The sequence below is a fragment of the Banduia mediterranea genome, from assembly GCF_031846245.1.
Taxonomy (GTDB): Bacteria; Pseudomonadota; Gammaproteobacteria; order Nevskiales; family Nevskiaceae; genus Banduia; species Banduia mediterranea.
The window spans coordinates 57,672-103,796 of record NZ_JAVRIC010000014.1 but is presented as its reverse complement, the minus strand read 5'-3'; the positions used below and the strand labels follow the sequence as shown (position 1 = coordinate 103,796).

General features: G+C 64.7%; 41 protein-coding genes (1 of these 41 cut by a window edge). 23 read left to right on the top strand and 18 right to left on the bottom strand.

The genetic code is table 11. The annotated features are described in order from the left end of the window. Positions 1-258: 258 nt before the first annotated feature. Both RM530_RS11040 and RM530_RS11035 read right to left on the bottom strand, forming a co-directional pair. Positions 259-504: a hypothetical protein gene (locus tag RM530_RS11040; protein ID WP_311365285.1), complete on the bottom strand. Its 246-nt coding sequence runs from the start codon at positions 502-504 to the stop codon at positions 259-261. Next, on the bottom strand, positions 501-875 hold the full coding sequence (locus tag RM530_RS11035) for a PIN domain-containing protein (RefSeq protein WP_311365284.1): 375 nt from the start codon (positions 873-875) through the stop codon (positions 501-503). Before RM530_RS11035 ends, RM530_RS11040 begins: the two co-directional genes overlap by 4 nt. 151 nt (positions 876-1,026) lie before the next feature. Here RM530_RS11035 and RM530_RS11030 point away from each other — a divergent pair, with 151 nt between their 5' ends. After that, complete coding sequence (locus RM530_RS11030; RefSeq protein ID WP_311365283.1) at positions 1,027-1,422, top strand: hypothetical protein; 396 nt, start codon at positions 1,027-1,029, stop codon at positions 1,420-1,422. 380 nt (positions 1,423-1,802) lie between these two features. Here the strand turns inward: RM530_RS11030 and RM530_RS11025 are convergent, their stop codons facing one another. Both RM530_RS11025 and RM530_RS11020 read right to left on the bottom strand, forming a co-directional pair. Further along, the gene (locus RM530_RS11025; protein ID WP_311365282.1) at positions 1,803-2,171 is read right to left on the bottom strand and encodes a glycine zipper family protein; all 369 of its coding nucleotides are present in this window, start codon (positions 2,169-2,171) and stop codon (positions 1,803-1,805) included. 28 nt (positions 2,172-2,199) lie between these two features. Next, positions 2,200-2,796, bottom strand: a complete 597-nt coding sequence (locus RM530_RS11020; protein ID WP_311365281.1) for an HdeD family acid-resistance protein — start codon at positions 2,794-2,796, stop codon at positions 2,200-2,202. A gap of 403 nt (positions 2,797-3,199) precedes the next feature. On the opposite strand from RM530_RS11020, the gene RM530_RS11015 reads away from it, so the two are divergent. Continuing rightward, on the top strand, positions 3,200-4,171 hold the full coding sequence (locus RM530_RS11015; RefSeq protein WP_311365280.1) for a chorismate transformation FkbO/Hyg5 family protein: 972 nt from the start codon (positions 3,200-3,202) through the stop codon (positions 4,169-4,171). A 61-nt stretch (positions 4,172-4,232) separates the two neighbouring features. Here the strand turns inward: RM530_RS11015 and glpK are convergent, their stop codons facing one another. Then, positions 4,233-5,714, bottom strand: coding sequence for a glycerol kinase GlpK (gene glpK / locus RM530_RS11010; protein WP_311365279.1), 1,482 nt, complete (start codon positions 5,712-5,714; stop codon positions 4,233-4,235). Positions 5,715-6,269: 555 nt separating this feature from the next. On the opposite strand from glpK, the gene RM530_RS11005 reads away from it, so the two are divergent. Together RM530_RS11005 and RM530_RS11000 are read left to right on the top strand one after the other, a co-directional pair. After that, a complete protein-coding gene (locus RM530_RS11005) occupies positions 6,270-6,896 on the top strand; it encodes a YceH family protein (RefSeq protein ID WP_311365278.1) in 627 nt (208 codons plus the stop codon). 74 nt (positions 6,897-6,970) lie between these two features. After that, positions 6,971-7,909 (top strand): glutathione S-transferase family protein, encoded by a 939-nt coding sequence (locus RM530_RS11000; RefSeq protein ID WP_311365277.1) that lies wholly within the window; start codon positions 6,971-6,973, stop codon positions 7,907-7,909. Between the two features lie 101 nt (positions 7,910-8,010). Here the strand turns inward: RM530_RS11000 and RM530_RS10995 are convergent, their stop codons facing one another. After that, positions 8,011-9,207, bottom strand: a complete 1,197-nt coding sequence (locus tag RM530_RS10995; RefSeq protein ID WP_311365276.1) for a YiiX/YebB-like N1pC/P60 family cysteine hydrolase — start codon at positions 9,205-9,207, stop codon at positions 8,011-8,013. 110 nt (positions 9,208-9,317) lie between these two features. On the opposite strand from RM530_RS10995, the gene RM530_RS10990 reads away from it, so the two are divergent. Further along, entirely contained in the window at positions 9,318-11,225 is a 1,908-nt protein-coding gene (locus RM530_RS10990) for an ammonium transporter (protein WP_311365275.1), read from the top strand. 120 nt (positions 11,226-11,345) lie between these two features. Here the strand turns inward: RM530_RS10990 and RM530_RS10985 are convergent, their stop codons facing one another. After that, positions 11,346-13,304 carry a M2 family metallopeptidase gene (locus tag RM530_RS10985; RefSeq protein ID WP_311365274.1) on the bottom strand — a complete coding sequence of 653 codons (1,959 nt, stop codon included), beginning with the start codon at positions 13,302-13,304 and terminating at the stop codon, positions 11,346-11,348. A 126-nt stretch (positions 13,305-13,430) separates the two neighbouring features. Beyond that, positions 13,431-13,913 carry a DUF4112 domain-containing protein gene (locus RM530_RS10980; RefSeq protein WP_311365273.1) on the bottom strand — a complete coding sequence of 161 codons (483 nt, stop codon included), beginning with the start codon at positions 13,911-13,913 and terminating at the stop codon, positions 13,431-13,433. Between the two features lie 196 nt (positions 13,914-14,109). Between RM530_RS10980 and plsB the strand changes: the two genes are divergently transcribed. Together plsB and bamJ are read left to right on the top strand one after the other, a co-directional pair. Next, the gene (gene plsB / locus RM530_RS10975) at positions 14,110-16,590 is read left to right on the top strand and encodes a glycerol-3-phosphate 1-O-acyltransferase PlsB (protein ID WP_311365272.1); all 2,481 of its coding nucleotides are present in this window, start codon (positions 14,110-14,112) and stop codon (positions 16,588-16,590) included. Positions 16,591-16,681: 91 nt separating this feature from the next. Continuing rightward, entirely contained in the window at positions 16,682-17,419 is a 738-nt protein-coding gene (gene bamJ, locus RM530_RS10970; protein ID WP_311365271.1) for a BamJ family beta-barrel-assembly machinery protein, read from the top strand. A 67-nt stretch (positions 17,420-17,486) separates the two neighbouring features. On the opposite strand, the gene RM530_RS10965 is transcribed toward bamJ, so the two are convergent. Both RM530_RS10965 and RM530_RS10960 read right to left on the bottom strand, forming a co-directional pair. Continuing rightward, on the bottom strand, positions 17,487-18,104 hold the full coding sequence (locus RM530_RS10965) for a hypothetical protein (RefSeq protein ID WP_311365270.1): 618 nt from the start codon (positions 18,102-18,104) through the stop codon (positions 17,487-17,489). Positions 18,105-18,207: 103 nt separating this feature from the next. Further along, positions 18,208-20,859, bottom strand: a complete 2,652-nt coding sequence (locus tag RM530_RS10960) for a penicillin-binding protein 1A (RefSeq protein WP_311365269.1) — start codon at positions 20,857-20,859, stop codon at positions 18,208-18,210. A gap of 169 nt (positions 20,860-21,028) precedes the next feature. Here RM530_RS10960 and RM530_RS10955 point away from each other — a divergent pair, with 169 nt between their 5' ends. From RM530_RS10955 to RM530_RS10915, 9 genes are read left to right on the top strand one after another with little or no spacing between them, the layout of a single operon-like run. After that, complete coding sequence (locus RM530_RS10955) at positions 21,029-22,114, top strand: pilus assembly protein PilM (RefSeq protein WP_311365268.1); 1,086 nt, start codon at positions 21,029-21,031, stop codon at positions 22,112-22,114. A gap of 9 nt (positions 22,115-22,123) precedes the next feature. Next, positions 22,124-22,708: a PilN domain-containing protein gene (locus tag RM530_RS10950; protein WP_311365267.1), complete on the top strand. Its 585-nt coding sequence runs from the start codon at positions 22,124-22,126 to the stop codon at positions 22,706-22,708. Beyond that, positions 22,705-23,382, top strand: a complete 678-nt coding sequence (locus RM530_RS10945; protein ID WP_311365266.1) for a type IV pilus inner membrane component PilO — start codon at positions 22,705-22,707, stop codon at positions 23,380-23,382. Before RM530_RS10950 ends, RM530_RS10945 begins: the two co-directional genes overlap by 4 nt. Further along, the gene (locus tag RM530_RS10940; RefSeq protein WP_311365265.1) at positions 23,379-23,903 is read left to right on the top strand and encodes a pilus assembly protein PilP; all 525 of its coding nucleotides are present in this window, start codon (positions 23,379-23,381) and stop codon (positions 23,901-23,903) included. Before RM530_RS10945 ends, RM530_RS10940 begins: the two co-directional genes overlap by 4 nt. 9 nt (positions 23,904-23,912) lie before the next feature. Then, entirely contained in the window at positions 23,913-25,988 is a 2,076-nt protein-coding gene (locus RM530_RS10935; protein ID WP_311365264.1) for a type IV pilus secretin PilQ, read from the top strand. A 57-nt stretch (positions 25,989-26,045) separates the two neighbouring features. Then, a complete protein-coding gene (locus tag RM530_RS10930) occupies positions 26,046-27,539 on the top strand; it encodes a hypothetical protein (RefSeq protein ID WP_311365263.1) in 1,494 nt (497 codons plus the stop codon). A gap of 8 nt (positions 27,540-27,547) precedes the next feature. Continuing rightward, positions 27,548-28,078 (top strand): shikimate kinase, encoded by a 531-nt coding sequence (locus tag RM530_RS10925; protein ID WP_311365262.1) that lies wholly within the window; start codon positions 27,548-27,550, stop codon positions 28,076-28,078. Beyond that, entirely contained in the window at positions 28,075-29,181 is a 1,107-nt protein-coding gene (gene aroB / locus RM530_RS10920) for a 3-dehydroquinate synthase (protein ID WP_311365261.1), read from the top strand. Before RM530_RS10925 ends, aroB begins: the two co-directional genes overlap by 4 nt. Beyond that, the gene (locus RM530_RS10915) at positions 29,178-30,332 is read left to right on the top strand and encodes a deoxyguanosinetriphosphate triphosphohydrolase (protein ID WP_311365260.1); all 1,155 of its coding nucleotides are present in this window, start codon (positions 29,178-29,180) and stop codon (positions 30,330-30,332) included. The genes aroB and RM530_RS10915 overlap by 4 nt, the downstream gene beginning before the upstream one ends. A 77-nt stretch (positions 30,333-30,409) precedes the next feature. Here RM530_RS10915 and RM530_RS10910 read toward each other — a convergent pair whose 3' ends face one another. The 3 genes from RM530_RS10910 to RM530_RS10900 all read right to left on the bottom strand — a co-directional run bounded on the left by RM530_RS10910 (position 30,410) and on the right by RM530_RS10900 (position 31,872). Next, a complete protein-coding gene (locus RM530_RS10910; RefSeq protein WP_311365259.1) occupies positions 30,410-31,102 on the bottom strand; it encodes an MgtC/SapB family protein in 693 nt (230 codons plus the stop codon). 79 nt (positions 31,103-31,181) lie between these two features. Beyond that, positions 31,182-31,607 carry a PIN domain-containing protein gene (locus RM530_RS10905; RefSeq protein WP_311365258.1) on the bottom strand — a complete coding sequence of 142 codons (426 nt, stop codon included), beginning with the start codon at positions 31,605-31,607 and terminating at the stop codon, positions 31,182-31,184. Positions 31,608-31,611: 4 nt separating this feature from the next. Beyond that, positions 31,612-31,872, bottom strand: coding sequence for a type II toxin-antitoxin system Phd/YefM family antitoxin (locus tag RM530_RS10900; protein ID WP_311365257.1), 261 nt, complete (start codon positions 31,870-31,872; stop codon positions 31,612-31,614). A gap of 265 nt (positions 31,873-32,137) precedes the next feature. Between RM530_RS10900 and gltB the strand changes: the two genes are divergently transcribed. From gltB to RM530_RS10885, 3 genes are all read left to right on the top strand, one after another. Then, on the top strand, positions 32,138-36,604 hold the full coding sequence (gltB, locus tag RM530_RS10895) for a glutamate synthase large subunit (protein WP_311365256.1): 4,467 nt from the start codon (positions 32,138-32,140) through the stop codon (positions 36,602-36,604). A gap of 35 nt (positions 36,605-36,639) precedes the next feature. Beyond that, positions 36,640-38,058, top strand: a complete 1,419-nt coding sequence (locus tag RM530_RS10890; RefSeq protein ID WP_311365255.1) for an FAD-dependent oxidoreductase — start codon at positions 36,640-36,642, stop codon at positions 38,056-38,058. 117 nt (positions 38,059-38,175) lie between these two features. After that, positions 38,176-38,793: a phosphatase PAP2 family protein gene (locus RM530_RS10885; protein WP_311365254.1), complete on the top strand. Its 618-nt coding sequence runs from the start codon at positions 38,176-38,178 to the stop codon at positions 38,791-38,793. Here the strand turns inward: RM530_RS10885 and RM530_RS10880 are convergent. Continuing rightward, positions 38,784-39,410, bottom strand: a complete 627-nt coding sequence (locus tag RM530_RS10880; protein WP_311365253.1) for a phosphatase PAP2 family protein — start codon at positions 39,408-39,410, stop codon at positions 38,784-38,786. The two genes, RM530_RS10885 and RM530_RS10880, sit on opposite strands and share 10 nt — an antisense overlap. 74 nt (positions 39,411-39,484) lie before the next feature. On the opposite strand from RM530_RS10880, the gene RM530_RS10875 reads away from it, so the two are divergent. Together RM530_RS10875 and eutC are read left to right on the top strand one after the other, a co-directional pair. Beyond that, a complete protein-coding gene (locus RM530_RS10875) occupies positions 39,485-40,882 on the top strand; it encodes an ethanolamine ammonia-lyase subunit EutB (RefSeq protein WP_349256224.1) in 1,398 nt (465 codons plus the stop codon). Continuing rightward, on the top strand, positions 40,879-41,652 hold the full coding sequence (gene eutC, locus RM530_RS10870; RefSeq protein WP_311365251.1) for an ethanolamine ammonia-lyase subunit EutC: 774 nt from the start codon (positions 40,879-40,881) through the stop codon (positions 41,650-41,652). The genes RM530_RS10875 and eutC overlap by 4 nt, the downstream gene beginning before the upstream one ends. Before the next feature lie 410 nt (positions 41,653-42,062). On the opposite strand, the gene RM530_RS10865 is transcribed toward eutC, so the two are convergent. Beyond that, positions 42,063-42,599 carry a hypothetical protein gene (locus RM530_RS10865; RefSeq protein ID WP_311365250.1) on the bottom strand — a complete coding sequence of 179 codons (537 nt, stop codon included), beginning with the start codon at positions 42,597-42,599 and terminating at the stop codon, positions 42,063-42,065. A gap of 86 nt (positions 42,600-42,685) precedes the next feature. Here RM530_RS10865 and RM530_RS10860 point away from each other — a divergent pair, with 86 nt between their 5' ends. Continuing rightward, positions 42,686-42,961, top strand: coding sequence for an acylphosphatase (locus RM530_RS10860; RefSeq protein ID WP_311365249.1), 276 nt, complete (start codon positions 42,686-42,688; stop codon positions 42,959-42,961). A gap of 42 nt (positions 42,962-43,003) precedes the next feature. Here RM530_RS10860 and RM530_RS10855 read toward each other — a convergent pair whose 3' ends face one another. The 3 genes from RM530_RS10855 to folE all read right to left on the bottom strand — a co-directional run bounded on the left by RM530_RS10855 (position 43,004) and on the right by folE (position 45,455). After that, complete coding sequence (locus tag RM530_RS10855) at positions 43,004-43,678, bottom strand: SDR family NAD(P)-dependent oxidoreductase (RefSeq protein WP_311365248.1); 675 nt, start codon at positions 43,676-43,678, stop codon at positions 43,004-43,006. A gap of 81 nt (positions 43,679-43,759) precedes the next feature. Then, positions 43,760-44,746 (bottom strand): acyl-ACP desaturase, encoded by a 987-nt coding sequence (locus RM530_RS10850; RefSeq protein ID WP_311365247.1) that lies wholly within the window; start codon positions 44,744-44,746, stop codon positions 43,760-43,762. 157 nt (positions 44,747-44,903) lie between these two features. Beyond that, on the bottom strand, positions 44,904-45,455 hold the full coding sequence (gene folE / locus RM530_RS10845) for a GTP cyclohydrolase I FolE (protein ID WP_349256223.1): 552 nt from the start codon (positions 45,453-45,455) through the stop codon (positions 44,904-44,906). A gap of 134 nt (positions 45,456-45,589) precedes the next feature. Between folE and RM530_RS10840 the strand changes: the two genes are divergently transcribed. Next, a protein-coding gene (locus tag RM530_RS10840; protein ID WP_311365245.1) for a ParB/RepB/Spo0J family partition protein crosses the window boundary here: on the top strand, positions 45,590-46,125 show its 5' portion. It continues 262 nt past the right edge of the window; the window shows 536 of its 798 coding nt (coding positions 1-536); its start codon is at positions 45,590-45,592; its stop codon lies beyond the right edge, outside the window.

The following is a 46,125-nucleotide window of genomic DNA, read 5'->3' as shown; positions in this document are numbered from 1 at the left end:
TATCCACCGGTACAAACCGCGCGTCGCGCCGGTACGACACGCCGATCACACCGTCACTTTCCACGGTCACCGCATTGACCACTTGGCCACGCAGCCCAACAATCCCCGCTGGAATAGTCGCTCTCATTTGTTCCCTGTACTCGAAAGCTTAGACGACCTTCGTTTTACAAGGACTTGCGTCGGGCGGCTATCCCTTTTCTACTTCATACAACTGCACAAGAGCCGCTTCTGCGCTGACGGCGGTCATGCAAGATTGTTTTAGGCTTCGTCTCCGGCGCGGGGTGGCAATCCACTTTTACGCTTCATGATCGCGTCGAACTTTTTCAAGTCTGCACGACTTTGCCGCGCCTTGAAGAACTGTTCCGCATCCATCACCGCCAGCTTTTCCGCGACAGTCGTCGCGACGAACTGATTCATGCTGGTGCCATCCTGCTTGCTGACCTTTTCGACCGCCGCCTTGATCGAACGTGGCAGGCGCAGTGGGAAAGTTGAAATAGCTTTCATCGCGATCTCCTTAGTGCTTCCGAAGGAAGCAACAACTCAATTCCAAACTGCCCGGGTGCCTTTCCAAAATCCCGCTGGTTGAATGTGACCAGGGCGTTGGCTTGTCCGTTTACGGCTGTTTCCAAAACCATCTCATCGGCGGGATCGCTCAACTGCGGTCGCCACGAGTAGTGGATCGTCACCGGTTGCGCGAACGCAGCCAAAGCGTCGAGAAAAGCCTGTGCGTCCGCTGCCGTCAATCCTGCCGCCGACAGGTGCTCTTCCTCCGTAGTATCACCGGCGATGTCATATTGGCAGTTCTGATCAGGCTTGCCTGGTATAACTCCAACGACGGTCTTCCGTGGCTGTGACTGGCGAATTGCATCAGTCACTGCCAAGGCACACCGTATTGCCCCTTCGCCGTGCCAAGGGTGCGCGATGCCCGGCTGACGCCGGCCCTTGACTCGCCTACGGGATATACGACTAAATTCCGATTGTGCTTATATTGTGCACATAATGTGCTCTGTTTGGATGGAGCTGGGCATGAGTGGAGCAGTGGTGCAGCCCGATGCCAAGTCTTTTGACGCGGTTCTAAGGTGGCTCAAGGACGACATGCGACCGGCAAACATTTCGCCGACGAAGTTCGCCGAGCTGCTGGATTACCCACTACAGGTGGTTGCCGAGCTGGCACATGTCCATCGGAACACGGTGCGTAACAACCCGTATTCGCCGGACCTACAGGGCTACATGCGCGATGCGGTCCGCGTGTTACAGGCCGCCGCCGATTTACGTGGGGGTGTCGATGAGGCGCTGTTCTGGTTCAAGAACCATCCGATCCGGGACTTCGACCGGAAGACGGCTGACCGCTTGGTTTCCGAGGGGAAGGCCGAGGCAGTGATGCGCTACCTCCGTTCCCTGGAAGCGGGCGCGATCGGGTGAAACTGGCGAAGCTGCTGCCGGTGCGAATTCTTTACCGGGCCAACACGCCGAGGTGGGCGTCGATACCACCGGTGGCGCCGGAGATGCTGCAGAAGGTGGCGCTTCAACTGTGTCCGGTATCGAGACGTACCATCTGCCCCGGGCGAAACGACGGCACTGCCGGGAGTACAGCCATCGGGAGGTAATTGCGGTTGCTATCGTCGCCCCAAGGGGTCAGAACATGATGCAAACAGCTTCACAGAACCGAAATGATCTGCACAGTTCCTGCACAGGTCAAAGTTTCGATAAATTTACATTTATATTCAGTATATTACTGAGAATTCATTCTCGCGCGGAAATGACGTTGGAAGAATCAGGTCGATTACTTTCAGAACTCAAGCCTAGTTCAAGACCTTGTAACCGCGTCCACGCAGGCAGTTCTTGACCACCTGGTCCTTCTCCCGCTCACCGCCGGCCGCGCCGCGCGCACCACCGGCCACGGCGCCGACGCCAGCGCCCTTGGCCACGGTTGAACTGTCACCGACGATGGCGCCGAAGATCGCGCCGAGCACCCCTCCGGCCGCGGCGCTCTTGCCGGCTTGCTCGCCGGTGTTGACCTGGCTCGCATAGGTTTCGCACTGCGCCAGATCCTGGTCGTAGCGGCTCATGTCCACGCCCTGAGTGTCGATGATCGGCCCTTTGCTGGCGCAGGCGCCGAGCATCAGTGCGAGGGCGGCGACGAGCGTGGTCTGCTTGATTGATGGTTTCATGTCGGGATCTCTCGCGTTGTCCGGCATCTCAGAGTGATGCCGAATGGCCGGGTTCGTCCAGCGACTCGGCATAGCGCCGCGCCGCCAGCGAGAACATCAGCCCACTGAGCCCATTGGCGAGAATCGACACGCCGATCAGCATGCCGACCGCCCATTCGCTGCTCTGCGGGTACTGCGAACCGATCAGCAGGCCCAGCACCACGCTGAGCAAGGCATCCAGCAGCAGCCAGCCGGCGCCGCGCAGATGGCGCAGTCGCAGATAGGCGGCCACACGGAAGATCGCCGCAGCGATCAGCATCACGGCGAACAACAGCGTCAGCGACATCAGCCCGGCTGCCGGATGCAGCAGCAGATAGGTGCCGACCAGCCCGTACAGCACCGCGACCAGCGCATGCCAGATCCGGCTGCCGAGGCGTTGCGGCTCGAAAGTGATCACGAAGTGCGCGAACGCGGCCAACACCAGCAGCCAGCCGATCAGCAGCGTGGTCGCCAGTCCGGCGACCACGGGCAGGGCAACCGCCACGGCGCCGACCGCGATCAGGCCGATCGAAATCACCAACCAGCCGCGGCTGCGGCGCTTGAGCGCGTCCGCAGGCTTGAGGCTGCGCTTGTCGTCCGCTTGCATGTGGGGCTCCGCAGAATTCGGCGCCCAGCTTACTCCACGACAGGTGAATCAGGGCTTGCTTACCCGCTTTCTGCGCGCAATCTGCGCGCACCGCGCGCAGGAAATCCTCCAGACGCTCGGCCAGCTGCGCGGCCGTGGTCACACGCCGACCGCGCAGGTACCGAACGAGCTGGAACAGCCGGTCGGCGCGATGCATCGTCTGGGCAGGCCAGCTTCTTCGGATCGAGCAGGGGGTTCTGAATGATCGACAGCCGATTACCGTAGGGATCGAGCACGCTGGCAAGGCGCAGGTCCTTGCCGACCTCCCGAACCGGATCGAGATCGCTCGCCCACGGAATGTCAGCAGACCTGTCGGCGGCCTGTTCACAGCGACTGCAGCGCCCTGCGCTTACAATGCGCGCCAATGAATCCCCCGTTTCACATCAGCGCCGCGCCCGAGACGCCATGCGGTGCCTATTGCCTCGCGCAGTGGCGCTTCGGCGCCGATGAGGTACGTTCACCGCATGTGATCGCGGTTCCGCTGCGAGTGCTGTCCGGGCCGGACACGCAGACCTGGCTGAGCGATACACCGGTGCGGCGTCGCCATGTCGCGGGTATCGAATGCGCCGACAACAGCGAGGTGCTGCTGGCACGCCTGAACCTCGACGATCCGCCCGATGGTGACTGGCGGGCACTGGCGGCCGAGGCGTATCGGCGCATCGCCGCATTTCAGGCCGGCAGCGACTATCCGGCGCTGCTGCGCGTCTGGAACTTCATGGCCGGAATCACCGAAGGCGCGGGCGACAACGAGCGCTACCGACGTTTCGCCCTGGGCCGCTACGAGGCCTGGGAACTGGCGCAGGGCATCGAAGCGCGTCTGCCGGCGGCCACCGCGATCGGCACGCATGCGCGCGGCCTGCAACTGGTGTGGCTGGCTTCACGCCGGCGCGGGCTCCAGGTCGAGAATCCGCGCCAGACCAGCGCATTTCGCTATCCGCGCGAATACGGTCCGCGCAGTCCGAGCTTCTCGCGCGCGACGCTGCACCGCAGCCGCGGCGGCGATCGGCTGTATGTGTCCGGCACCGCCAGCATCGTCGGACATCGCAGCCTGCACGCCGGCGACGTGCTGGAACAACTCGACGAGATTCACCGCAATCTGTCGGTGCTGGCGGCCGAGGCCGCGCGCCGTGCAGGCCATGCCGAGGCGATGGTGGCCAAAGCGCTTACGGTCTATGTCCGCCGCGCGGCGGACGCTGCCCGCGTCGCGCAGCGCGTGCGCGAGCGCTTTGGCGAGGCCGTTCCGCTGTGGGTGCTGGAAGGCGAGGTCTGTCGCCGCGAACTGCTGGTGGAGATCGAGGCGCTGTATGGCGCTGCGTCCGCAGGCGGCGCTACCTGACGCCGGTTTGCGGAGCCGGCGATCCGCAGATTTCCGCGCCGCCGCGCGGCCCTTCGGCATCTCAGTCGGCGGTGCGCACCCGCTTCACGGCGTTGAGCCAGCCGGCGTAATTGGTGTCGGACTGTTCCGGCGACTGCACCGGCTCGAAGCGACGCTCGAGCTTCCAGAGTTGGGCGATATCGTCCAGCGACTCGTAGACTCCGGCGTGCAGGCCGGCCAGGTAAGCGGCACCCAGCGCCGTGGTTTCCACGACTTGCGGCCGTTCCACCGGAATCTTCAGCGTGTCGGCGAGAAACTGCGTCAGCCAGTCGTTGACCACCATGCCGCCATCGACACGCAGTTCGTGCGGCGGCTTCGCATCCTTGCCCATGGCCTCGATCAGATCACGCGTCTGGTAGCAGACCGATTCCAGCGCGGCCCGGGCGATGTGGGCGAATCCGGTATCGCGCGTCAGGCCGAAGATGGCGCCGCGTGCCTCCGGGTCCCAGTACGGCGCGCCGAGGCCGGTGAAGGCCGGCACCAGATACACGCCGCGATTGTCCGGCAGTGATTTGGCGAGGTCTTCGGTATCCGCCGCGTGCTCGATCAGCTTCACCGCGTCGCGCAGCCACTGCACCGCGGCGCCGGCGATGAAGATGCTGCCCTCCAGCGCATACGTGACCTCGCCGTTGAGCCGGTAGGCCGTGGTCGTCAGCAGGCGATGCTCCGAGCGCACGAATTCCTTGCCGAGGTTGAGCACCATGAAACAACCGGTGCCGTAGGTGGACTTGATCATGCCGGGCTCGAAACAGGCCTGCCCGATGGTCGCGGCCTGCTGATCACCGGCCACGCCGCCGACCACCAAGGGCTCGCCGAGTATGTCTGCGTCCATGCGGCAGAACTCGGCGGCGCTGTCGAGCACCTCCGGCAATAGCGCGCGCGGCACGCCGAAGAATTCCAGCAGATCTTCGTCCCAGTCCTGGGTGCGCACGTTGAACAGCATCGTGCGACAGGCATTGGTGGCGTCGGTGACATGACGTTCGCCGCCGGTCATGTTCCAGATCAACCAGCAATCGATGGTGCCGAAGGCCAGTTCGCCGCGTTCGGCACGTTCACGCGCGCCGTCCACGTTGTCGAGTATCCAGCCGACCTTGGTGGCCGAGAAGTACGGGTCCAGCAGCAGGCCGCTGCGGTCGGCGATCCAGGCGTCGCGTTCGTCGGACTTGCGCTGCTTGCACCACTCGAAGGTGCGCCGGTCCTGCCAGACGATCGCCGGATAGATCGGCTTGCCGGTCTTGCGGTCCCAGACCACGGTGGTTTCGCGCTGGTTGGTGATGCCGCAGGCGGCGATGTCGCCGACCGACAGATCGGCGTCCTTGAGCGCGCCGCGCAGGCATTCCACGGTGTCGGCCCAGATCTGTTCCGGGTCGTGCTCGACCCAGCCGGAATGCGGGTAGGACTGTTCCAGTTCGCGCTGCGCGCTGCCGAGCTTGCGCCCTTCGCGGTCGAACACGATGGCACGCGTGCTGGTGGTTCCCTGGTCGATCGACAATATCGCGCTCATGGTTCTCTCCTCAGTGGTTCGAATGCGGCCGACGCGAGGCGTGCGAGCCTGCGGATACCGACGATTCGAAGCGTTTTGAACGAATCGCGCAAGTGCGCCGGCTGATCGTCTAACGGCCATGCCGCCAAGCGGCACCCCGCAGAATGAATCTGCTGCGGCATGGCCGTTGCCCTTGTGTCGCGTCGTCGGCATCGGGCGCTTCGGCGCGCGCGGCCGGATTCAGGCCGAACAGGCCCGTCATCGCGAAGGGCAGCAGCGGCCGCAGCCGACGGCCGCGAACCCGCGGTTTGCAGTCGGGCAGTGGTCATTGCTTGTCCTCTTGGCGTGAACCGACCAGGCCCGAGACCTGGCTGGTTCCGCAGGAACGCGCCTCGTGTCGAGGTTCGTTCCATCCCTGCCGTCATATCCGCTCTTGCGGTGCGGCCATGATCCCACAACGACCATGACGTTTGTCGCGCGAAAGGCCGCTGCGTGCGGAGTCGCCCATCGAGCGGGCTTGACCGGCCTCGTCGCTGCCCTAAGATCGCGCCACGACCCCGCCATAGCCGAGCCTCCATGTCCGACCCCTTGCTGACGCCCGCCCAGGCCCGTGTGATCGCCTCGCTCGTCGAGAAATCGATCACCACGCCGCAGTACTACCCGATGACCGTCAACGCGATCATGGCCGCCTGCAACCAGAAGACCGTGCGCAATCCGATCATGAGCCTGAGCGAACGCGACGTCGGCGGCGCCCTGGCGGACCTCGAAGCCATGAAGTTCGCCACGCGTGACGACTACAGCGGCCGCGTGCCGAAATGGCGCCAGCAGTTCCAGCACCAGATGCTGCTCAAGGCTCCGACCATGGCGCTGCTGGTCACGCTGATGCTGCGCGGCCCGCAGACCGCCGCGGAGCTGCGCAGCAACGCCAGCGCCCTGGGTGGCCCGGGCGATGCCGCCGGCGTCGACGAAGCACTGGAGCTGCTGAGCGATCGAGCCGAGCCGCTGGTCAAGCAGTTGCCGCGCGCACCGGGGCAGGCCGCGTCGCGCTTCGCCCATCTGCTGTGCGGCGAGGATGCGATTCCTGCCGAACCGGTATCCGGCGGCAACAGCCGGGGCGGCACCGACAGCGCCACCCTGCTTGCCCGCATCGATGCCCTCGAAGCACGGGTCGCGGCGCTCGAATCGGAGCGGGACGCGGGATAGACCATACAAGCCGCTCAAGCCCGATTCAGGCGCGGCTGGCACCGTCGAGTCCAGACACGAACAGGAGCGAGCCCATGGGCAAGCTGGTTGATGGGATCTGGCAGCAGGCTGGATACGACACCGACAACAACGAGGGTCGCTTCGTGCGCTGGGACTCCTCGTTCCGCGACAGCGTGGAAACCGATCCCGATGCGCGCTATCCGGCTGAACCGGGGCGCTACCGGCTGTACGTGTCACTGGCCTGCCCCTGGGCGCATCGCACGCTGATCGTACGCGCGCTCAAGGGCCTGGAAGAGGCGATTCCGGTATCGATCGTCGATCCTTATATGGGCGAGCAGGGCTGGAGTTTCAGCGACGGCCGCGACTGCATTCCCGACCCGCTGTTCGGCGCCCGGCATCTGCATGAGCTCTATGTGCGCGCCAAACCGGATTATTCCGGTCGCGTGACCGTGCCGGTGCTGTGGGACAGGCGCCACGGCAGCATCGTCAACAACGAATCGGCCGATCTGCTGCGAATGCTCAATCGCGCCTTCGATGCTTACGCCAATCGGGACCTGCATGACCTGTATCCGGCCGAACGGCGCGAGCAGATCGATGCGGTCAATGCGCGCGTCTACGATCAGGTCAACAACGGGGTCTACAAGGCCGGCTTCGCGAGCACGCAGGCGGCCTACGATGAAGCGGTCGGCGAACTGTTTTGCGCGCTCGACTGGCTGGAGACGCACCTGAAGGGCCGCGACTGGCTGGTCGGCGAACAGCTCAGCGAGGCCGACATCCGCTTGTTCACCACGCTGATCCGCTTCGATGCCGTCTATCACGGCCACTTCAAGTGCAATCTGCGGCGGATCAAGGACTATGCGCGGCTCGAAGCCTATCTGGAGCGCCTGTACGCAATTCCGCAGATCGGCAGCACCGTGAACTTCAGGCACATCAAGCAGCACTATTACAGCAGCCACAGGCAGATCAATCCTAGCGGCATCGTGCCGGCCGGACCGATCCTGCCCTTTCTATAAACAAAGCTCGCGCAGCGAGCGGTGGGTGAGGGCAACGGCCATGCCGCAGCAGGTTCATTCTGCGGGGTGCCTCCTGCGGCAGTTAGACGCGGGAACGGCGCTCAGCGCTCCGAATCCTCCGCCTTCATCCGCTGCGTCACCAGATTCGCAAGCCCGGCGATCCGGCCGCGTGAGGCCGGCGGCAGGCGCTGGTATTCGAAGTAGCCGCCGCCGAAGGCGTAGGTCACGGCCAGTGGGCCGGGTGGTATCGCCGCGTCGATCTCGGCCAGCGCCGCTTCGCGCTGCGGTCCGCGCAGGCGCGCGAAGATTGCGCGAAACGCCTGGTCCATGCGCTCGCTGCGTGCCACGGCGGCGGGTGCGCGCAATTCCAGGATCGTCTCGAAACGCGGGTCCAGTTGCAGGTCGTCGGCCAGGAACACTTCGCGGCCGGTGGCGCCGAGTTCCTGCATCGGGAAGGTTTCGACCAGGGCGCCGACGTTCGACAGGTGCTGCGGCACCGGCGCGGCCTGCGGCGCCGCGCGCGCATAGGCCTGACGGATCACCTCGGTGCAGTAGAGGCGCTGGCTGTCGTCGAGGATCAACTTGAAGTCGTACCAGAGATCGTCCGCGACACGTTCGCTGGCGTCGGTGTAGGCGGCGACGGCGGCCTGCTGCGCAATCTCGGGGACGCGATGTCGCAGTACTGCGAAACGCACGAATGGCTTGTCCAGCCATTCCTCCAGTGCTTCGGCGCGCACACCGTCGCCGGCCAGCGCCTCGACCACGTCGAGCGTGCGCCATACCGGTGCGAGACCGATGATCGCCGCATGCGAGAAATCGCTGCCGGACAGGCCGATCTGGCCTACGGCCGCCGACACCACCTGTGGGCTGCGCAGCAGCAGCACGTCGCCGGCCTTCAGTTCGAGTTGCGGCGCCTGTTGGCGCAGCGCCTCGGCGATCGTGGTCCCCTCGTCGAATGCGGCCAGTTCCGCCCGATCGCCGAGCCGGCGAAGCGCGTGCAATCGAGCGCGCAGGGCGGGCACGCAGGCCGGGTCGGCCGTACCGGCAGCCCTGCCGAGTTCACGAAAAGCTTGCGAAAGCACGGCCTCGTCGATGGCGACGTCCGGTGTTTCGGAGGCCGAATCGAGCCGTGCGTCGGCCGAAGACGCGCATTCACCCACCGTGGCCGCGTTGGGCGGGATGGTGGGTGCATTCTCGAAGCCGGGCCTTGCCTGTTCCTGCGCCGATGCGGTGAAGCCGGCCAGCACCGTGCAGGCGGCAAGGATGCATCCGCTCGTGTTTTTTCGAAGCTTCGCCATCAGCGTCTGCATTGTGGTTTCGCGGACTCACGCGCAGCAAGAATCCCGCCCGCGACGGCGCAGGGTGTGTCCGTGCTCCGAATACTTCCAGACAGGCGATCACTTGATTCATGCCGATTGACCACAACACATTCGACCAGTTCTGGATGCTGATCTGCGCCGTGCTGGTGGTGTCGATGCAGGCCGGCTTCACCTGCGTCGAGTCCGGTCTGGTGCGCGCCAAGAACAGCATCAACGTGGCGTTCAAGAATCTCATCGATTTCTGTATCGCCTCGGTCCTGTTCGGCCTGGTCGGTTTCGGCCTGATGTTCGGTGCCAGCTGGCACGGCCTCGTGGGCACCACGCCGGATATGCTGTTCGGCGAGGTGTCGCCGTGGATGTACGTGTTCTTCATCTTCCAGCTCGCGTTCTGCGGCACCGCCACGACCATCATCTCCGGCGCCGTTGCCGAGCGCATGCGGTTCTCGGCGTATTGTGTGTCGGCACTGGTGGTGTCGATGCTGGTCTACCCTGTGATCGGCCACTGGGCCTGGGGTGGCGCGCTCGAAGGGACCGCCAGCGGCTGGCTGGCGCAGCTCGGCTTCATCGACTTCGCCGGGTCCACCGTGGTGCATTCGGTCGGCGGCTGGGCCTCGCTGGCCTGCCTGATGATCATCGGCCCGCGGGTCGGTCGCTTCGGGCCGAACGGTCGGCCGATCGAGGGTCACAACCTGCCGGTGGCGACGCTGGGCGTGTTTCTGCTGTGGGTCGGCTGGTTCGGTTTCAATGGTGGCAGCACGCTGGGTTTCACCGCCGACGTGCCGCTGATCATCGTCAATACGGCTCTCGGCGCCGCGGCCGGCGGCATCGCCGCCGGGGTGTTGACCTGGCGGACGATGGGCCGGCCAGCGGTGGACAAGATCATGAACGGCGTGCTTGCCGGTCTGGTCGCGATCACCGCCAACTGTCATATCGTGTCGCCGGCCGCGGCCTTGCTGGTGGGCGCCGTTGGTGGTCTGGTCTGCGTGCTCGGCATGCAGATGCTGGAACGCCTGCAGATCGACGACGCAGTGGGCGCGGTGCCGGTGCATCTGTTCGCCGGTGTCTGGGGCACCCTGGCCGTGGCCGTGTGCGCGCCGGATGGAAGCTGGGGCGAGGGCGTGTCGCGCTGGCAGCAACTGCAGATTCAGGCGCTGGGCGTGAGCACGATCGGCCTGTATTCCTTCGGTGTCTCCTATGTGTTGCTGAAGCTGGCCAACCACTTTCTGCCCTTGCGGGTCAGCGAGGACGACGAGCGTATCGGGCTCAATATCGCCGAGCACGGTGCCAGCAGTGCGGTGCTGGATCTGATCGTGCAGATGGACCGTCAGGCGCGACGCGGCGAGTTCTCACAGCACATCGAAGTCGAGCCGGAAACCGAGGCGGCGCGCATCGCGATGTTCTACAACGCGGTGCTCGACAAGTTCTCGCTGGAAACCGATCGGCGGCAGATGGCGCTGAAGAAGCTGGCGCAGCTTGCCAACTACGACACGCTCACAGGGCTCGGCAATCGCCGCCTGTTCCAGGAAGCGCTCAAGCGCGCGGTGTTGCGGGCCCAGCTCAAGGGCACGCGCGGCGCCATGCTGTATATCGATCTCGACGATTTCAAACGGATCAACGACCGCTTCGGCCATGCCGCCGGTGATGCCCTGCTCAGGCATGCCGCCGCGCGCATGGCCGAGATCGCCGAGGCGCACGATGTGCTCGCGCGGATCGGCGGCGACGAGTTCGCCCTGTTGCTGGAGACGATCGCCGATACCGCGCAGGCCGTTGGCGTTGCCGAACGCCTGTTGGCGGCGCTGTCGCAACCGTTCCCGGTCCGCGAGCACAGCCTGCGGGTGCATGCCTCGGTCGGCATCAGTACCTTCGACGGCCGAGACGGCGACGGGGCTGCCGTGACCCAGCGCAGCGACGAGGCGATGTACACCGCCAAGCTCGCCGGCAAGGGCGGCGTGCGCGTCTATGCCCTGGACCCGGACGAGTTCGCGCCGGTGGTGTAAAGGGGTTCCAACGGCCATGCCGCAAGCGGGCGAGGGTAGGTCGGCATCACGCCGCGTGTGATTCACGTTGAACGCAAAGAGCCGGCGCAGGCGCCGGCTCTTTGCTGAACGGGTGAGCCTTCAGGTCTCCCAGCCGCATTCGCGGCCTTCGTTCTGTTCCTTGAGGTAGTTCATCAGCGGCTCGAAGTATTCGATGATCGCGCTGGCGTCCATTTCGCGCGTGCCGGTCAGCTTCTCCAGGGCGTCCTGCCAGGGTTGGGATGCGCCGAGTGACAGCATCTCCTCGAACTTCTTGCCGACTTCCTTGTTGCCGTAGATGTCGCAGGCATACAGCGGACCGTCGAAATCGGAGGCCTCGCACAGCGCGCGCTGGAACTGGAACTGCAGGATGAACGCCAGGAAATAGCGCGTGTACGGCGTGTTGCCGGGGATGTGGTACTTGGCGCCCGGGTCGAAATCCTGCTCGCCGCGCGCCATCGGCGGCGCCACGCCCTGATAGCGTTCGCGCAGTTCCCACCAGCCGCGGTTGTAGTCCTCCGGTGCGATCTCGCCGGAGAACACCTTCCAGCGCCACTGATCCACCAGCTTGCCCCAGGGCAGGAACACGATCTTGTCGAGTGCCAGCTTCATCTGCGAATTGATGACGGCGTGCTCGTCTTCGGAAACCTGGTCGATCAGGCCGATCGTCTTCATGTGCTGCGGCGTCAGCGACAGCGTGATGGTGTCGCCGATCGCCTCGTGGAAGCCGTCGTGCGCTCCGGTCTGGAACAGCGGCGGCAGATCGTTGTAGGCCAGGTAGTAGTAGATATGGCCGAGTTCGTGATGGATCGTGTAGAGCTGCTCCTCGTCCGGCTCGATGCACATCTTGATGCGCACGTCGCCTTCCATGTCGACATCCCAGGCGCTGGCATGGCAGACCACGTCGCGGTCGCGCGGCTGCGTCAGCAGGGATTTCTTCCAGAACGATTCCGGCAGCTCCGGCATGCCCAGCGAGGTGTAGAAGTCCTCGGCGATCTTCGTCATCGCCACCGAGCTGTCGGCGTCGGCCTGATGGCCGATTTCGGCCAGGTCCTCGGGAGTCGGCTGGCCGTTGAACTCACCGAGGCGCTTTTTGTAGGCCTCGTTGCGGCGCTTCTGCAGCGCACTGCTCACATCGAGATCGCCGACGCCGGGATAGGGCTGCACTTCAGGATAGATGTTGCTCCACTGCTGCGCCCACATATTGCCGAGCAGATGGGACGGAATCAGGCCGTCGGCAGGCACTTCGTCCGGATACTGCTCGTGCAGTTCGGCGCGCACATAGCAGTGCAACTGGTCGTACAGCGGCTCCACCTGCGACCACAGTCGTTCGGTCTGCGCCTCGAATTCGGTGGGACTCATGTCGTAGCCGGAGCGCCACAGCTCGCCGGCGTCGGCAAAGCCCTGTTCGCGCGCGCCTTCGTTGACCAGTTCGACGAAGCGCTGATAGTCCTTGCGGATCGGTCGGGCGGTTTCATGCCAGCCGGCCCAGGCGTCCGCGCGGGCCTGCGGCGAGGCTTCGGGATCGTCGATGATTTTTTCGATCTGCTGCAGGCTCAGGCATTCCTGATTGCCGGTGGCGCCCTCATGACACCACTTGCCGGCGCCGTAGTTGGCCTCCATCTTCGCCGCGATCTTCGCCAGTTCCTCGCGCTTGCCGGCGTCGGAAGGCGCGGGCATCGAGGTCAGCAGCTTGAGCAGCTTGATCGAGCGGCCAGTCTGCGCCGACATCTCGACATCGTTGTAGGCCTTGGCCGCTTCCAGTTTTTCGCTGAGCCAGCCCAAGGAGCGCTCGGTCGCCTTGGAGGCCAGCAGCTGGGTGTCGTCGGTGATGTAGGTCGCGGCGGCCCAGTAGGCGGCGTTGTCGACCGGCGCGTGCTTCTTCATCTCGCTGCTGATCTGTTCGACGAAGCGGTCAGCATCGGCGCTGCCGAGCTTCTGCGTTTTCGCGGGAACGGGTGTTTCGGGACCTTCCGGTTCACCGCAGGCGCTGAGGCCGGCGGCAAGGACTGTCGCGGCGAAGACAGTCGTGGGGATCACGGCTCGCAGACCGGTACGCATGGCTAGACTCCCTGCATTGATTTGGCTGCTGCGGACGGCAGCGATGGTTCGGTGCGTGCAGTCCTGCGAGGCGCCTGGCCTCGACCCCGGACTGGCGGACACATGTTGCGATGATGCGCCGCGTCTTCAGACCGTCGCAAGCAGCCAGCGGAAACCGAGCACGGCCAGTGCCACGATCACCGACACCAGAACGGCGAGACCGCCGAAGTTGATCAGGCGTCGCTGCGGTGTTGCCGCTGGCGTTTGCGTCTGCCGGTCCAGGTGCTGTTCCAGCAGCCTGGAATTGCGCAGATTGGCCTTGTAGCCGAAGTCGAACAGATCGCCCAGCACCGGGATCAGGCCGATCAGGGCGTCCAGCGCCAGGTTCAGCAGCATCCGCAGGATCACTGCGCCAGGCGCGCCGATGCGCACCGCCTCGAACACGATCGACGCGGATAGCAGCAGGCCGACCACGTCACCGACCATCGGGATCAGTCCGATGATCGGCTCGAGACCGATGCGGATTCGAGTGCCGGGAATGCGGAAGGCAGCATCCAGCCAGTTCGCGAGTCCACGAACCCGGCTGCGTGCGGCCTCAAGCTCCTGGGGGGAAGGTTGCCTGGACGCCATCGCCACATTATCGGCCAAAGTCGCGAAAATTGTCTGCGACGCGATCGGGACGGCCGACGCCGCAGCGGCGGTTAACGGGCGCGGTGGACGAACCGTTACACTGCGCATCCGCGCGCCCCGTGGGGGTTCGTGTGCGATCTATACCAAGCCTTCCAGACTCAGCCGTCCAGAGCCGCGATCAGAGCGAACAACCGCCATGACCTTCATTGCCCGCTTCCTGTACTGGCTGTGCTGGTGCCTGTTCCGGCCGTTCCTGCTGTGGGTGCGGTACAAGACGGCGCCAGCCGATGTGCAGCAGCATCTGGCTCTGGACCTGTCGCGTCCGATCTGCTTCGTATTGCCGGTCCGCTCGTGGACCGACCTGTTCGTGCTGCAGTCGCTGTGCAAACGCCTCAAGCTGCCGGTGCCGTATCGCAGCGGGCGCGATCTGCCGGCCCCTGGCCGCCCCGCGGTGCTGTATCAGCCTGCACTCCAGGAGAACCGTCCGCAGACGCGCGCGCTGGAGCAGCTGATGGGCGATGCCGTGACCACGCTGGACTACGACGTGCAGCTGGTGCCGGTGTCGGTGTTCTGGGGGCGCGACCCCGGTTCCGAAACCTCCCTGTTCAAGCTGCTGTTTGCCGACAGCGTGCAGGCCGGTCGCATGCGCAAGCTGTTCATCGTGCTGGCCAACGGCCGCAGCGTGCTGCTCAACTTCGGCAACCCGTTGTCGTTCAAGCAGTTCATGCGCGGCGAGCAGGATCCAAAGCGGGCGATGCGCAAACTGTCACGCCTGTTCAATCTGCATTTTCTGCGCGCCCGTTCAGCCACGCTGGGACCGAGCCTGCTGCAGCGCACGACCATGATCCGCAGCCTGCTGGGCGCGCAGCAGGTGCGCCTGGCGATCGAAGCCGAGGCGCGCGAACGCGGCATCACCCTGGACCAGGCGCAGGCGCGCGCGCGCAAGATCGCGGACGAGATCACGGCCGACTACAGTTCGTCCTGGCTCAAGCTGCTGGCCCTGATTCTGACGCCGGTGTGGCATCGCATCTTCGCCGGCATCGAGGTCCGTGGCCTGGAGCGGGTGCGCGAAATCGCACAGGGCCACGAAATGCTGTATCTGCCCTCGCACCGCTCGCATCTGGACTATCTGCTGGTCAGCTATACGCTGTATCAATCGGGTCTGGCGCCGCCGCACATCGCCGCTGGCGTGAACCTCAACTTCTGGCCCGTGGGCGGCCTGTTGCGCCGCGGCGGCGCCTTTTACATGCGCCGCAGCTTCTCCGGCGAAAAACTGTATTCGACGATCTTCCGCACCTATGTCGACGCCTTGATCAAGCGCGGCTATTCGATCAGCTTCTATCCCGAAGGCACGCGCTCTCGCAGTGGCCGCCTGCTGCAACCCAAGACCGGGCTGTTGGCGATGGTGGTCGAATCCGCACTGCGCCAGCGCGCGCGCAAGGTCATGATCGTGCCGGTTTATCTGGGGTACGACAAACTGGCGGAAGCCAACAGCTACGCCAAGGAACTCGGTGGCGGCGGCAAGAAGAAGGAATCCGCGCAGGGGCTGCTCAAGGCCACCAAGATTCTCAACAAGTCCTTCGGCCGCGCCTACATCAACTTCGGCGAACCGATCCGGCTGGCGGACTTCGCCGACCTGCAGCTGCCGGACTGGCGGCAGTCGTTCGGCAGCGATGTCGAGCCGCAGCGGCCGGCGGGTTACGCGCAGGCGGTCAACCGGCTCGCCAAGGAAACGATGCGGCGGATCAACGACGCCGCCGTCGCCTATCCGGTGGCGCTGATCTCGGTGGCGATCCTGGCGGCGCCGCAACGCGCCGTCGCCGAGCAGGACCTGGTGCGGCAGATCGGTTATCTGGTGAACTGGTTGCAGCGGCATCCGTATTCGAGCGAGGTCATCCTGCCGGTCGCGGAACCCCGCGAGATTCTGGATCGGGCGGCGCCAATCGCACGCCTGTCACGCATTCCGCACACCTGGGGCGATCTGATGTGGGCCGACGGCAAGATCGCGCCGCAGTTGACCTATTACCGCAACAACGTGCAACACCTGTTTGCGCTGCCGTCGCTGGTCGCCAATCTGTTCCGGGCGCGCTTCCAGGTCTCGGAAGACACCGTCGTGGCCGGCGCGCGCGCGCTGTATCCGTTTCTGCGCACCGAGTTCTTTTTGCATTGGAGACGCGAGGAACTGGAGGCCGAGGTCCGCAGCGTGATCGCAACGATGCTTGATCTGGGCCTGCTGATCCGGGCGGACGACGGCTTCCTGCAACGCCCCGAAGTCAACAGCGCCGCGTTTTCCTCGCTGGCGATGCTCGGTCGCGTGCTGTCCGAGACCCTGGAGCGCTACTGCATGACGACGCTGCTGCTCGCTGCGGACCGTCGCCTGGGCTCGATTCCCCGTGCCGGTTTCGAGGAGGACTGTCGCCTGCTCGCCGAGCGCGCGGCGGTACTGACCGGGCGCATGGCACCGGAGTTCTTCGACAAGTCGCTGTTCCGCGGCTACGTCAGCACCCTGATCGAACTCGGCGTGGTTCGCGAGGATGAAGATCAGGTGCTGCATGTGGATGCGCGCATCGACGGTATCGCCGAACGCGCGCTGGATCTGCTGGGCGGTGATGCGCAGCAGACGATTCTGCAGCTGCTGTCCAGCCGCCGCGCCCCCGCCGCGGCGAATCCGGTATAGTTTTGCGCCCATCGGGAGCCTGTGGCTCCTTTTTTCATCACGATTTCAACGTGAATTTGCGAATCATCTCCCCCAATTAAAGGTCGGATACATGACGAAGAAAGCGTACGTCGTCGCCGTGCTCGCGTCGCTGTGGCTGCTTGGCTGCAACCCCAACGGAACCGACGCAAAGGAACAGGACATGTCCTCGGACACTCTGGAAACGGACCAGCAGAAGCTCGGTTACGCGCTGGGCCATGACCTGGCGCGTTCGCTCGAGAACGCCAAGGACGAGATCGACACGGCCGCGCTCAAGCGCGGTATCGACGATGCCTTCAGTGGCCAGGAGCCGCTGATGGACGAAGAGTCCCGCGAAGAGGTCAAGTCCGCTGTTGCCAAGCGTCTCCAGGAGCAGGCCGCGAAGAAGCATGACGAAGAAGCACAGGCCAACCTCGACAAGGGCGAAGCCTTCCTCGCCGAGAACGCCAAGAAAGACGGCGTGATGACCACCGACAGCGGCCTGCAGTACGAGGTCATGAGCGCAGGTGAGGGCGAGAACCCGACGGCGCAGGACAAGGTCACGGTCAACTACAAGGGCACGCTGATCGACGGCACGGTGTTCGACAGTTCCTACGATCGCGGCGAGCCGGTCACGTTCCCGCTGTCGAATGTGATCAAGGGCTGGACCGAGGGCGTGCAGCTGATGAAGCCGGGTGCTCAGTACAAGTTCTTCATCCCGTCCGAACTCGCCTATGGCGAGCGTGGTGCCGGCGGCCGCATCGGGCCGAACGAGGCGCTGGTGTTCGAAGTCGAGCTGCTTGAAGTCGAGAAGGCCGCCGCGACCGAATAAGGGCTGCCTGTCGAATAAGGGGCGTGATCGCGAGATCACGCCCCTTATTCGTTGCGGTGCCCTGTGCTCAGGCTGCGATATCCGGCGGTGTCTCGGCCAGACGCTGTACTTGTTCCAGTCTCAGCCGTTTCATCGGCTGTCCGTCGGTCGGTGACAGCGGTGCGCGTCGCTCCCGGCCATCGGTGAAGATGGCGATGTCCACGCCGATGTCGCCGGCCATGAAGCTCAGCATCGGCACGTCTTCGCAGCGCCCGTCGGAATAGCGGTAGCGCCGCTCGCCGATCTTGTACGGAATGCCACGATTGCCGAAGAAGATGTCGAACTGCTCGGCTGAATCGGCGAAACCGTGGAGCTGCACGCGGTGTGCGTCGGTGGTGGCACCGGTGGCGACGGCACCCACCAGGCGAACGTCGAAATCGCGCAGCAGTTGCATCGCCTTGATCGCGGTCTGGCGCATCCGCCCCAGGCGCAGCGCGTATTCGCGGCCGCCGAAGATGCGCTGGTACTCGATCACGGCCTGCTGGATGTCGGCGTTGGCGGGCATCGCGCATTTTGCGCCGAGCCCAAGCCGCCCCGCGGCCTTGAGTTTGGCGGCGCGATAGTCGGCGAGCTGTTCCTCGCAGATGATGCGCGCGGCCTCCTGGATCAGGGCGCGGCGTTCGAAGCCAAGGGCACGCTTGCTCACTGGCACGACTCCGGTTCGGGAACACGCTGAATCTACGGAAGCCAGCCCCGCGGCGTCAAACCAGCGGCATGGCGACGCCGGGCGCACGTCCGATGCCCACGTCTCAGAAAAGACTGTCCTCCATCGGCCGGGGCTCCTCGTCGAGGGGCTCCATCAGGTCCGGATCGTAGGGTTCGGAGCGCATCGGTGCCTCGTCGTAGCGTCCGGTCGGCGGGCTGGGTTCGGCGTCGCCGTAGTCATCGCCATTGCCGGAGGCGCCACCACCACCACCGGGACCGAAGGGGTTGTAGGGGTCGCTGTCATACGGATTGGCGCTGCCAGCGTTGTCCGGCTCCGGAATGTTTTCCGAAGGGACGACTTCGAAGATCGCATCCGGATCGCCAGCGGCGGCGAGCTTGCCGTTCTCCGGATTGATGCGCACGGTCGCCAGTCCCGGCGGGCGTTGGCGGCTGGCTTCCGGGGTACCGTCGAGCGCCACGCGCATGTACTGGACCCAGGCTGGCAGTGCGGCACGTCCGCCGTACTCGCCACGCCCCAGCGGCGTGGGCTGATCGAAGCCGACCCAGACCGCAGCCACCAGCGAGGGCTGGTAGCCGAAGAACCAGGCGTCGGTCGCGTCATTGGTGGTGCCGGTCTTGCCGGCGATGTCGTTGCGACCGAGTTCGCGCGTGCGGTAGCCGGTGCCACGACGGGTCACGTCCTGCAGCATGCTGTCGGTGAGATAGATCAGGCGCGGGTCGACGACGCGCGGCGCCAGCGGCGGAGCTTTGGCGTCATCAGCGTCATCAGCGTCATCGGCCATGGACGCTTCGGTCGGGCGCATCGCGCCGGGTGCCTGGGTCGTCGCCTGTGGATCATCGGTTTCGGACGCTGTCTGCGCCTCGGCCATGGCGGCCTGGGCCTGGGCACATTCGGAGCAGGCGACCATCGGTTCGGCCTTGAACAGTTCCTCGTCGTGCGGCCCACGAATCTCGCGGATCCAGTACGGCTCGATCAGGAAACCGCCGTTGGCGAACACGCTGAAGCCGCGCGCCATTTCCATCGGCGTGAAGGTCGGCGTACCCAGCGCCAGGGTGAGGTCCTGCGGCATGCGCGCTTCGTCGAAACCGAAGCGCGAGATGAAATCACGGGCATAGTTGATGCCGATGGCCTGCAGCAGCCGGATCGACACCAGATTGCGCGAATGCACCAGGGCCTCGCGCATGCGCGTGGGACCGTAGAACTTGCCGCTGTCGTTCTTGGGCCGCCAGGCATCCTCCAGCAGCGGGTCGTCGAACACCACGGGCGCATCGAGGATCACCGAGGCCGGTGTGAAGCCGGCCGACATCGCGGCAGTGTAAAGGAATGGTTTGATGCCGCTGCCCGGCTGCCGCCGCGCCTGGGTCGCGCGATTGAACTTTCCGGTGAAGAAGTCATAGCCGCCGACCAGTGCCTGGACGGCGCCGTCGTGCGGATCGAGCGATACCAGCGCGCCCTGCACCTCGGGCACGGCTGAGAGCCGCCAGGATTCACCGTCGCGATGCAGACGGATCACGTCACCGGCGGTGAGTGTGTTCTTGGATGACAGGGCCGCCCATTCGAGACCGTCCTCGCCCACGCTGACGACCTCGCCGTTCGGCAGCATCGCGCGCAGTTGCTGGTCCGCATAGCGGACGACCGCGGCCGCCGGCAGCTCGGCGACCCGTGCTTGTTCGGTGAGAGCCTCGACCACCGCTTCGCGCGCGCCTTCGGGGTCCGTGGCGAGTTGTTGCGCCAGGGCTTGCGGAAGACGCCCTTCGGGGCCCGCATAGCCGTGACGTTCCTGATAGTCGAGCAAGGTATCGCGCAGCGCCGATACGGCGGCGAGCTGCCGCGTGGAGTTCACGGTGGTGATGACGGAGTAGCCACCGGTGTAGGTGTCGTCTCCGAAACGGGCGACCGCGTCGGCGCGTGCCATTTCGGCGACGTAGTGCGCATCGATGTCGACCGCGCGCGGCCGGAATTCAGCATGGATCGGTTCGGCCATGGCGATCTGGTATTCGTCGCGCGAGATACGGCCGATATCGAGCATGCGGCCGAGCACGTAGTTGCGACGCTCCTCGGCGCGCACCGGATTGTCGATCGGGTTGTCGCGTGACGGTGCTTTCGGCAGGCCGGCGAGTACGGCGCATTGCGAGAGACTGAGCTCGCCCACGGACTTGCCAAAGTAGATCTGGGCGGCGGCGCCGACGCCATAGGCGCGCTGCCCCAGGTAGATCTTGTTGAGATAGGTTTCGAGGATCAGCTGCTTGCCGAGTTCGCGCTCCATGCGCAGGGCCAGCAGGATTTCCTTGAACTTGCGGGTGTAGGTCCGTTCGTTGCTGAGGAAGTAGTTGCGCGCCAGCTGCATGGTGATGGTGCTGCCGCCCTGGGTCTTGTGGCCGGTCAGCACCAGGTTGACGCCGGCACGCAACAAGCCGCGCCAGTCGACGCCGGGGTGCTCGAAGTAGTATTCGTCCTCGGCGGCGATGAAGGCGTACATCAGTTGTGGCGGCAGATCGGCGTAGGCCACCGGCGCCCGGCGCTCGGCACCGAATTCGCCGATCAGCTTGCCGTCTTCCGTGAAGATGCGCAGCGGCACCTGCAGAGGCAGGCTCTTGATCTCCTCATTGCTGGGCAGTTCATCGGCGTAAATCGCCTTGCCGACATGGAAGGCGGCAACGGCACTCAGGCCTGCAAGCAGGGCGAGGATCAGCAGGACCAGGCCGGTCCAGAAGGCGATTCTTCCGCTGTTCATTGTTCGATTGTGTTCCACCGGACTGGTGCGGCGGCATCTTTGGGAAGTCGATCAGATAGTTGGACGTGCAACTTAGCGTTGCTTTGAGAAAATCTTCCGTTATATTAGGACTCCGTCGGGGAGGCGTCACCATGGCTGTAAACAGAGCTTGTGGGCGCGTCGGGACCATATGGGCATAACTCAGTCTTTATTCGGGGGGGGCAACCAAGAGCTGCTGGGACTGGACATCAGTTCGAGCGCGGTCAAGCTATTGGAGCTCTCGCGCCGGGGTGAGCGGTATCAGGTCGAAGCCTATGCGGTCGAGACCTTACCAGCCAACTCGATCGCCGATAAACAGATTTCAGACATCGACGCCGTCGGCGAGGCGATTGGCCGCGCCGTTTCGCGCGCCGGCACGCGCACGCGCCAGGTTGCCGTGGCGGTGTCCGGGTCGTCCGTCATCACCAAGCTGATCGCGATGCCGGCGAGCCTGTCCGAAATGGACATGGAAGAGCAGATCAAGGTCGAGGCGGATCAGTACATCCCGTACCCGATCGACGAAGTCAACATCGATTTCCAGATTCTCGGGCCCACCGATGGTGGTGGCGGCACGGTCGACGTGCTGCTGGCGGCCTGCCGCAAGGAACAGATCGAAACCCTGTCTGCGGCGTTGGCGATCGCCGGGCTCACGCCCAAGGTGGTGGATGTCGAGTCCTATGCGATGGAGAACGCCTGTCAGTTCCTGACGCACCAGATGCCCAACCGGGGTCGGGGTCGCACGGTGGCCGTGGTGGACATGGGCGCGACCACCACCTCGGTGATCGTGCTGCATGACCAGCACACCATTTACACGCGCGATCAGGCTTTCGGCGGCAAGCAGCTCACCGAAGACGTGATGCGCAACTACGGCATGGTGTTCGACGAGGCGGCCAAGGCCAAGCGCTTCGGCAACCTGCCGGAGTCCTACTTTACCGAAGTGCTGCCGGCGTTCATCGGTGACATGGCGCAGCAGATCGATCGCAGCCTGCAGTTCTTTTTTGCGTCCTCGTCACAGTTCAATTCGATCGACCAGATCATTCTTGCGGGCGGCTGCGCGCAAGTGCTGGATGTCGACAAGGCCCTCGAAGAGCGTCTGCACATTCCCACCGCCGTCGCCACGCCGTTTTCGCAGATGACGATCGCCGCGCGAGCCAAGCCGGCCACGCTGGCCAAGGACGAGTCTTCCCTGCTGATCGCCTGCGGACTCGCGTTCCGCGCCTTCGATCCATCGGTCTGAGGCGCGACTATGGCCACCCGGATCAATCTTCTCGATTGGCGCAGCGAGCGCCGCGAGCGCCGCAAGAAGCAGTTCGTGGTCATGATGGGCATAGGCTTGGGCGTGGGCGTCGTGGTGGTTGGCATCGCCCTGTTCCTGATGAAAAGCACGATTGCCTACCAACAGTCACGCAATGATTTCCTCAAGCAGGAGATCACCGCGGTCGACCAGAAGATCAAGGAAATCCAGGAACTCGAGCGCGTCAAGGAAAACCTGCTGGCGCGCATGCGGGTGATCGAGCAGTTGCAGGCCTCACGTTCCGCCACCGTACATTTCTTTGATGAAATCGTCAGCACCCTGCCGGATGGCGTGTACCTGACCGCGGTCAAGCAGCAGGGCAGCGGAGTGACCATCGACGGCATTGCCGAATCCAATGGCCGTGTCTCGACCTACATGAAGAATCTGGACGCCTCCGAATGGTTCGCGGACCCGCGCCTGGTGGTGATCAAGACCACCGAGCAGAATCGCCTGCGCCAGTCGGAATTCACACTTCAGGTCACCAACCTGACCAAACCCGGCGCGCCCCCGGCGGACGATTCCGAGGTGCTGCAATGAACCTGCAGGATCGGTTCGACGAGCTGCGCTCGATCGACGCGCAGAATCCCGCCGCCTGGCCGGACTGGGTACGCATTGCCGCCGCCATTCTGGCCGGCGTGCTGGTGATCGCCGCCGGCACTTGGTTTTTTATCAAGCCCAAGACCGAAGAGATCGAGCAGGCGCGCGCGCAGGAGGTCAAGCTGCGCCAGGACTTCGAAACCAAGCAGCGCAAGGTCGCTGCGCTCGATGCCTACAAGGAACAGCTCGCCGAGATGGAGCGCTCCTTCGGTGACATGCTGCGCCAGCTGCCGTCCAAGGCCGAGGTCGCCAATCTGCTCAACGACATCGCGCAGACGCGCGTCGCCGCCGGGCTCGAAGAAGAGCTGTTCCAGCCGCAGAGCGAGATCACCAAGGAGTTCTACGCCGAGATTCCGAACCGGATCCTGGTGGTGGGCGATTACAACGAGATGGGCAACTTCGTCAGTGGCGTCGCCGCCCTGCCGCGCATCGTCACGATCGAGAACGTCGAAATCCGGCCGGCCAATGCCCGTGGCAGCAATGCGCCGAAGAACTCGCCGGCGAACAGTGGCGATCTGCGCATGACCGCCACCGCCAAGACCTACCGGTATCTGGACGAGGCCGAAATCCAGGCGCAACAGGCGGCGACCAAGCCGCGCGGAGGACGGCGGTGAACCGCGTGCGCGTCTGGGTGCTCTCGGCACTGCTGCCGGCAGCCCTGCTGAGCGCCTGCTCGCGCGACATGAGCGACCTGCAGCAATACGTGGCCGAGGTCAAAGGGCGCAAGACGCGCGCGATCGAGCCGATCCCGCAGATGGAACCCTATGTGGCGTTTGCCTATACCGACTCGGAGCGGCGCGACCCCTTCGTCAAGGTTGAGCCCGAAGGCGGACCGGCTGACAGCCCGTTGTCCGCCATCCGTCCGGATTTGAAGCGCAACCGCGAGCCGCTGGAGGAGTATCCGCTCGACAGTCTGCGCATGGTTGGTGTGATCGAGGCGGGACAGCGCAGCTTCGCCCTGATCAAGGCACCGGATTCAGTCATTCATCGCGTGACCGCGGGAGACCATATCGGCCAGAACTTCGGAGAGATTCTGAAGATCAGCGAAACCGAGCTCAGTCTTCTGGAGATCATTCCCGACGGCTTTGGTGGCTGGATGCAGCGGCCGGCCGTACTCGCCGTGTCGGAACCCTGAGTCGTCGTCATGAAAAATCGCACCCCATCATTTGCATTCGTGGCTCTGGCGCTGCTGTGGAGTCTCGCGCTTCCGGCTTCGGCGGCGACGTCCCGCGCTTTGCAGTCGATCGACTTCTCGCTGGCCGACGGCGAGCGCGTACTGCTGACGCTGACGCTCAGTGAGCCGGCACCGGAACCGCACATCTTTACCGTGGAGACGCCGGCGCGCCTGTCGCTGGACCTGCCGGATACGCGGCTGGCTGTGGTGGAACGACTCAAGCGCATCAATATCGGCGCCGTGCGCAATGTCGCGGCGGCCGAGTCCAAGGGCCGCACCCGCGTCGTTGTGGAAATGACCACGATGCTGCCGCATCGCGTGCGTACCGACGGCAACAAGATCTATCTCGAACTGCTCGGCGCCGGCCACAGCAGCGGCGCCACGATCGAGGCGCCGCGCCGCGGCGCGCAGCTGCAGGGCGTCGATTTCCGGCGCGGCGAGAAGGGCGAAGGGCGTGTGATCGTGAGACTGTCCGACCCGCAGACGCCGGTCGACGTTCGCGAGGAAGGCGGCCGCGTGATCGCCCGTTTCAAGAACGCCTCGGTGTCCGACCCGCTGCTGAAGCGGCTCGATGTGCTCGATTTCGCCACGCCGGTGAAATACATCGACACTGTGCGCAGCGGAATCAATACCGAGGTCGTGGTGACGCCGACCGCGGGCGACTTCGAGCAGGCAGCCTATCAGTCCGGCAACGTGTTCACGCTGGAGCTGCAGCCGCTGACGGCCAGCCAGGTCGAGGAGCGTCGCCAGACCGAACCGCAATATACCGGCGAGCGGATTTCACTGTCGTTCCAGAACGTGGACGTGCGCTCCTTGCTGCAGATCATCGCCGACGTGGCCGGCACCAACATGGTGGTCTCGGACTCGGTGCAGGGCGAGATCGCAATGCGTCTGCAGAATGTGCCCTGGGATCAGGCTCTGGACATCATCCTGCGTACCAAGGGCCTGGGCATGCGCCAGGAAGGCAATGTGATGCTGGTGGCGCCACTGACCGAACTCGCCGAGCGTGAAAAGGCGGAGCTGGAAGCGGCTCAGCAAAAGGTCGACCTCGCGCCGCTGCGCTCCGAGCTGATTCAGGTCAACTACGCCAAGGCGGCCGAGATGGCGGCCCTGCTGGCCGGGGAAACGTCGATTCTGTCCGAACGCGGCCGCGTTTCGGTCGACGAGCGTACCAATTCCATGCTGGTGCTGGAAACGCGCGAAAAGCTGGCCGAGATTCGCTCGCTGGTCGCGCGGCTCGACATTCCAGTGCGCCAGGTGCTGATCGAGTCGCGCATCGTCGTCGCCAGCGATGACTTCGCGCGCGATCTCGGCACCCGCTTCGGCGTGTCCACCATCGGCAGCATCGGCGACGCCCAGGTGGGAACCTCGGGCAATGTCGAAGGCGCGCGTTCGACCATCGGCATCGGCGAGGACACCGGCACCAACATCCCGACGCTGGACGACTCCCTGAGCGTGAGTCTGCCGGCCGCCGTGTCGTCGCCGGGACGTTTCGGGCTGGCGATCCTTGGTTCCGACTATCTGGTCGATCTCGAACTGTCGGCGCTGCAGGCCGAGGGTCGCGGCGAGGTCATTTCGAACCCGCGCGTGATTACCGCCAACGCCAAGCAGGCACTGGTCGAGCAGGGCCGCGAGATTCCGTATCAGGAATCGACGTCCAGCGGCGCCACCTCGGTCAGCTTCAAGAAGGCCGTGTTGAGCCTGACCGTGACCCCGCAGATCACGCCGGATGCGCGCGTCATCATGGATATCTCGGTGACCAACGATACCCAGGGCGAAGACGTGAACACCGGCACCGGCGGCAGCGCACCGGCAATCGACACCCAGCGCCTGACCACGCAGGTGCTGGTCAACAACGGCGCTACCGTGGTGCTCGGCGGCGTGTTCCAGCAGGACAACAGCAGTTCCAGCACCAAGGTGCCGTTCCTCGGAGACATTCCGCTGCTCGGCGCCCTGTTCCGCAGCAACTCATCCTCGTCCATCAAGCGCGAACTGCTGATTTTCGTGACACCGAAAATCCTGCAGGAAGGACTGCGTGTCGAATAAGGAATCGTCGATTCGGGGACTTTCGCTATACTCAAATCAATCATTCCCGGAATTTTCATGTCCCTCATGTCCTTCCTGCGTGCTGCCTTGTGCAGCACGGTCTGCCTTGCAGCCCTCGCTTGCAGTACCGACGACGAGGGCAGCGGCGGACTGCTGGACGCCGACGACCCCAGCGGCTCGGGTTCAAGTCTGGTTCTGACGGTCGAAGGCCCTGACGGCGCGTCGTCCGGGCAGGTCACGGTCGAGGCCGGCGACATCGCCGAAGGCTTCGTCGCCACGCTCAAGACCGGCTCCGGCAAGGTGGTGAAGGATCGTTTCATCGCGCTCACGCCGGATCAGGGCTTCGTCAATGCGCCGCCCAGCAATGCCAATACCGGTGGCGACAACACCGATTCCTCGGGCGAGGTCGAGTTCGACTATCAGGCGCCCGATACCGTTACCGCCGCCAGGACCATCGATCTCGTCGCTTCGGTCGAACTGACGAGCAGCGAAGGCGGCGGCACGCTCGAAGAAGAGTTCCAGATCAAGCTGACCAAGGCCTCCGCGCCGACGCTGGTGATCACCGGCCCGAAAAACGTCGCACCGGGCGTGACCAATGCCGGTTATCGCGTGACCGTGACCAAGGCCAGCGGCGCCCAGGTTCCCCAGGCCTGCGTCACGCTGCGCGCCACCTCGGGAACGATCACGCCGCCCGCGGAAACCACCTGCTCTGAATCCGGCCTGACCGGATACACCACGACCGACGCCGGCATCAAGACGTTCAGCTACCGGCCGCCGTCGCCCACGGGGACGGATTCGGTCGTCAATATCACCGCCGAAACCACCATCGGTGGAACCAGCGGCAGCGCCGTCTATCAGGTCAACATCCTGCCGGACACCTTCCAGTTCACGTCACCGGCCGAGAACGAATCGGTTTTCGTCGGCATCGACAGCAAGGAGCGCCTGCGTTTCCAATGGACGCGGGACTCGTCCACGCAGACGGGTTCGGCCGGTGTGAGCAGTTCCGTGAAATTGTCCACCGACAGCAATCGCGCCTTGTTCGTCGTCAACAACGCGATCACCGGTTCGGCCACGATCACCGCCACCACCAGCGCCAGCAACAGCGGCGACTTCTCGGAACCGGTCTACATCTACAGCAACAATTCCGGTCAGGTCGAAGTGCAGGCTGAGGACGAAGCCACCGGGCAGGAAGCCACCTTGCTCGTCAATTTCGTCGACGGGCCGACCCAGATCAACCTCGATGCCACGCCATTGATCGTCAACACCTCGCCGAACGCAGGCCGCTTCTCGAATCTCGAGGTCACCTTGCTCAATGGCGCCGGGCAGCCCATCGAAGGCGTCGAGGTCGAATTCCTGCTGTTGCAAGCCGCGGGCACCTCGGTCAACGAACGCGTGTTCCCGGAGGTGCAGGTGACCAACGAATCCGGCGAGGCCACGTCACGTTACGAAGCCGGTCCCACGGAGGGCGCTGCCCAGGTTCGCGTACGCGCCGAGAACGGCGCCCTGTCGAACATTCGTGAAATCACCGTGGCCGAGCCCGCGGAAGAATAGCGGGTCTCATGAGTGCGCCACGGCGGATTTCCCTGGTAGGACCGATGGGGGCCGGCAAGACCACCGTCGGTCGCCGTCTCGCCGAATTGCGTCATCAGACGTTTTGCGACAGTGACCAGGAAATCGAGAGGCGCACCGGCGTCGACATTTCCTACATCTTTGAAAAGGAAGGCGAGGCGGGTTTTCGCCAGCGTGAGAAGCAGGCGATCGCGGCGCTGCTCGAACAGCCCGGCATCGTTCTGGCCAGCGGTGGCGGGGCGGTGCTCGATGCCGACACACGCCGTCTGATGGCTTCGCACAGTGTCGTCATCTATCTGCACGCTGGTGTCGAGCAGCAGGTGCAGCGCACTGCGCGTGCTGAAAATCGGCCGCTGTTGCAGAATGTCGACCGCGCGCAGACCCTGGCGCGTCTGTTCGAGGTTCGCGATCCGCTATATCGCGAAATCGCCGACCTGGTCGTCTACACCGATGGTCGTCACGCGCGCGCCCTGGTTCGCGAGATCAGTGACTTCCTGCACAGCCACGAATTCGTTGCATGACTCAGCATCTCAACACCCGGGTACTCAATGTCGACCTCGGAACGCGAAGCTACCCGATCCGCATCGGCGCGCGCCTGTTGGCAGACCCGGCGAGCTATCGTGAACTTCACGGCAGGCCGCTGAAGCTGATCACCGATCACAACGTCGCCGCGCAGTATCTGGCGCCGGTCTGCGCTGCCTTGAAGCTGTCGGATGCGGATGTGCTGAGCCTGCCGCCGGGCGAGGCGACCAAGAGCTGGGCCAAGGTCGAGCAGGTGCTGGACTGGCTGCTGGAACACCGCCTGCCGCGCGACGGGGTGCTGGTTGCACTTGGCGGCGGAGTGATCGGCGATCTGGCCGGCTTCGTGGCCGCGATCTACCAGCGCGGCATCGATTTCACGCAGATTCCGACCACGCTGCTGGCGCAGGTCGATTCGAGCGTCGGCGGCAAGACCGGCATCAATCATGCGCGCGGCAAGAACATGATCGGCGCCTTCCATCAGCCGAGGCTGGTCATCTCCGATCTGGCCACGCTGTCGTCGCTGTCGCGACGAGAGTTGCTGTCCGGCATGGCCGAGGTCATCAAGTACGCAATGCTCGGTGACGCCGACTTCTTCGGCTGGCTTGAACACAATCTCGATCCTTTGCTGGCGCTGGACGGCAATCGTCTGGCCGAAGTGGTCGAACGCTGCTGCGCGATGAAGGCCCAGATCGTCGCCGCCGACGAACGCGAATCCGGCCGACGGGCCCTGCTCAATCTCGGACACACCTTCGCCCACGCCATCGAAACCCACAGCGGCTATGGCCAGTGGCTGCATGGCGAAGCCGTGGCGGTCGGCCTGTGCATGGCCTGCAATCTGTCGGTCCGGCTCGGCTGGCTGGGTGAGGACGAAGCACAGCGCTGCATTGCTCTGGTGCGGCGTGCCGGGCTGCCGACGACACCGCCGGCGGACATGACGGTCGACGATTTCCACGAGCACATGCAACTCGACAAGAAGGTCCAGGGTGGCAAGCTGCGGCTGATACTGATGCGTTCGATCGGCGAGGCCGTGGTCAGTGCCGACTTCACGCCGGAACTGCTCGACGACACCCTGTCCCGTTTCTGTCGCATCGAGGCCAAGTGAGCCAGGTTTTGGCGCCTTATGCGGCGAGCGATGCAAGCTCGCGCGGGCGCCGCCATGTCGAACCCGGGCCGGGTCACCGCAGTCAGTATCAGCGCGATCGTGACCGCATCATCCATTCGTCCGCATTCCGTCGGCTGGAATACAAGACTCAGGTCTTCGTCAATCATGAGGGTGACCTGTTTCGTACTCGGCTCACGCATTCGCTGGAAGTCGCGCAGATCGCGCGCACCGTGGCGCGCACCCTGCGTCTCAACGAAGATCTGTGCGAAGCGATCTGTCTGGCGCATGACCTGGGCCACACCCCGTTCGGGCACGCCGGCCAGGATGCGCTGCACGACTGCATGCGCGAGCATGGCGGTTTCGAGCACAATGCGCAGTCGCTGCGTGTGGTCGATGAGCTTGAAAACAAGTACGCGGATTTCCGCGGCCTCAATCTGAGCTTCGAGACGCGCGAGGGCATCCTCAAGCACTGCTCGAAAACACGCGCGCGCAAGCTCGGCGAGATCGGACAGCGGTTTCTGGACGGGACCGCACCCAGTCTGGAGGCGCAGCTCGCCAATCTTGCCGACGAAATCGCCTACAACAATCATGATGTCGATGACGGCGTGCGCTCCGGTCTGGTCACGCTGGAGCAGTTCGAAGCGGTGCCCCTGGTGGCGCGACACCTGGACGAGGTGCGCCGCCGCCATCCTCGGGCCACGCCGCGGCAGACGCGCCACGAAACCATTCGACGCATCATCAATACACTGGTGAGCGATCTCATCGACACCAGCCTCGCACGCCTCGCCGAAGCTGCGCCGGCCGATATCGAAGCCGTACGGACCAGCGGCGGCCTGCTCATCGCGTTTTCCGACGAAGTGCGCCACGAGGCCAGCGAACTCAAGCGTTTTCTGTATCAGAACCTGTATCGGCATCATCGTGTGCACCGCATGACCAGCAAGGCCAAACGCGTGGTGCGCGAGATGTTCGAAGCCTTCATGGACGATCCGCGACTGATGCCACCGGAATTCCACGATGGCGCACAGGCGCTGGAGCGTTCCGAAGGCCCGGCTGGACGCGCCCGCATCGTCGCCGACTACGTCGCCGGCATGACCGACCGCTACGCGCTGGATGAATACGAGCGCCTGTTCGATCCGCGGCGGCTGGTTTGAGCCCTTTACCCCCAGCTGATCGCGAAGACAGGGTCCGACATCCAAAAAACGGGCTACGGCGGGTCCGTGTCGCGACCCTAGTAACCCGTGCGTGACATGCGGTACCCGCGCAGTTCCGGCAGCCCATTGAGTCGTTCCACCAGGCCCGGCCCGTTGCTGCGACTCAGGGTGTGCACCACCATCCGGTATTCGAAATGCTCGCCGTTGTCGGCCATCCGATAGCCGATGTCGCTGACCTGATAGCCCAGTTCCTTCAACAGTTCACGCAGTCCATGTTCGGGTGGTACGTGCTCACGCGCGAAACGTAGCGTCAGGTGCGCGTAGCTCTGGGTTGGCAGGCGGCTTTCCACCAGATGGAACAGTGACAGTGTGCCTACGGTGATCGCGGCGGCGATGATGCCCGCCCAATACAAGCCGACCCCCAGCAGAATGCCGATTGCCGCCGTCGCCCAGATCGAAGCCGCCGTGGTCAGGCCACGGACATTGATGCCTTCCTTGAAGATCACGCCGGCGCCGAGAAAGCCGATGCCGGTCATGATGCCCTGAGCCATTCGGGCAGGGTCGGTGCGTAGCATGTCCTCGGGAAATTCGCCGAGCCAGCGTAGCTGCTGAGTGGTGACGAGCATCAGCATCGCGGACGATACGGCCACCAATGCGTGCGTGCGAAAGCCGGCAGGTCGTCCACGGAAGCTGCGCTCCAGACCGATCAGGCTACCGACCAGCCATGCGGACAGCAGCGGAAACAGGGTTTCGGTGGACACTTCGGTCATTTGTGGGCCTCTACTTGCTTATTTCCACACTGGCACGATCCTGCCAGATTCTCGGGCCGCCGCCGCGCGTCGAGCCGGGTCAGGGCCGGAACCAGTCCTCGGTCACGAGCTGACCGGTGCCGGCGAAAACCGCGGGCACGCGCGTTACCAGGATCAGTTCGCGCGCGCCGGCGATCGCCGCGAGCTGGCCCTCCATGACGCTCCAGGGCCGCCCCAGGCGTCGTCGCCGCGGTGTTTCGCGGGCCAGCCACAGCGCAGCCTCGCGGTCGAACGGCAGCACCGGGGGGCCGCTGCGCAATAGTTCGGCGACAAATCCGGCCAACTGCGTGCGTCGTTGCCCTTCGGGCAGCGTATCCACGCCCTGCAACAATTTGAACACCACCGGCGCCGCCAAGGCGCTGATCGATTGGCGCTGCGCGAACAAGGTGAACACGCGCCGGTTGCCATTGGGCCGCGTCAGCTCGGCCATCACCGCCATGTCCAGCAGGTAGCGGGTCGCTTCCAAGAGTTCAGTCCTCGCGCCAGCGCGCCACTTCTTCCGGCGTCACACCCTCGAAGCCGGTGGGCAGGCGCTGTCGCCAGGCCTGCGCCCAGGCCGCGAAATCGCTGGCGTTGGCGGCTGCCGCCTGCAGGCGCTGATAGTCGCCGGCGCTCAGCAGAACCGCTACGGTCGTTCCACGCCGTGAAAGCTGCACCGGCGTGCCGCGCTCCGCTTCGCGGATCAGTGCCGTGAAGCGATTTCTGGCGTCGGCGATGCTGATGGTTTTCATCGGCGTGAGGGTCCGGGTGCGAGCAAGATGGCTATCTTAATGGCTATCTTGTTTGTCTGTAAACACATGAATTTATTTTGATTTGTGGGTCGCGGCCCGGCATTTCGGGCCTGCTGTTTGCATCGTGTCAGGCGGCGGCGTAACTTGGCCGGCCCCGTGGCTTATCAGCTTGTTTTCGCGGGGATGATTGCGTGCCGTCGTGCCGTATTGAATTGGGAGCCAGCCACGCGGAGCGATCCGCGAGAGGCATCTACCGGAGCCACCAATGTTTGAGCGCCAGCCTTTCGGTCTTTATCAGCCGGAATTCGAGAGGGACAGCTGCGGTTTCGGTCTGATCGCACACATGGACGATCAGGCCAGCCACAAGCTGGTGCAGTCGGCGATCACCGCCCTGCAGCGTATGACTCATCGCGGCGCGGTGGCGGCCGACGGCAAGACCGGTGATGGTTGCGGGCTGCTGATGAAGAAGCCCGATCCGTTTCTGCGCCGTGAGGCGGCCAAGCTCGGCATCGAGTTGCCGCAGGATTACTGCGCCGGCAATGTCTTCTTTTCGCGCGACGAGTCCCGGCGCGAACATGCACGGACTGTTTTCAATGAGGCGCTGGAGTTTCACGACCTCAGCGTGGCTGGCTATCGCGAAGTGCCCACCGAGGAATCGGCGCTCGGCGAAGAGGCCTTGAAAACCCAGCCGATGATCGAACAGGTCTTCATCACCGCGCCCGAGGGGACGCACAAGTTCGCGTTCGAGCTCAAGCTGTTCAAGGCGCGTCGCCGCGCCGAGAAAATTCTGGCTGCCGAAGGCGACACCGAGTTCTATGTGACCACGCTGTCGTGCCGCGTGATCGTCTACAAGGGCCTGGTGATGCCGGAGTTTCTGGCGGAGTTCTACCCGGATCTTGCGGATCCGGCGCTTGAAACCTCGATGTGCGTGTTCCATCAGCGTTTCTCGACCAACACGCTGCCGCAGTGGCCGCTGTGCCATCCGTTTCGCTATCTCGCGCACAACGGCGAGATCAACACGATTTCCGGCAACCGCAAGTGGGCGATGGCGCGCGCCAAGAAGTTCGAGTGCGCGGAGATTCCGGACATTGAGGAAATCGCGCCGCTGGTGAACATGCGCGGCTCGGATTCGCAAAGCCTGGACAACATGCTGGAGGTGCTGCTGGCCGGTGGCATGGACGTCTTCGCTGCGCTGCGCACGATGATTCCGCCGGCCTGGCAGAACGTCGAAGATCTTGATCCCGACGTGCGCGCTTTCTACGAATACAACTCCGTGAACATGGAGCCCTGGGACGGTCCGGCCGGCGTAGTGCTGACCGATGGCCGCTACGCGGCCTGCTGCCTGGATCGCAACGGCTTGCGTCCGGCGCGTTACGTGATCACCGCGGATCGGCACATCACCCTGGCTTCCGAGATCGGCGTCAACGATTACAAGGCCTCCGAGGTCGTGGAGAAGGGCCGCCTGCGTCCCGGCGAGATTCTGGCGGTGGACACCGAAACCGGCTCGTTGCTGCGCCCGGAAGACATCGACAAGATGCTGGCCATGCGCAAGCCGTACAAGCAGTGGCTCAAGGCCAACATGCGGCGCCTGCAGGCCCACCTGTCCGAAGACCCGAATGCGCTGGACATCATGCCGCCGGACTCGGTGGCGACCTACCACAAGATGTTCCAGCTCAGCTTCGAGGAACGCGATCAGGTGCTGCGCCCGCTGGCCGAGGCCGGCACCGAGGCGATCGGCTCGATGGGCGACGACACGCCGTTCGCGGTGCTGTCCGAGAAGGTGCGTTCGGTCTACGACTATTTCCGGCAGATGTTCGCCCAGGTCACCAATCCACCGATCGATCCGCTGCGCGAACAGATCGTAATGTCGCTGGAATGCCAGTTGGGCGCTGAACGCGGCATGTTCGAAGATTCTCCTGCACGTTGCGCGCGCTTGCTGATGGATTCACCGGTGCTGTCGGAAGCCAAGTTCCGCGCGCTCAACGCAATCGGCGAGAGCGATCCGGCCTATGCGCAGCAGGTCATCGACCTCAACTATGACCCGGCGCTCGGACTCAAGGCGGCACTGGAGGCAGTGTGCGAGGAGACCGTGGCGGCGGTACGGAGCGGCAAGGTGGTGATCGTGCTGTCGGACCGTGCGATCGAGCGCGGACGTCTGCCGATTCATGCACTGATGGCGGTCGGAGCCGTCAACAACCGGCTGGTGAAGGAAGGCCTGCGCTGCGACTGCAACATCGTCGTCGAGACCGCGACCGCACGCGATCCACACCACTTTGCCTGCCTGATCGGCTACGGCGCTTCGGTGATCTACCCGTATCTGGCCTACGCCTCGCTCTACGAAATGGCGCGCGCCGGTCAGGTCAAGAACAAGCCGGCCGAGCAGATGGCGCAGAGCTATCGCAAGGGCATCAACAAGGGTCTGTACAAGATCATCTCGAAGATGGGGATTTCGACGATCTCCAGCTATCGTGGCGCGCAGTTGTTCGAAATCGTCGGCCTGCACGAGGACATCGTGGGCCTGTGCTTCGAAGGCACTGTCTCGCGGATTCAGGGTTCACGCTTCGACGACCTGCAGTCCGAGCAGGACAGCCTCGCCGAACTGGCCTGGAGTTCGCGCAAGCCGATCGAACAGGGCGGCTTGCACAAGTACGTGCACGGCGGCGAATACCACGCCTACAACCCGGATGTGATCGGCACCCTGCAGCGTGCGGTCAAGAGCGGGCGCTATGAGGACTATCAGGTCTATGCGGCGGCCGTGAACGAGCGTCCGGTCGCGACGATTCGCGATCTGTTCCGCATCAAGACCGATCATCCGATTCCGATCGAGGAAGTCGAGCCGGTGGAGGCGATCCTCATGCGCTTCGATTCGGCCGGCATGTCACTGGGTGCGCTGTCGCCGGAGGCGCACGAAGCGCTGGCGATGGCGATGAACCGCCTCGGCGGCCGCAGCAACTCCGGGGAAGGCGGCGAAGACCCGGCGCGCTACGGTACCGACAAGATGTCCAAGATCAAGCAGGTGGCGAGTGGGCGCTTCGGCGTCACCCCGGCCTATCTGGTCAATGCCGAGGTGCTGCAGATCAAGGTCGCGCAGGGCGCCAAGCCGGGCGAAGGCGGACAGTTGCCGGGCGACAAGGTCAACGAGATGATCGCCACGCTGCGCTATTCCAAGCCCGGTGTCGCACTGATCTCGCCACCGCCACACCACGACATCTATTCGATCGAGGATCTGGCGCAGCTGATCTTCGATCTCAAGCAGGTCAATCCCAAGGCGCTGGTCTCGGTCAAGCTGGTATCCGGCCCGGGCGTCGGCACGATCGCGGCCGGCGTGGCCAAGGCCTATGCCGATCTGATCACGATCTCCGGCTATGACGGCGGCACCGGTGCCAGCCCGCTGACCTCGGTCAAGTACGCCGGTACGCCGTGGGAACTGGGCCTGTCCGAAACCCACCAGACGCTGCGCATGAACAATCTGCGCGACAAGGTGCGGGTGCAGACCGACGGCGGCCTCAAGACCGGTCTGGACGTGGTCAAGGCCGCGATCCTCGGCGCCGAGAGCTTCGGTTTCGGCACCGCGCCGATGGTGGCGCTGGGCTGCAAGTACCTTCGCATCTGCCATCTCAACAACTGCGCCACCGGCGTCGCTACGCAGAACAGCGTGCTGCGCCTCAACCATTTCATCGGCCTGCCGGAAATGGTCGCCAACTACTTCCGCTTCATCGCCCAGGAAACGCGCGAGCGCCTGGCGCAGCTCGGCGTGCGTTCGATCGCGGAACTGATCGGCCGCACCGATCTGCTGAAGATCGTCGAGGCGAAGTCCGGCAAGGCGCGCGGTCTGGATCTGTCGCCGATTCTGGAGTCGGCCGGCATGACGCTGGACAGCGCGCACTACTGCATGTTCAACAACGAGCCCTTCGACAAGGGCGAGCTGGCCGAGGCGATGACGCAGGACACGCTGCCGGCGATCGAGCACAAGACCGGCGGCATGTTCCACTACACCGTGCAGAACCGGCACCGTTCGATCGGCGCGCGCCTGTCGGGTGAGATCGCGCGGCGCCACGGCAACCTCGGCATGAGCGACAAGCCGATCACGCTCAAGCTCAAGGGCACGGCCGGGCAGAGCCTCGGCGTGTGGAACGCCGGCGGCCTGCACATCGAACTCGACGGCGATGCCAACGACTTCGTCGGCAAGGGCATGACCGGTGGCCGCATCATGATCCGTCCGCCCAAGGATTCGCGTTACGACACGCGGGACGCGGTGATCATCGGCAATACCTGCCTGTACGGCGCCACCGGCGGCACCCTGTATGCGGCGGGCCTGGCCGGCGAACGCTTCGCAGTGCGCAACTCCGGCGCGCACGCCGTGGTCGAAGGTGTAGGCGATCACGGCTGCGAATACATGACCGGCGGCGTGGTCGTGGTGCTGGGTCGTACCGGCGTCAACTTCGGTGCCGGCATGACCGGCGGCTTCGCCTATGTGCTCGACGAGAAGCGCAACTTCGTCGATCGCTACAACCACGAGCTGATCGACATTCATCGCGTGGTGTCGGAGTCGATGGACGCGCACGAGCATTACCTGCGCGCGATGATCGCCGACTACGCCACGGTGACCGGGTCGCGTTGGGCGCAGCAGATTCTCAGCGACTGGGCCGATTTCGTCGGCCGCTTCTGGCTGGTCAAGCCACGGGCGGCGGAAATCGGGACGCTCATCGATTCAGTGCGGGCGGCCGCCTGAGCCGCCTCCGTCACCCGACCTGGAGCCATACAGCCATGGGCGCCAAAAACGCAAACCAGTTTCTCGACACGCCGCGGCAGGATCCGAAGAAGCTGCCGGTGGAAGTGCGGATTCACGACTTCCGCGAAATCTACGGGCAGTTTCAGCCGGAGCAGGCCAAGGCCCAGTCCGGGCGCTGCCTGGCCTGCGGCAATCCGTATTGCGAATGGAAGTGCCCGGTGCACAACTACATTCCGAACTGGCTCAAGCTGATCGAGGAAGGCAATCTGTTCGAGGCGGCGGAACTGTCGCACCAGACCAATTCCCTGCCCGAGGTCTGCGGCCGCGTCTGCCCGCAGGACCGCCTGTGCGAAGGCGACTGCACGCTCAACGACGGCTTCGGTGCCGTCACCATCGGCAGCATCGAGAAGTACATTTCGGACGAAGCCTTCAAGCAGGGCTGGCGTCCCGACATGTCCAAGGTCAAGTGGACCCGGAAGCGCGTTGCCGTGATCGGCGCCGGTCCGGCCGGTCTGGGTTGCGCGGACGTGCTGATCCGCAACGGCGTGCGCCCGGTGGTGTTCGACAAGTACCCGGAGATCGGCGGCCTGCTGACCTTCGGCATTCCGCCGTTCAAGCTCGAAAAGGATGTGATCCGCACGCGTCGTCAGATCCTCGAAGGCATGGGCGTGGAGTTCCGTCTCAACACCGAGATCGGCAAGGACATCAGCTTCGAATCGCTGCTCGAAGAGTACGACGCCGTGTTCCTCGGCATGGGCACCTACACCTACATGCGCGGCGGTTTTCCGGGAGAAGACCTGCCGGGCGTGTTCGAGGCGCTGCCGTTCCTGATCGCCAACGCCAACCGCCTGCTGAACTACGAAGACGTGGCCGGCATGGGTTACGACGTCAAGGGCCAGAACGTGGTGGTGCTCGGTGGCGGCGACACCGCGATGGACTGCAATCGCACCTCGATCCGCCAGGGCGCCGAAAGCGTGATCTGCGCCTACCGTCGCGACGAGGCCAACATGCCCGGTTCACGTCGCGAAGTCGCCAACGCCAAGGAAGAAGGCGTGGAGTTCCAATGGAACCGGCAGCCGATCGAGATCGTCGGCAAGGACCGGGTCGAAGGCGTCAAGCTCGCGACCACGCGCCTGGGTCCGCCGGACACGCGGGGTCGTCGCCGTCCCGAAACCGTGCCGGGCTCCGAGGAGATCATTCCGGCGGACCGGGTCATCATCGCCTTCGGTTTCCGACCGAGCCCGGCCGAATGGTTTGGTGGTCACCAGATCGATCTGCACGAGGACGGCCGCGTTCGCGTCAACGGCGCGGCCCTGTCCAAGCACCTGTTCCAGACCAGGAACCCCAAGATCTTCGCGGGCGGCGACATGGTGCGCGGCTCCGATCTGGTGGTCACGGCCGTTTACGAGGGGCGCCAGGCCGCCGAAGGCATCCTCGACTATCTGGAAGTCTGAGGGGCCCGGCATCAGCGTCTGCGCTGCGCTTTCAGGGCAGGCGCGGGCGGTGTTCATCCAGGATCGGGGGCCCTTGCCGATAATGACGGTACCCGATCCGATCAGTGAGCGCCGCACATGTCCGAAACCGCCACACGCCTCTTGATTGCCGCCTGTCTGCCCTTGGTGGTGTCATGGATGGTCTGGCTGTGGGCGGGACATTTGCGTCGTCGCGGTCGCTTCAGCGGTGCGCCAGGTTACGGGCATGCGTTTTCCGAGCGTCTGCAGTCGCTGCGTTTCGATGCCACGGCGATGGACGTTTCGGCGTTGGGTTCATCGACGCTGGTGTGGTTTTTCACGCCGCTGTTCGCGGCACTGTTCTGGCTGGCCGGTGACATTCGCGCGGCCTCGTGCTTGCTGATTGGCTCCGTGGTTGGCGCGGGACTAGGGGACCGCCTCAAGCGTCTGACCAATCGCACACGGCCGGAGCTGAGCAAGTACGCCTATTTTGGCTCCTCGTTTCCGAGCAGCCACACCCTGATGGCGACGGGCCTGTACGGCACTGCGGCGCTGTTGTTCGTTCGCGTGCAGGTCTGGCCGTCGGTGGAGTGGTTGCTGGTGGCGGCGGCGGCCCTGATCATCGGCGCCGTGGGGGTGTCACGCGTGGTGTTGCGTGTGCACTACCTGTCGGACGTGGTAGCCGGGCTGATCGTGGGCCTGTCGATCGTTGCTGCCGTGGGCCTGCTCTATGGCTGAACGCTGGGACATAGCGGTGTGCGCTGATTGATCCAGTGCGCCAGGTTCTGGAACAGACTTTCCAGGTTGAAGCCGCGTTCCTGCGAGACCAGAAACAGCATCAGCATGGCCAGGCCCACACCCAGCAACGGCGGGAAGCGTCGCCGCGAGTCCGTGGTGTCGAGTACGCCGTAGACGAGCAGACTGGCGCCGCCGATCAGCAGGCCCAGCATGACCTCGGGACCGCTATGCGCGTGGATCGCCACGCGTGACCAGCTGATTGCCAGTGCCCAGGCCAGTGCCAGGCCCAGCAGCAGCAGGCGTTGCCAGCGCCGCCGGTCCGGACCCGCAGCCAGGCTCAATGCCGCGCCGCCGTAGACCAGGGTGCTGAAGCTGGAGTGCCCGCTGGGGCTGAGCATCTGCCAGCTGCTCACCGGGCAGGCCGCGAAATAGGTCTTGAGCACCGCGGTCATGCCGGTGCAGAGCAGCACCGCGCCGCACCACAGCAGGCTGGCGCGGCGGCCGCTGGACCACTGCAGCCAGGCGGCGATCAACGCGGACAGCAGGAGCAGCACCGCGGCGTTGCCGAAGTTGGTAATCGCGCCGGCGATCTGGACAGTCGAAAGATTCATGTTCATCAGATTGTGCCTCCTGCAAAAGGTTTGCCGTGGCCCGGATGCGGCGTGTGCAGGGAAGCTGGCAGACTGCGGACATGGCGCAATACCATGCAAGCTTCGGCCACAGCGGATATCACTTCGCCTCGCTGGCGGCGGTGATGGCCTGCGCCTCGCCGCGCCGTTCCGGCGACGAACTGGCCGGCATCGCTGCGGATAGCGAGGCGCAACGTGTGGCGGCGCGGCGCGTTCTGGCCGATCTGCCCTTGAGCACGTTCCTGCATGAAGCCCTGATCGCCTACGAGGACGACGAAGTCACGCGACTGATCATCGACCGTCATGATGCGGCTGCGTTCGCGCCGGTGGCGTCGATGACGGTCGGCGAATTCCGTGACTGGCTGTTGTCCTATGCTGCGGACAGCGCGAGCTTGACAGCGCTGGCGCCGGGCCTGACGCCCGAGATGGTGGCAGCGGCGTCCAAGCTGATGCGCAATCAGGATCTGATCGCGGTCGGCGCGAAGTGTCGCGTCATCACCGGCATGCGCACCACGCTCGGTCTGCCGGGCCGTCTCGGTTCGAGACTGCAGCCCAATCATCCGACCGACGATCCGATGGGCATCGCCGCCTCCACGCTCGACGGCCTGCTGTTCGGCATGGGCGACGCGGTGATCGGGATCAATCCGGCGTCCGACGATCCGACGGAATGTATCCGCCTGCTGGAGATGCTGGACGCGCTGCGGCAACGCTTCGAGATCCCGATGCAGTCCTGCGTGCTCGCGCACCTCAGCACCTCGATACAGGCGATCGAGCGCGGCGCGCCGCTGGACCTGGCGTTTCAGTCGATCGCCGGCAGCGAAAAGGCCAATCGCGGATTCGGTGTCGACCTCGCGCTGTTGCGCGAAGGCCTGGACGCGGCACGCTCTCTGGCGCGCGGCACGGTCGGCGACAATGTCATGTACTTCGAAACCGGCCAGGGCAGCGCGCTGTCGGCCGACGCGCACCACGGTGTCGACCAGCAGACCCTGGAGGTGCGGGCCTATGCCGTGGCGCGCGAGTTCCGCCCGCTGCTGGTCAACACCGTGGTCGGCTTCATCGGGCCGGAATATCTCTATGACGCCAAGCAGATCATTCGCGCCGGCCTGGAGGATCACTGCTGCGGCAAGCTGCTGGGCCTGCCGATGGGCGTGGACGTCTGCTACACCAATCACGCCGAGGCCGACCAGGACGACATGGATACGCTGGCCGTGCTGCTGGGCGCGGCCGGCGTCAACTTCCTGATCGCCGTGCCGGGCGCTGACGACATCATGCTCGGCTACCAAAGCCTGTCGTTCCACGATGTGCTGGGCCTGCGTCATCTGCTGAAGCTGCGGCCGGCACCGGAATTCGAAGCCTGGCTGGCGCGCATGGGCATGCTGGATGCGCAGGGGCGGCTGGCACCGCCGCCAGCGTCCGCCATGGCGGTCCGCGCGCTGCTGGCGCCGGAGCCCGGGCGATGAGCGAACCGGTCCCCGATCCGTACGCACGGTTGCGCGCCGCGACCCGGGCGCGCATCGGTCTCGGCCGTGCCGGTGATGCCTTGCCGACTTCGGCGCTGTTGGATTTTCAGGCCGCGCACAGTGCTGCGCGTGACGCCGTCCACGGCGTGGTGGACTTCGATGCCCTGGAGCGCGAACTTGCGCCCAGGGCCAGCCTCAGGCTGCGTTCGCAGGCGGACGATCGCACGACGTATCTGCGCCGGCCGGATCGGGGCCGGCGCGTGCTGCCCGGCGATCTGGCGCGGCTGGAGACGCATCGCGGCGACTGGGATCTGCTGATCGTGGTGGCCGATGGCCTGTCGGCCGCGGCCGTGCAGACGCATGCGGTGCCGCTGATCGAGGCGCTGACATCGCGCCTGGGCGGTCTGCGCCTGGCGCCTGTGGTCTTCGCCGAACAGGCGCGCGTCGCAATCGGTGACGAGCTTGGCGAGACTCTGGGTGCCGAGCTCGTCGCCGTACTGATCGGCGAGCGTCCCGGCCTGTCGGTGGCGGACAGTCTCGGTGTCTATCTCAGCTGGCGCCCGCGTATCGGCTGCCCGGACTCGCTGCGCAACTGCGTTTCCAATATTCACGGTCACGGACTGTCGTACGCGCAGGCCGCGGACACGCTGGTATGGCTGATTCACGAGGCACGTCGGCGTCGTCTCACTGGCGTGACGCTCAAGCTCGATCGTCAAACGGAGCGATCGCTCGAAAACGGTCGTCGCGAAGCTGCCGACCCCGAGTCCTGATTTGCCCAGCGCGTCCGCCCCAGTCGTGTACCCGTACGGGTATCGGCCCTTTGCAAGCGACCAGGCGACCCGTGTTCCACACGCCTGAAACTCGAACCGCTGCGCCTGGCCGAGAATCCGGCGGTCCGCCTCCCGCAGCGGCGGGCGCGACGGTAAGCCGGCCAGCGCCCGTGCAATTCGGAAAGCCCAGCGGTCCGGCATGCAGATGAGCGTCTTGCGGAGCAGTTTGATCAGCATCGCGAATTCTCGACGTCGCGGAATTCCGCGAGCTACCGCGCGAGTGCTGGAGCCCCCTGGTCGTGGGGTCGGTGCATGACTATGCGCGGCGCTGGCTGTGGCCAGGTCTCGGTCGACATCACGCATCACGTGGACGTCTTTGCGTCGGCGGCCTGGAATGCGGTTCGCAGACTCTAATCACCGCGCTTGGGTTCGACAACGTTCACGATCGTACCGCCGAGCTGAAATCGCGAACCCAGCAGGCGGCGCAGCAGCGGCGGCAACTGCTTCGCGTCCAGATTGATGACGGCCATTTGCGCGTGACTGTCGCCGGAATCATGACTCCAGGCATGCAGCGGCACGCCGTCGTCCGGCAATTGCAGGCCGAGTCGTTCGATCCCGCCCGGCACCAGCGCGCGGCTGCCGCCGTCCAGCGGCGCGGTGGAGGAGCGCACCTGAATCCAGGTGCTGAAGGTCTTGTCGGCCAGGGGTGCCAATACTTTCTGCACCGGGGCCGAGGACAGGCCGTGGTTCACCCAGCGCCGGGCTGGCGCCAGTGCGCGCTCGTCGGAACGTGGCGGCGGCAGCGCGGTCAGGGCCGAGAAGTCTGCCGACACATGCATGCGCAAGCGGGTTTCCTCGCCGTTGGCGCCCGGCACCTGCTCCATTTCCAGGTGAATCTGCATGAAGCTGCGGCCATCGGGGCCGGGCACGCGCCCGCTGAGTTTCATGGACTCGCCGCGCGTGAGGCGAGGATCGGTCGAAGTTTCGCGGAATCGGTCTAAGATCGACATCGGACCTCAATCAACGAAGGAAGATGGCTTCATCTTATCGCTTCATCGTGACCGGCCGGGTACAGGGCGTGTTTTTTCGCCAGTCGACGCAGCAGACGGCGCAGCGTCTCGGCCTGCAGGGCTGGGTCCGCAATGACCTGGACGGCTCGGTCGAAGGCCTCGTCGCCGGTGAAGCCGAGGCGCTGGAGGCGTTTCGTATCTGGCTGGCGGAGGGTCCGCCGCGAGCGCGCGTGGACTCGGTGCAATGGCAGCCTGGCATTCAAGCAGTGGACTCGGCAGGCTTCGAGGTTCGGTCCTAGCAGCCAGTCGCCTGCTGGCCCAGGATTCGGGCGACGATCCGGTCAGGCGGGCAGGTGCCGCCGCCAGTTCTGCCAGCGATGGCCGCGCTCAGCGGTGATGAGGAAGCGGTTGCGCATGACCGCATGAAAGACCTCGGCGGCGAGCCGGTCCGCGAAAGCGGGGCCGCAGGCGACGCTGAGGCCGATGGCGCGTCCCCGCAGGCACGCACGCAGGGTCAGGGACCACTCGATGATGGCGGCACGGGTCGCGCTGTCGGCCGCAGTTTCGAGTTTGCTGCCGCTGCTGATGTGGCCGGCGACATTGACGATATGCCCGCCGCCGACGCGATCCAGCGCCGCCAGCGCCACCTGGGTGCTGCGCGCGCAGCCAAGCAGATTGGTATCGAGCTGGTGGCGCCATTCGTCGATGCTCAGCTCGGGGACGGCCTTGCTGCGGGAGACGCCGGCGTTGTTGATCCATACATCCGAACCGCCCCAATGGCGCTGCGCCGATTCCGCCACCGCGGCCAGGGCGCGCTCGTCGCGCACGTCGCAGACACAGGCCACGGCGGAGCCGCCGGCGCTGACGATGCGGTCCGCAGTGTCCTGGGCATCGGCCGGATCCAGGTCGCTGACCAGCACGCGCCAGCCGGCGCGCGCGAAGTGCAGCGCGCAGGCGCGGCCGAGACCATTGCCGCCGCCGATGACGACCAGACGCTGCTGGGGGAATGTACGCAAAACGCCTCCGGAACCGGGATGTCCGAGGCGGCTTGGCCTCGCCGCCCCTGGAGTGGGGTGCGGCGGCGCGGGTCTGCCTCGCTATTCGAGTTCCAGAATGCGCGAATAGATGAAGTCGAAACTGAAAGTCCGACGACCGGCCTTGGCTTCCAGATAATCGCCCATTCTCGCCAGGCGTTTGGGCACTTTCATCAGCTTTTCCTGTGCGCTGCGTCCGTCCGCGTTGAGATCCTGGAGTTCGGCCACGCGCCAGTAGTCGAGCAGTTCTTCGCAGATTTTCTGGTAGTGCCGCGGCCCGTACAGGCCGGCGCGACGGACCACATCGGACATGTGGTCATAGCCCGGCATGCTGTGCCCAGGCATTGCCAGCGCCGGCATCACCTTGAGCAGTGACTGCAGGCCACGGTTCGGGTCGCGGTCCAGGATTTCGGCGAAGCAGGCACGGTAGAAAGCGTAATGGCGTGATTCGTCGCCGGAGATATGCGCCAGCACACGCTGGATCTGCGGCTCGTAATCGGCGCACTGGCGGCCGGTGTTGGCATGCGCGACCTGGGTCGCCTTTTCCTGCAGGGAGGTGTAGGCCAGCAGACGGTAGGGGTCCTGCTCCCACATCGGGTTGAACCCGGATTCGATGTAGTCGTATTGCATGCGTTCGAGCGCGCGCATGTCGAAGATGCGGGCGTCACGCACGTAATCGCGCAGCGCACAGCCGTGGCGGTCTTCTTCGGCCGTCCACATATTGTTCCAGGTGGACCAGGGCGACTCGTTGCCGAGATGCGTCGCGATCAGGCGGTGGAAGTGCGGCAGGCCTTCTTCGGTCAACAGGTTGAGCGCGATGCCGACGCGGATCGCGTCCGGCAGGCCGCGCGCGTCTTCGCGCACCCGCGCCAGACTCTGTTCGCCGACACGCCGGTCGGTTTCGCCCTCGGTCAGCAGATCCGACGGGAACCACAGGTTGCGCCGCGCCAGATGCAGGCTGATCTGCTCGCGGACGAACGGTTCCATCGCGACCAGAACTTCGGTCTGGTCGGGGGTGCCGAAGGGGGCGCTGGGGGCGGTGCCGGCCATGTCAGGAGTTCTCCAAGGGCAGTGCGTGTATCCAAAACCGGGGAATTCGATCCGCCGAGCCTTTTGAGTGTATACGCACGCTGGTCACTTTTCGATGAACGGCCCGTTTCAGGGGCAATGCCGCCCATTTGTTTGGCGCGGGGCCAGCCGCTGCCCGCTACGAACGGATCAGGGTCAGAAATTCGCTGCGCGTCCGAGGATCGTCACGAAACCGTCCGTTCATCCATGAGGTGGTCATGGATGAATTCTGCTTTTCGACACCTCGCATCATTGCGCACAAATGTTTCGCATCGATGACCACGGCAACACCCACGGCGCCGGTGACCTGCTGGATCGTCTCGCCGATTTCCTGGGTGAGGTTTTCCTGAATCTGCAGGCGCCGCGCGTACATGTCGACGATGCGTGGAATCTTCGACAGGCCGATGACGCGGCCGTCCGGAATATACGCCACGTGCGCCCGTCCGATGAACGGCAGCATGTGGTGCTCGCACATCGAATACAGCTCCACATCGCGTACGATCACCATTTCGCTGTTCGCCGATGCGAAAATGGCGCCGTTGACGATCTCCTCCACGCTTTGCTGGTAGCCCTGCGTCAGGAACTGCATGGCCTTGGCCGCGCGTTGTGGGGTCCGCAGCAGGCCTTCGCGATCGGCGTCCTCGCCGATCTCATCTATGATGCCCCGGTAATGCTGGGTGACGGCGCTGATATCCACGGATTGATTTCTCGGTTGGCACGAGTTCTCGGCCGCAAATTATGGCACAGGCGCTGATTTGCCCGGCCCACGCCGTCAAACGCGAAATGCTGCACCTTGTCATTCCCTTCTGGTCCTACCGCGCAACGATGTCCGCAGCCTCCGAATCGATACGCCAGATTCCGGTCGACCTGATCCGTTCCGGCTCGACGCAGGCGCGGCGCCGTTTCGATTCCGACCGGTTACGCGAACTGGCCGAATCGATCCGTGAATCGGGATTGATACAGCCAGTGGTCGTGCGCAGCATCGATGGCGGTTTCGAGCTGCTGGCCGGCGAGCGCCGTTGGCGCGCTGCGCAGCTGGTCGGCGTGCACGAGATTCCAGCGATTGTTCGCGATGATCTGGCCGACGACGAAGCCCAGGTTCTCGGCTTGATCGAGAACCTGCAGCGCGAATCGCTGACCCCGATCGAAACGGCGCAGGGGCTGCGCCAATTGGCGCAGCGCACCGGCATGACCCACGAGCAGCTCGCCGTTCGCGTCGGCAAGTCACGCGTCTACATCACCAATTTCCTGCGCCTGTTGAATCTGGTGCCGGCCGTGCAGACGATGGTGGACGAAGGCAGCCTGAGTTCGGGGCACGCCAAGGTGCTGGCCTCGGTTGCCCCGGAGACGCAACTGCAATG

Bases quoted from the DNA above. Each gene is read 5' to 3' on its own strand.
- RM530_RS11040 (WP_311365285.1), bottom strand. From the start codon at position 504: ATGAAAGCTATTTCAACTTTCCCACTGCGCCTGCCACGTTCGATCAAG.
- RM530_RS11030 (WP_311365283.1), top strand. From the start codon at position 1,027: ATGAGTGGAGCAGTGGTGCAGCCCGATGCCAAGTCTTTTGACGCGGTT.
- RM530_RS11025 (WP_311365282.1), bottom strand. From the start codon at position 2,171: ATGAAACCATCAATCAAGCAGACCACGCTCGTCGCCGCCCTCGCACTG.
- RM530_RS11020 (WP_311365281.1), bottom strand. From the start codon at position 2,796: ATGCAAGCGGACGACAAGCGCAGCCTCAAGCCTGCGGACGCGCTCAAG.
- RM530_RS11015 (WP_311365280.1), top strand. From the start codon at position 3,200: ATGAATCCCCCGTTTCACATCAGCGCCGCGCCCGAGACGCCATGCGGT.
- glpK (WP_311365279.1), bottom strand. From the start codon at position 5,714: ATGAGCGCGATATTGTCGATCGACCAGGGAACCACCAGCACGCGTGCC.
- RM530_RS11005 (WP_311365278.1), top strand. From the start codon at position 6,270: ATGTCCGACCCCTTGCTGACGCCCGCCCAGGCCCGTGTGATCGCCTCG.
- RM530_RS11000 (WP_311365277.1), top strand. From the start codon at position 6,971: ATGGGCAAGCTGGTTGATGGGATCTGGCAGCAGGCTGGATACGACACC.
- RM530_RS10995 (WP_311365276.1), bottom strand. From the start codon at position 9,207: ATGGCGAAGCTTCGAAAAAACACGAGCGGATGCATCCTTGCCGCCTGC.
- RM530_RS10990 (WP_311365275.1), top strand. From the start codon at position 9,318: ATGCCGATTGACCACAACACATTCGACCAGTTCTGGATGCTGATCTGC.
- RM530_RS10985 (WP_311365274.1), bottom strand. From the start codon at position 13,304: ATGCGTACCGGTCTGCGAGCCGTGATCCCCACGACTGTCTTCGCCGCG.
- RM530_RS10980 (WP_311365273.1), bottom strand. From the start codon at position 13,913: ATGGCGTCCAGGCAACCTTCCCCCCAGGAGCTTGAGGCCGCACGCAGC.
- plsB (WP_311365272.1), top strand. From the start codon at position 14,110: ATGACCTTCATTGCCCGCTTCCTGTACTGGCTGTGCTGGTGCCTGTTC.
- bamJ (WP_311365271.1), top strand. From the start codon at position 16,682: ATGACGAAGAAAGCGTACGTCGTCGCCGTGCTCGCGTCGCTGTGGCTG.
- RM530_RS10960 (WP_311365269.1), bottom strand. From the start codon at position 20,859: ATGAACAGCGGAAGAATCGCCTTCTGGACCGGCCTGGTCCTGCTGATC.
- RM530_RS10955 (WP_311365268.1), top strand. From the start codon at position 21,029: ATGGGCATAACTCAGTCTTTATTCGGGGGGGGCAACCAAGAGCTGCTG.
- RM530_RS10950 (WP_311365267.1), top strand. From the start codon at position 22,124: ATGGCCACCCGGATCAATCTTCTCGATTGGCGCAGCGAGCGCCGCGAG.
- RM530_RS10945 (WP_311365266.1), top strand. From the start codon at position 22,705: ATGAACCTGCAGGATCGGTTCGACGAGCTGCGCTCGATCGACGCGCAG.
- RM530_RS10935 (WP_311365264.1), top strand. From the start codon at position 23,913: ATGAAAAATCGCACCCCATCATTTGCATTCGTGGCTCTGGCGCTGCTG.
- RM530_RS10930 (WP_311365263.1), top strand. From the start codon at position 26,046: ATGTCCCTCATGTCCTTCCTGCGTGCTGCCTTGTGCAGCACGGTCTGC.
- RM530_RS10925 (WP_311365262.1), top strand. From the start codon at position 27,548: ATGAGTGCGCCACGGCGGATTTCCCTGGTAGGACCGATGGGGGCCGGC.
- aroB (WP_311365261.1), top strand. From the start codon at position 28,075: ATGACTCAGCATCTCAACACCCGGGTACTCAATGTCGACCTCGGAACG.
- RM530_RS10910 (WP_311365259.1), bottom strand. From the start codon at position 31,102: ATGACCGAAGTGTCCACCGAAACCCTGTTTCCGCTGCTGTCCGCATGG.
- RM530_RS10900 (WP_311365257.1), bottom strand. From the start codon at position 31,872: ATGAAAACCATCAGCATCGCCGACGCCAGAAATCGCTTCACGGCACTG.
- gltB (WP_311365256.1), top strand. From the start codon at position 32,138: ATGTTTGAGCGCCAGCCTTTCGGTCTTTATCAGCCGGAATTCGAGAGG.
- RM530_RS10890 (WP_311365255.1), top strand. From the start codon at position 36,640: ATGGGCGCCAAAAACGCAAACCAGTTTCTCGACACGCCGCGGCAGGAT.
- RM530_RS10885 (WP_311365254.1), top strand. From the start codon at position 38,176: ATGTCCGAAACCGCCACACGCCTCTTGATTGCCGCCTGTCTGCCCTTG.
- RM530_RS10880 (WP_311365253.1), bottom strand. From the start codon at position 39,410: ATGAACATGAATCTTTCGACTGTCCAGATCGCCGGCGCGATTACCAAC.
- RM530_RS10875 (WP_349256224.1), top strand. From the start codon at position 39,485: ATGGCGCAATACCATGCAAGCTTCGGCCACAGCGGATATCACTTCGCC.
- eutC (WP_311365251.1), top strand. From the start codon at position 40,879: ATGAGCGAACCGGTCCCCGATCCGTACGCACGGTTGCGCGCCGCGACC.
- RM530_RS10865 (WP_311365250.1), bottom strand. From the start codon at position 42,599: ATGAAACTCAGCGGGCGCGTGCCCGGCCCCGATGGCCGCAGCTTCATG.
- RM530_RS10860 (WP_311365249.1), top strand. From the start codon at position 42,686: ATGGCTTCATCTTATCGCTTCATCGTGACCGGCCGGGTACAGGGCGTG.
- RM530_RS10850 (WP_311365247.1), bottom strand. From the start codon at position 44,746: ATGGCCGGCACCGCCCCCAGCGCCCCCTTCGGCACCCCCGACCAGACC.